Below are 57,671 nucleotides of genomic sequence, written 5' to 3' on the forward strand. Positions count from 1 at the left end.
TTCCTGAACCCAGTCAAGCGTCTGGTATGACTTACCGAAGCAGCAGTGAAAGCAACATCGTTGAGGTGATCATCGAGGGTACCATTACCGCTGCTGACTTTGATCGAGTTGTTCCCCAAATGAAAGCGGATTTGGCTAAGCATGGCAAAGTAAAAGTGCTGGAAGAGATTCGGAGCTTTGAAGGCATGGACCCAATGGCCTTGTGGAAGGATTTGCAGCAGGCATATATGGTCAAAGACATTACCCATGTGGCTTTGGTGGCCGATGCCCAGTGGATGCGAACGGTTGCCGAAGCGGTCAGCGCGATTTTCCCGGCTGAAATCAAAGCATTTGAGCGATCGCAAATTGATTTAGCCCGAGTTTGGCTAGCAGCGGCATAGCGTGTAAACCTTATCCACTCAAGATTGTCTGAAATGTGGGTGCTAGGATAGCGGCGAAGAGGTCCGGCTAATGTGGGTTGGATCAATCGTTCGTTTCACTAGGAAAGATAAAACCGTGGCGATGCTGCAGATGTACCCTAAAAGACTAAGCAGAAAATACTGGCAGTCTAGTTTACTCGTCCTTGCCATTTTTCTGGGTTTCATCTCTGATCAGGCGGAGGCTCAACGACCTAATAGAGTGCATTATTCAACTCAAGGTTGTGGTGATTTTCTAGCCCGGTGGGATAAAAAGCCAGCCACATTGAAGTTTGTGGTCTGCGAAACAGGAGAAATTCAGGAGGTTGGTGTTCTGACTTCTTCCTATACTGTCCAGGGCGCTGATGCCATCGAAATAGAGAAATTTTTGCAACGGGAATTTGGGATGGCTCCCCTCCGATTCGCCTGTTGTGGATGGGAACCTGACACTGTAAAGGCGGCTCCTCCTTATGGACAATATGTAGATGAAATGGGCACTCAGTTTGAGGTTTCTATGTCTTCGGGAGAAACCCTATTGAATGACCGTGGAGCTTGGCATCAGATCCCTGAATTCCGTATTAAGGTAGAGACATACTTGGGAGAGTTTTGAGGCCGCACGGCTTAATATCGCCTGATCAAGGAGCGCTATGGAACCTGAAAAAGAGCAAGAAATTGCGAATTTAAGGGCTTTGAATTTGACACCAAAGCAGATTGCCCACAAGTTGGGATTGCGGGTGTCTGAGGTCTCAGCCGTGATTCGGGCGCAGGCAGAAGAACATGCCCTTGCTCATGGCAAAACGGCTACCCTTGATCCGTTGTTCGAGTGCTGGGCCAATGAAGGTGCAGTTGAACACTTCTTTGATAACCCAACGCCATCAACGGCAACCGTGGAAGATGAATCCCAGGGAATGGCGATTGTGACGGTGACCCGGAAAGCCGGCCACAACCGTTTTGTGATTTGTACTTATCTGCTGGACTATTGGTGCTTAGGGCTTAAAGATACGATAGGTCCTCGTAAGTTCAGCACCCAAGACTATGCCTATTTTATTGACCAGGCGTATCAAGGATTTGATGAGCCGCCTCAAAAAATCTCTTTAGACCAAGCGCAAGCCATGGTTTATAGCGTAATTGATTATGCTGAGGGGCTAGGGTTCAAACCTCATCGAGATTTTCAAAACTCTAAAGCCCATTTAGGCGAATGGAATGGCCAAGGCAAACTAGACTGTGGCCGTGATGGCAAACCCTGCTATTTTTGTGGTCCTTATGATGATCCGCATAAAATTTTGAAAACCCTCACTGAAAATGTGGGTGAAGATAATTTTGACTATGTGATCGAGGGTGAGTCTTATCGGTAAATTGTGGTGGGTATCAGCCATTAGTTGACGACGATTCCACAACCAGGCAGGATCGTCCAAGTGTTTAGTTGGCTGTGTCCTATGTCCCATGATGTGATTCGTACCGATCATGCTCCTGCTCCGGTCGGTCCCTATAACCAAGCCATTCGTGCTCAAGGGGCAATGGTATTCGCATCAGGGCAAATTGCCTTAGATCCCGCTTCGGGTGCTTTAGTGGGTGGTGATGATGTGGCCCAGCAGACGGAGCAAGTGATGAAAAATTTGGAGGCTGTCTTGACTGCGGCAGGCGTGGGCTGGGCCCAGGTGGTCAAAACGACGGTTTTCCTAGCAGATATGAATGATTTTGCTACGGTGAATGGTGTGTATGCCCGTTATTTTGATGAAGCCACTGCCCCCGCCCGTGCCTGTGTGGAAGTCGCCCGGTTACCTAAGGATGTCTTGGTCGAAATCGACTGTATTGCCGTAGCCTAGGGCCGTTGACCTGGAACCTAAACGGATCATCGTCAGTCGTAGGGAATTACGGCGACGCCAGCCCAGATTTTTAACTGAACTAGCGGTCTTGGGTTTTAAGTTGGCCAGTTCCCCTCACTCTGTCCACTTTATCCCTAATATCAGCATGCGGTTTTTGAAGCGAAAACTCTATTGGGTGTTGGGTTTGTGTGCCTGTACCTTGACTCTTCTGTTGGGCCACTTTTCCTCATTTAGCGCTGCCTATTCGCCCCAGTCTGCCCCAACCACGTTGCAGCCTCTGATTGCTTGGGGCACTCAAACCTTTGGGGGAGATGGACGCAAGGGTCGAGATGGAGCCAATGGTCGGAATGGGACGTCAGGTCAAGAAACCCAAATCCGCCTAACGGGTTCACCGATGACGGTGGATGTGGCGGGTAGCTCTGGGACATCGGGACAAGATGGCCAGTTGGGTGAGAATGCCTATGGTTGTGATCACTCAGCTCAACCTGCCCATAATCTGACAGGGGCTGATGGTGGACGAGGCGGTCGAGGCGGGGATGGTGGCCGTGGAGGGGATGGCGGTAAAGTTTGGATTTATTATGGTCAACCGGCTCAACTGAAAGCCCTAACCCTAAATAATGCCGGGGGGCAAGGGGGGCAAGCGGGACTTGGCGCACCCGGTGGGTATGGATGCCGTTGCATCGATACCTCTTGGCAAGTGAACTATTGCGAGTGGCAGCGCTATCGCAAGCAGCGCGGCGTGGCTGATGCTCCCTGGATTAAAGATAAAACCAAAACCTATCCCTGTACCGGTAGCCAGAGGGCTGATCACAAACATCATCACCCAAAGCTAGATAAGGGCAATTCCCAGTGGGCCTATCGTTGGGAATATGGTGGTGTTTATAAGACTGAACATTTTCACTGTACGGGTGGAGCAGTGGGTAAAGACGGTCAGGATGGTCAAGCAGGTCGAGAAGGGCGATACGGCCAGGTGGTGATGGTTCCCCGTGAGGATATTCCTCAAGAAAAGGTGCAGTACTATGCCCCGCTGGGACAACTGATGGGTCAGCAGGTGGACTTGGTGAAAAATATTTGGACGGAGAAGAGTGGATTGCGATCGCAACTCCATCCCAATTCCAAGGTCCCTGATACCTATACCTATTTGGATTCCACCGCCCGTCTCAACTACCGTATCGATTGGAATGCACCTAAGTCACCTACTGAATTAGAGGTGAGCGATACCAAAATAGGTGCAACCATTCAGGTGCAAAATAACCAAGGTCAACTGGATTTTGAGCTGCCGGGAACTCTGGAATATACTCTGAAGCAACAGGACCCACTGACGGTCATGACCATTACGGGCGGGTTCTCACCCAATCGCGTCCAGTCCTTCCGTATCGATGAAGGGGCGAGCCAACGGCAGGTAGGGCAGTTGGTATTGGTGGATGATGGGGATGTGCGATCGCTGCTCCAAAACACTAAACTGAAAGTCACTTGTCTCAGTAAACAATCTGCCAGTGGCCTGAAAACGGATACTTATCAAGTCCGCCATAGTGTAGAGCTGCGGGTGCCTCCGATGGGCCGATCCAGTGATGGTGTCAGGGTAGATAAGAATATTTATACGTTGAATGTGCAACCCTTTTTCAGTGCATGGCTCAAACCGGGCTATGACATTCAATATCAAGTAGAGATTGAGCAAACGACCAAAAGTAATGCGGTCTATACCCAAACCCAAATTGCTAATTTGCCTGTCCCTCTGTCATAAGTTGAAACTGCGCCTTTAGTTCAAGATCTCAGGTAATTTCAAAGCAATAGAGCGTGCTGTTGTCTACTTGGCTTATAGCGATGCTGTGCCACATATGGATAATCATTTAGCCTGGATTATTCATGACATTTTTCAGGAATCTCTGAAAGTCTTTCCTCATAGTGCTTTTGGCGATCTAAAGAGTGTAACGCTTTGATCTTTTTTAAGAATTTCTGAACTTCCTACCCATTAAGGGTTTGAGAAGATTTTTGTTGATCATCATGAATAATCCAGGTTAGATATGCTTGGAAGATCAAAGAATAGTTGTACTAACAATACGGCCTTGAAATTGAGAATCTAGAGGTTAAAACTTGGTAGTAATGTATTCGCTTAAGACTAAATAGACACACGCTATAGATTATTATTTCTATAACGTATGCTATAAGTGGGATGTCTATGAGGTGTGATATGCCTAGAGGAACCCACAAGAATTCTCTGCAAAACTTGACCCATGAAGGCCGACCGCTCGACTACGGAGAGCCTAAAACAGGGCATCGAGTCAGTGTTACCCAAACTGGGTGGGAAAATGCAAAGCAGCTCATTAATTCGATGGGCATGTCCGTTTCTGAATTTTTAGAAGAATTGGGGCGAGGACGGGTTACCGTCATCCCTACTCAAGATCTGGAAGCCATTGAGGATGTGATTGACTCAGCGTTATTGAGACATGCGATCACACAAGCGAATAACGAATTTATCTCTGCGGACCAACTTCTGGCTGATCGGGGGCTAACTCAGGCGGATTTGAATGACTGATTCATACAGTCTGCAGATTGCTAAGCCTGTTGTTAAATCCTTAAAGAAACTGCCTCTCAAGGTGTTTAAGCAAATTATGATCAAAGTCTTGGCATTGCAAGCAGACCCCAAACCTCAAGATTGCAAAGCGCTGAAAGGCTATCCTGGTGGTTATCGCGTGGACCAGGGAGAATATCGCATCCTCTATACCATTGAAGGGCAGACGGTATCGATCTTTCGGGTAGGCAAGCGCAATGACGGGGAAGTGTATCGGAATCTCTAGCGGTTATGGATAGTGCGGATCAGCTGACTCCCCAGCCTACTGGAGACGGTTCTTTTACGTTCTATTCCCAAGCGTTTGGAGAAGCCTTCCACAGTCACTATGGTGCCCATCAGGAAGCAATGGGGAAGTTTGTCTATCCCACCTTGTTACCGGAAAAAGCAAAGCAGGGATCGGTCAAGATTCTAGATGTTTGCTATGGGTTGGGATATAACACCGCTGCGGCTTTGGAGACGATATGGCAGATGAATCCTGAGTGCCAGGTGCAAGTTTATGCCCTCGAACTGAATCCCGTGGTACCGAGAGCTGCGATGGCCGAAGGCCGGTCTTTGACCATCGCAAATGCCGGATTGCAAACGTGGTCCCCCCGAGTGCAGACCTATTTAAACACCTTGGCGCAAGATTTAGAGATTCAAGCTCCCGATTGTCAGGCGCACTTACTCATAGGTGATGCTCGCCAAACCCTTCAGGTCGTTCAGAAACAGCCATTTCTCGCAGATGCGATCTTTCTCGATCCGTTTTCTCCACCAAACTGTCCGCAGCTTTGGACGGTGGAGTTTTTTCAGCTGTTAAGTCAATGTCTGCATCCCCAAGGGCGCTTGGCGACGTATTCCTGTGCAGCGGCAGTGCGGACGGGATTGATGGCAGCAGGATTTGCGATCGCAGCGAGTCCCCCTGTAGGTCGGCGCACGACTGGAACTCTTGCCGGGTTTACCCTCACTGATTGTCTGGCCTTATCGCTTCAAGAGCAAGAGCATTTGCAAACAGTAGCTGCGATTCCTTATCACGATCCTCAGCTGAACGATCCTGCCTCTACCATTCTGACTCGACGCCAGCAAGCGCAAAAACAGTCCTCTTTAGAACCCACCAAAGTTTGGAAAAAACGGTGGCAAAAGTCCTCCTAGGTAACAGTACATAAACAACTAAGACTTCCATGCCTCACCAAAGCCTGAAGTGATAGGCAAGAGAAGGCTCTAGGATCCAGTGATCCATCATGGCTGGGCTGATTAGGTTGTAATTGAGTGAAATAGAAGGGAAACTTACACGAAAGTGGGTTTAAAGTAAGGAATTAGCTTAGATATCGATGTATTTATTCTGAAAAAAAGAATTTATGAGTCAGATTCAGATCGAAAGTGATTTAAGCCATGCTGATTTACTGCAGCTTGTCTGCCGTGGTTCTGATGTTTGGAATCAGTGGCGTACTGAAAACTCCCATAAGAGTATTAACCTGCCTCTGGCAGACCTCAGCAATGCCAGCCTTAGCAATGCCAATCTCAGCCATATCAACTTCAGCTTTGCCATCCTCGAAGGGGCCGATCTAAGTGGCGCTGATCTCAGAGGTACCGATCTGAGTGAAGCGAATCTAAATAATGCCCACCTTGCCCGTGCCAATCTCAAAGGTGCCAAAATTTTGGATGAAACGCAGATTGATCCGAAATGGAGGTTAGTCCATGCATTAGTGACAGAAGGTGGAGAAAGTAAAGATCTCTGCAACGTTAACCTGCGTGCCGCCAATCTGCGGGATGCCATTCTCAGCAGTGCTGATCTAAGTGGGGCGAACCTCAGTTGGTCTGACCTTTGCGAGGCTAACCTCAGTGATGCCATCTTGAGGGATGCGAATCTGATTTTGGCGATGCTTGAACGTGCCAATCTCAATGGTGCGAACCTCAGCAATGCCAATCTTCGCACTGCGAACTTGAGTTATACCAACCTCAGCAGTGCAGACCTCTTCGGTGCTGATCTGTTTGTTGCCAACTTGAGCAGTGCCAACCTGCGAGAAGCTGACTTCAATGGTGCGAACCTCAGCAACGCTAACTTGGATAGTGCCGACCTCAGCAATGCGAATCTCAGCAATGCCAACCTGATCGGTGCCGATCTGAGTCATGTGAATCTCAGCAACGCCAGTCTCCGAGGCTCTAACTTCAGCAATGCGAATCTCAGCAATGCCAACCTAGACGGTGCCGACTTGAGCAATGCTAATTTCCGAGGAACGAACCTCAGTGGTGCGAATCTCAGCAATGCCAATCTGATCGACGCCGATCTTTTGGATGCTAACCTCTTCAATGCCACCCTCGATGGTATTGACCTTTTTGAGACTACGCTCACGACATCAACTGGCGTCAGGCGATGATTCGAACAGGGTTTAAGGGTTAATTTCAGTCCTTACTGAGTGTCTAGAAACTTGTGATAATCCTTGGCAATGGATTCCACTGCTGCTTCATACAGACGCTGTCCATGTTCTGGTGTCGCTAAAGATGGATCTGACCCCATACGTCCATCGGGGTAATGTTGGCGAAAATTGGTGGCGCCATAAATGGGATGCCCAGAGGCCACTTCAGCACTCAGAGGTGCATCTTTAATGGCTTCAGGATAGACAAATTGGGTGACAGCCACCTCGCTGGGGGTTGCGTGGGAGCCTTCGCGATTGCCGTAGAGTTCTTTCGCCAACTGATAGACCTGGGAATTCATATACCAGTTATTAAGACGACAGCGGGTTTGATCCGCTTCCGGCAGATTTAAATCCGCAATTGTGGCGTAGGTTTCTGAAAAAGCCGCCTTCAGGGTGGCGACATTCCCTCCATGACCATTGATAAAGAAAAATTGGCGAAATCCCGCCCGCGCCAGACTGACCAAATAATCCCGGATTACCAACAGGAGAGTAGACGGACGCAGACTCATACTGCCAGGAAATTCAGTATGGTGGAGGGCCATGCCGACATTAATCGTCGGACCCACCAGGGCTTCGGTTGCTTCTCCTACCCCTTTGGCAATCACCTCGGCACAAATGGCATCTGTGCCAATCAACCCCGTGGGACCATGCTGCTCTGTGGAGCCAATCGGCATAATAATGCCTTGGGAACGTTGCAGATAAGTTTCAACTTCTAACCAGGTACAGAGATGAAGCTGCATAGGACTTCCTGTGGGGGACATGTCATTCTATTGTGCCAGGTCTGTCTAAACCTGGAGGCGAACTTCAGTCAAGCCCTGTCTGAGCTGTTGTTGTCGCCGCAGCCAAGAGGCTCGGATGATGGGGCTACTCAACGGTAAGGTCGCTTTGACGATCCCTCGTAATAGAGGGCTATGACGGAGGCGATCGCCTTGGGCAAGTTCCTCATTTTGCAAGGTTTGCGCCCGAATAATTTCTGGTTCTCGCTCGGCTTGAATGTTGGGTAAAGCCTGATCCAGCCTATCAAGGTCCACGGAGCCTTGCAGTATCGGCACCAGATGATTCGCTGCCACAATCACATCCCGGAAGGCCATATTAATCCCTTGGGCTCGAATCGGCGACATGGGATGGGCGGCATCTCCTAAAATTAGCAGCCCTGGCATCGACCACTGGGGACAACGACCCACCACTACAGACAGCAAGAGTGGACGTTCAATCTCTTGAGTATGTTGAAGCAGGTGCTGTGCTAACCAAGGTGGGGAAGCAGCGGCAATCTTGGGAGGCCAATCTACCTGCTTCCAATCGGTTGGATCATCGTCATACAAAGCCCAGGCTAACTGTAAGCTGCCTTCTGCACTGCGAAATAAGCCCATTGTCTGGCGGCCATGCACGATGGCATAAAAGATATTCTCTGGGGGAAGGCAGGAGCTATCTGCTAGCTTGAACCACAGTAAATCAATGGAATGGGATAGGGTTTCCATCTCTAGGTTGGCCTGCTGACGGACGAGGGAATTGCGGCCATCTGCCCCGATTACCAAATCTGCTTCTAAGGTGCGACCATCTCCTAGCTGGACGCCATTAATTCGATGCTCCTTGTGTAGTAATGCTTTGACAGCAGTGCCTGAAATCCACTCAAACTGAGGATGCTGTTGGGCCTGTTTGACGAGTGCCTCAAGTAAATTGGGTTGTGATACTAAGGTACAGGGCAGGGTATTGGCTTGGAACGGTTCGAGGGCTTGGAACATCCTGCGTCCTTCTAAGATATATTCCCAAGCCGTTAGGGCTTGGTGGGGTACTGTTTCAAGCAGACCCAACAATCCCATTTGCTCTAAAGCATCTAAGCCACTGGGCATCAGACCTTCACCCCGAAACGTTCGTCGAAAGTTGCGGGCTGCTTCTACCAATGTGACGTCAATTCCTCGCTGAACGAGTGTCAGTGCTAAAGCTGCCCCTGTGGGTCCAGCGCCGACAATGACAACCTTGGCCATAATTCGAAGTTTGATAGGGTCTCTTTCAACCTAACGGAATTGGCAGAAGGACAGAAAATTATTGCGAAATTGATAGGGGTAGGGGTATGACCGTCGCATCATTTTGAAAGATTCTCAGCGCTCTGCACTGAGAATTTAGGTCAGACTCATGGTCTTCTCATACACATAAATTAAATTTGGGAAATAGTACTATTGAATTAAATTAAGAAATTCTTGATTGTTTGACCGATTTCATGGGCTTTGCTCTATAAAACTACTAGTTTGCTCAATTAAGCTCTTCTAAACAACAGGCTGTGATCTGTGTCATATCGCAAATTGCAATCGGTCACAGCTCCCCTTTGAATTAATGGTGACGATAGAAAAAATTGCTCGTTTGCATTGATAAGGACGCCAGTTAATGGACACACTCAAAATTAATCCAAAAATTCTGGCTGCTGTCTTTGCAAGTGTCGTCATCATTGCTGATTTGGTGCCTGCCCCCAATCTTGGACCGGGGCTGATCGTGTCGTCTTATAACTGGGCTGCTTCGCAGGTGCAGTCACCCACGGATACTCAGCACGCCAATCAAAAGATACGAGCAAAGCGATCGCAATCCCGTAACCCTGCCTACAACCAATAACGATCAGATAACGCTGCTGCTGAATCTGTGTCTTCAAAACATTCAGTCGTCAGGCATAGCAGCTGCATGCCTGACGACCGCCATTAGCTCTATCGTTTATGCTCTGGATTCTTAAAGTCTGTTTTACACCCTGCATCCCAGGCATCCGGTAAATTGCCGTGGGCAGGAATTCCGCCATTGTCCTTCAGTAGGCGAGCCATATGCATACAGTTCCAGGCTAAGAAAGTGGTATTGCGGTTGGTGAAATCATTCTCGGGTCCCCCTGATCCTGGATCGAGATAAGAAGGGCCGGGACCGACTTCCCCTAGCCAACCAGCATCCACTTGGGGTGGAATGGTATAGCCAATATGAGAGAGGGAAAACAGAATATTCATGGCGCAATGTTTTACTCCGTCCTCATTGCCTGTGATTAAGGTTGCGCCTACTTTGCCGTAATCTCGATATTGGCCTTTGTCGTTGAGGAGATGGGTGTAGCCATACATTCGCTCCAAAACTCGGTTACAAACGGAGCTTTTCTCCCCCAGCCACACGGAGGTACACAGCACCAAAATATCTGTGGTATCCACTTCTTTCTGAATTTGAGGCCAGTCATCTTTATCCCATTCATCGGTTTGGGACATATCTAAGCCCAAGCCCGCCGGTATATCATAATCCACGGGACGAATAATCTTCGTTTCCACCCCATTGGCTTCAAAAATCCTTTGGGCAATCTTAATTACCCCTTCGGTATGGGATAAAACGGGGGTGCGATTGAGGGTGCAGTTGAGAAATAGGGCCTTGAGATCGTCATATTTGGCTGGGGCGTTTTGGCATTGGTGCTGAGTGATGTTTGTAAGCTGTTCAGACATAATTCCTCTTGCATAGGTGTATGTGTTCAAAAGTGCAGCCGAGCCAGAACGCCTAAATCAATTCTGGGTCAGACATGATTTCTACGAGGGCAGGCCCCTGATAAGCCAGGGCCTGGGCCATGGCATCATCCAGTTCGTCCAGTTGGGTAACTCGGATCCCGAATCCACCGCAATTCTGAGCATATTGGGAAAAATCAGGATTGTGTAAGGAGGTTTGCCAGACATCCCATTCTCCCGCTCTCTGCTCCTTAGAAATTTTGCCCAACTGATCGTTATGAAGGAGGATATGGGTGATATTCATCTGGTACTTCACGGCAGTGGTAAATTCCGCCAAATATTGTCCAAACCCACCATCTCCAGACACAGAAACAATCGGGCGTTGATGGCCTGCAGCCGCCCAAGCACCCATGGCAGCCGGGAAGGCAAACCCGATGGACCCGAGATATCCCGACATTAAAACGGACTGGGTCTGACACTCAAAATAGCGACCAAAGGAATAGGTATTGTTACCCACATCCACCGCAATGACAGCATGAGCGGGAACCCATCGCGTCATGGCGGCAAAAATAGCGGCGGAGTTTAGTCCTTCCCCTCGGTTATCGAGTTCTCGACGGGCTTTTTCTGCCCGCCAGATAGCCCAACGTTCGGCGATTTCAGACTGCACATCTTCTGTCTTCACCTGCCCCGTGAGGGCGGTCTTGAGCTGCTCCACCACAATACTAATTTCTCCCCAAACAGGTACTTCGATGGGATGAAATTTACCTAGGGCCAGCGGATCAAAATCCACCTGAATAATCGGTTTACCCGGATAGATGCCCGTGTGGTTGGAAAAAGAAGCCCCCAACACCAGCAGCACATCCGCCTCATTCATAAACCAGCTGGCAATGGGAGTGCCGCTGCGCCCCAATACCCCACATCCCAGGGGATGGTCATCGGCAATCTGTCCTTTCCCTTTAAAGGTCGTTAGGACGGGCGCACCCAAAAGTTCAGCCAGTTCTATCACCGCAGGCATATGAAACCGAGCGCCATGACCCACAATAATGACTGGGCGGCGAGATTGTTTCAGTTTGTTAATGGCCTGCTGTAAAGATTCCGGGGGTGGCGCGATTTGCAGCGGGGTAATACGTCCGGTGGGTGTTGCTGCAGGCACATCAACAGCAGGCTGGACTTGAATCTCATCGGGGAAGATTAGGTGAGAGACATTGCGTTCTAGGAGGGCATGCTTGATGGCCAGGGTCATCAATTCGGCATGCTTGCTGTGACTGAGGACCGTTTGACTCCAAGCCGCCACTCCACTAAAGGCGGCAGATAAATCACATTCTTGAAAGTTACCAGTTCCCAAGACTTGAGAGTTGACCTGTCCGGTTAAGGCCAAGATGGGGGCGCGATCGACTTTGGCATCCCACATTCCGGTTAGCAGGTTGGTGGCACCGGGGCCAGCAATGGTCAAACAGGCAGCGGGGGTCCCCGTAAGTTTGGCATAGGCGGAGGCGGCAAAGGCCGCGGCTCCTTCATGGCGAATACCAATATAGGTGAGCTTGCCCTGTTCTTCTTGACGGCGTAGGGCATCAGCCAGTCCTAAATTTGAATGACCCACCATACCAAACACATGGGTAACGCCCCAATTCACCATGGTTTCAGCCATGACATCGCTAACGGTGCGGATGTGCGGTTTTTCCACGGGTAAACCCACATAGATACCGTCATCACGCACCTCAACCGGGAAGGTTTCGAGGGCATCATCGACCTCCAAGTCACCGGGCGGTTGACCTGTCAGTGGGCAATAATCCCACCCATGCCAAGGACAGCGCAACAGGCCATTTTCAATAGAGCCTTCGCCGAGGGGGCCGCCTTGATGGGGACAGCGATTATCAAGAGCACCATATTGGCCTTGGTGATGGGTTAAGGCCAGACTTTTATGACCTGCAACGACGGTTTTGACCCGACCTTCGGGTAGTTCGTCTAGGTCTAAGACCCGAAACCACTCAGGGGTTATCTCAGGCATAGGTTGTACTCCTTATGGAACGAGTGGCGATGGCTGGACCATCACTTTTTTTCAGGCTGATGCTAGTTGATAGGCTCCAGTCTGAGTATGCAGGTTGGGTGGCGTATTCAGATGATAATTTGCTGAAGTCCGGAGAGGAAGTAGGCAAGGTTTGCCTAAAAATATGCTGAGTATGGCGATTCTCATCGGTGAAAATGCCCCCTTGTACAGATCGACAATGATATTTCCATAGCAAGAGGTTGGGTGAGTTGATGCAGTGTAACGGTGGATGAGTCTCTTTCCATTAGCCTGCAATCAGGTTTTGGGCCGTTATCCCCTAGGCCGTGTTTATCGCAAGATAGAACTCTCCCAGCTCAAGTATTGGGTTGCGATCGCAAAGTAAGACCGTTCCACAAAGGCTGCGGCAATGCCCTTGTGCTACCCAAGGCATAGGAATTGATGGCCGATTGCAAACGTTTAATCTGAAAGCTTAAAATCGATAACCAAACTCAAACAGTGGTGTTGTCGTTCATGCCCCAATCCCATGGCGGGTTCCCCAATGCTGCTGTTGCAAAGTGTCCATGGCCTGTCGGGTGGTGGTCATCAGTTCCCTGACCCCGCTGGTGGGAAAAATGGGTTTGTCCAACACCACGTTGACCGCTTGGTATTGAGGAATATGCTGAATTAGCGTTAAATCATGGGATTGGCCGATATGACTTTGCAGTTTGGGGGGAATGGTGAGACGAGTTAGCTGTTCCTGTTGGGGGCAGATCATCATGGGCACAATCGGAACTTGGGCTTTCAGCGCGAGAACGGCAAAGCCCCGATGAAAGTCAGCTAGGGGAGCCGCAAAATCATTCTGAAAAATATAGCGTTCACCTTCGGGAAAAATCCCCAGCAAGGCGCCGCGAGACAGAACCCCTAGGGCTTGTTTAAAAGAACTGGGCTTCACCGGACCGTCCACCTCCATCAGTACCATGCCCGTCCGCTGAATGAGCCAATGGGTGATGGGAAGCTCCTGCATATAGGCTGCGGTCACCCAGGAGATATAGCGGGGAATCGCCACGCTGACAATCGACGGATCAATATTAGAGCGATGGTTGCACACCAAAATGCCTGCCCCCGTCGGTAAATGCTCTAGGCCGATCACCTCTAAGTTAATGCGACGGCGGAGCCAAGGGGCGAGTAGCCAGCGACAGGCATGATAAAACCGTTGTTGGGATACAGAGGTCATTGCGAAGCGGTGACAATCTCTTCTTTGGCGGCCCATTGGCCGATATCTTGGCGTTGGATGGCTGCAGCCATTAAGTCTGCAAACTTATCGGGCGTGCAAGCAAAGGCAGGAATACCCAGGGTGGCAAACTTCGCAGCATTGCTATGGTCAAAATAAGGGGCACCATCATCACTCAGGGCCAATAGGGTCACCATCTGCACCCCTGAATTGACGAGAGAGGCAACCCGCTTGAGCATCGCTTCCCGATTTCCCCCTTCATACAAATCGCTAATGAGGACAAGGATCGTTTCTTCCGGTCTGCGAATTAAGCCTTGGCAATAGCCTAAGGCGCGGTTGATATCCGTGCCGCCCCCCAGTTGAGTGCCAAACAAAACATCCACTGGGTCTTGCAGCAGATCTGTTAAATCGACGATGGCCGTATCGAAAACGACCAGCTGGGTTTTGACAGCGGGGAGAGATGTTAAGACTGCCGCAAAGATACTGGCATAGACCACAGAAGTGGCCATCGAGCCGCTTTGATCCACACAGAGGACAATATCGCGGAGGGCCGAGCGCTTGCGACCAAAGCCAATCCGAGTTTCAGGAATAATCGTGCGATAGTTTGGTTGATAATGACGCAGGTTAGCCCGAATGGTCCGATGCCAGTCAATTTCGTGATGGCGCGGGCGACGATTGCGAATCGATCGATTTAAACTGCCCTGGACAGCCTGCTGCATGGGGTTAGCAAGCTGGCGCAGCAAGTCTTCGACCACCCGCTGTACTACGAGGCGTGCTGTTTCTTTCGTTTTGCTGGGCATCACCTGATTGAGGGACAGCAGATTGGCCACTAAATGCACATCCGGTTCGACTGCCGCTAGCATTTCTGGCTCCAGTAGCATCTGTTGTAAGTTCAGCCGTTCCAGGGCATCCTGCTGCATCACGCGGACAATGGAACTGGGAAAGTAACTGCGAATATCCCCCAGCCAGCGGGCGACTTTGGGGGATGAACTGCCTAAGCCGCCAGAACGTTTTCCCTGGGACTCGTACAGAGCTGCCAAGGTTTGATCCATCGCCGTATCTTGGGTATCGAGGGTTAACCCACCCTCTGTACTGATTCCATCTGCCTCACCTCCCCCAAGGATGAGCCGCCAGCGCCGATTGCGTTCGGAATGATTCTGAGACTCTGCCATAGCTTATTCAAAAAGAGATGACCCGGTTTATTCAGAAGGTGATGAGACTAATGTCGGAATGACCTCAGTCGGGGGAGCAGCCTTGGAGTATAAGGTTTCTGAAGAAGCAATATGATGGTCAGCATCGACCCAAACGAGCTGTACGTCCGTGACCTGATGGCCTTGCAGCGTCACTAAGGAGAAATTACGCTGCAGTCCTTGCTCGGTTTTGATAATCCGTGGCACACAGGCAGCATTGAGATAGACGGTGCCTGCCGCATCGACACAGAGGCGCTTGCGCTGAACGGCTTTAGTGTGACGGAGATTATGGTGCATATGGCCGAAGGTGACGAGGGGAACGCGCTTACCGGTGGTTCGGGTGGTTGCGATCGCATCTCGCAAATCCGGGTCACCAAAATCGCCACCTAGCTGCTTCCAGTCCTTCCCACAGGGATCTTCTGCTTGATCACCCAAACCGGAAGGACCATTATGTCCTAGAAAAATAATCGTTTCCGAAGAGGCTTGGGCCGCAGCATTGGCAATCTGGGCGGTGGACTCTGCAAAATTGTTGACACCAAAGCGGTCGCGATAAAATCCGGCACAGCGCCAGTCGGGGCCGCCCCAGCTAAACGGTCGCCCCCCCACAACGCTGAGATCAAGCTGGGGAAAAGTACGGTGGGTATAGCCCACATGGGCCTCGGCGAGCAGGTCTAACTGCTGCTGAACCCAATCTTCCTTGCTGCGATCGTAGGGACAATTTTTGGTCCCCCAGGGTGTAGCCGTATACCAGGCATCATGGTTGCCAAAGGAGGCAGCATAGGGCAGTTCTAACATGGAGACGGCCTGGACCACGTCCACCGCTTCATTGCCAAAATCCCCCACAAACAGCACTAAATCGACGCCGAGCTGAGCCAACGCCCTAGGATCCGCTTCATCCCAAGCGTCATGAATATCCCCAATCACAGCAATTTTGATGGATGGAGAACTAGGGAGAGAAGTAGAGAGTGGCTCAGTCATTCATATGAGTTTAGTCTTGGATATATTCTTGGTCCTGGGCTAGGGCAATTTCGGCCCGGATAAACTCACGGCCCAAATAGGCCGCGTGATCGAGCTTGGTTACCAGGCAAGTTTGCGGCTCTTCAAAAATTGCAATACAGAGTTCCTTGGCCGTCTTAGCGCGGAACTTGGCATCGGGCTTGCGTTCCACCTTGCCTCGACAGGATAAGGGTTCTCCCGTATCTGGGTCGACGGCTAAGCCTTTGTCATCAATGTCATTGGCATAGTGATCCGCACAAATGGCTGGGGCTTGCCGATCGAGATAAATCAAAAAGTAGCCACCGGGATCTAAAGCAATAAAGCGTTGAGATAACTGGTTATTAATGGCAGCTTGATCGCTAACAATGGTGTTCATGAACTAAAAGCATCGAGTGGGTAGGATGCGACTCCAAGATCCAGTCTAGTACGTGAACTCCAATTAGGTGTATTGGTGGGGTTAGCTTTGGGCTTGCGACGTCATGGTGCCCGAGTAGACCAACCCTTTTTTCATATCTAACGTGAGGTGGGTGCCATCCCGAATCATCCGAGTTGCATTTTCAACCCCGACGATGACTGGAATTCGCAACCGCAGCCCTAATACGGCAGCGTGACTGTCCATACCGCCGACTTCAGTAATGATGCCAGCGGCTTTGCGAATGGCATCGACATGGCTAGCGTCAGTTTCCTTCGCGACTAAAATATCGCCCCGATTAAAGCCTTTAACGCCGTTGGATGCTGTAATGACCCGAGCTAAGCCACTCACAGAGCCATTGCCAATGCCAGTTCCCTGACCCATGACAGCAGTGACAATCTCGACTTTGATAAAGTCCGTGGACCCCGCGACCCCCTGGAGGGTGCCTGCAGTCACCACCACTAAGTCGCCTTCTTCCACTAAGCCTTTCTCCTGGGCCACATTGAGAGAGGCTTGTAGGGTTTCATCAATGGAGGGCAAATTGAGAACCAGCAACGGCTGTACACCCCAAACCATTTGCAGTTGACGAGCGACCTCTACATGGGGCGTCACAGCCAGAATGGGAATATTGGGCCGATATTTGGAAACGTTGCGTCCGGTCGATCCAGTTTTGGTAAAGGTGAGAATCGCTTTGGCTTTGAGCTGAGTGGCGATATGTCCAACGGCTTGGCTAATGGCACTGGGAATGGCAGTTTCTGAGGTGTCTAGGGCAGTACGATTTTGAATATTTTTCTCATAATCAATCCGCTCCGCGATTTTGGCCATGGTAGCCACCGCTTCCACAGGATAGTTGCCGACAGCGGCTTCATTGGACAGCATCACCGCATCAGTGCCGTCCAAAATGGCGTTGGCCACGTCAGAGACCTCTGCCCGCGTGGGTCTGGGGGAATTGACCATGCTATCCAGCATCTGCGTGGCCGTAATCACAGGAATGCCGAGACGGTTCGCCGTGGCAATCAACCGCTTTTGCAGAATCGGGACATCCTCCGCAGGCAGCTCAACCCCTAAGTCACCCCGAGCAATCATTACCCCATCACATAGGCTGAGAATCTCTTCCATCTGGGTGATGGCTTCATGTTTTTCGATCTTGGCAATGACTGGAGTGGATTTACCCGCGTTGGCGATGATTTCTTTGATCTCGATGACGTCGGCGGGGTTGCGGACAAAGCTCAGGGCAATCCAATCGACACCATGGGTTAGGCCAAATTGTAAATCTTCGCGATCTTTATCGGTCAGTGCCTTAACGGATAAATAAACCCCTGGGAAATTGACGCCTTTGGAGTCAGACAGCTTCCCTCCCACAACCACACGACAATGCAAGGTCTTAGAAACGGTATCTACGGACTCAACGACCATCTCCACGCGGCCATCATCCAGAAGAATTGTAGCGCCTACAGATACTTCATCGGCCAACTTGGAATATGTGACCATGCTGCTGGTTTGAGTGCCTGGGATGGTCTGGCTGGTAAGGGCAAAGGGATCACCATTTTTGAGGGTGATGGGGCCGTCCGCGAATTTACCAAGACGAATTTTAGGCCCTTGCAGGTCTTGCAGGATGGCAACGGGCTGGTTCATCTCATAGGACAGTTGCCGAATCAGACGAATGGATCGTAGATGATCGTCATGGGTGCCGTGGGAAAAGTTGAGTCGGAGGGTGGTGGCTCCTGCTTCTATGACCGCCCGCAGCATATCTGGTTTGGAGATGGCTGGCCCTACGGTGGCCACAATTTTAGTACGACGGTCGGTCTCAGGCAAGGACATGTATGATTTCAAAAAAGTTTAGGCAGTAAGATGAACAATCAACAGGGTTGCCCATCAACTTAACAGTTTAGGCTGAGACGTTACCCCAAGCGAATTTTTGGCGGAATTCCTATGGACAGATCGATGATACGGAGATCAGAGTGAAGTTAACTACGAGGGGACACTACAGTGTAAAGGCGTTGCTGGATTTGAGTTTGCAGCCTAATTTTGGACCGGCATCGGTGAATGCGATCGCACAACGGCAGTCTCTCCCAGCCCCCTATTTGGAAAAGCTGCTGATTGAGTTGCGACAAGCGGGGTTAGTGCGGTCTGTGCGGGGTTCGAAAGGAGGCTATCAGTTGGCACGCCCTCCGGTGCAAATTTCCCTGGGCCATATCTTGGAGGCGGTGGGAGAAACGGTTGAACCCTTTACGGAACAGTCGGCTGCAACCCAGCAGGCAGAAGATTGGGTCACCCTGACCCTTTGGAAACGCCTACACCAAAAACTAAAGGAATCCCTTTACAGTATTTCCCTAGAAGATCTGTATTTTGATGCCCGTAGTTGGCAAGCTGCCCAGGGCGCAGAAACTAGTTTTGTGGTCTAAGGACTGTAATTGAAGCTATCTAATTGACCCGTAAAATTAAGTATTTCAGAGATTAAATTAGTCTGAAGAATCTGGGGCGACTATCGTTGATAAATCTGGAGTGATGGTTGCAAGAATGACTATATCTTGAAAATCATAGGAATCATCACCGGGGCTACCACTGCCTAATTCAAATAGAAAAATAACTTGGTTGTCGGCAATGGTCACCCTTTGGTTGGTATCAATATAGCCTTGAGTAATTGTAGAAATAGGTAACTGATTACCGTAAGGTGTATAGTCCGGAATTGAATCCCCATTCTGTAGTGTTAAAACACGATTAGAATTATTGTCCGATGATACAGAAATGTTTGGAGAACATGATCCACCAGTGGTTGATGCACCATCAGTGGCTAATTCAGTTCCGGGCGCTACTGAGATATTCGTTTGCGCACCTAAAGGAGCCACTGTTGAGAGCGCAGATTGGCTGATTTGCTGGCCAAGAGTGAGTTCATAAGCTGCTGAAGTATTGATGGGGGGGCCGCCTACACCACAAGTTATTTCACTCCCTAAGACCCTAATATCCATCTTAGATTTTTCTAAGATCGTTACTGTGGGGGCATTGGTGGGAGAACGACCTGTTACGGTAACAATCCGCGAATTACGGGTTGCAACTGTTGTGTTAGCGGTATAGAGATCAGAACCCTGCAATGGAGTATCGTACACTCCAGCATGAAACAGTTTAGCCATTTTGCCTGTGGAATCTACACAAGCTCCAAACCCCAAGTTGCCATTCGCAGTCCAGTTTGTGTCTGGGCAGCTAGGAGAAGTACTATTGTCCTGAATGGAATCAATCAGTGGTTCATGACTCCAGTTAGCTAGGTCGGATGGATCTGCATAGGTGCCATCACCATTGTGCTTTGGTCCCCATCTATACACTACTTGGGGACCTAACCATAAGTTGTTAGGGGATGGAGCGGTGTAATAAACGACTGACTGCTGGACATTAGTAAAAGCTGGCATTTTCAGCATAAGAACTGGCTCAGCTCCACTGGGTAAAGCGGTATTAAAACCTGGAGGAGCTGGTTCGTTGTCTGCATCGAGAAGAATTCTGTCAGCATGACGAACTTCGGTAGCCATGAAATCTAAAGAGCGATTGAGTTCGACTCTTCTCTCATTTTGAGCGTTGGCAACTTGGCTAGAGCGGAAGATAGAGACTAATCCAAACCCACCTATGGCTACAACGCCTAAGCTAATTACAGCCGCAACTAATAACTCAGGGAGTGTAAATCCTTGTGAGGTGCGTTTTTGATAAATGGCCTGTTTTATAGAGAATTTAGTTTTCACTTATATCGATTGCGAATAAAATCATGAATAGGACATTTTTTGTCAAAGTTCACAGTACTTGAATGGCTTTGAGAAAGCTGTTATTCAAATCACGAAATTGACATAGGCATTATTTTTATGCCGTTGGAAAAATAATTTTACCATTGTTATAGAAAGTTTGGCTTGCCCTGAAAGCACCTGACAAATCAACTGTGTGTTGATGCTAAGTACTCCTAAAAGAAGCTGATGATGGGTTCTTAGTAGTTCACTTATGATGAATGGCAATTACTTGCGTCTGCCTGGGCGGTAGTGGGTGGATGATTTCCTCTAAATTCACCCATTCTAATAATTCCAATTCCTGCAGTAATCGCTAGACAACGCATCCCTTGAGATTGATCGGGATGGAAAAACACTAAGACATTACCGGAAAAGGTCGATCCTTTCGGGGAAAACTGTATATCGTCGTTGGTTGCAGCGATCAAAGTGACAGCAGAGGGACTTGTGCCTCCACCCAGTTGTGTTAAATCCCGTGTTCCTGTTGGTAAGCAGCTTTGAGGATTGGCTGTGATAGAAGAACTACTAATGCTAAGGCTACATTGTTGACTGGTGCGAATGGCGGTTGCTTGGGCTTCTTTTAGGGCTCCCTCTACTTGTTTGGAAACATCTTCTATTCTTTTGTTGTTGATCCAGCCTAAAAAGCTAGGAGCTGCTAGGGCAGCAAATATGCCTGAAATCACTACGATCGCTAGGACTTCAGGCAATGAAAACCCAGAGCTTTTGTGCTGATATTGAGGCAATATCATGAAATTTTCTTGCGAGTTATCATTATCGAAATCAACTAAGGGCATTCAAGCGATTTATCAGGAATGACCTTAGTTTGAACGACAGCAATAGGGATATTATCAGCAGATACAACTTGATATTCCAGGCTCAGTACATTGAATGGAGCATCAGAGGGGAGATCTGGGGTACGTATAAGGGTATATGGCCGATTACCAATAGCGCTCAGTTTGTCAGTATCTACTGGTGCATTTGCATTAATTTCATCTTGCAAGAGAGCCGCATATCCTGATGTGTTATCAATAGCCTGACAGGCTGGTAGGTTAACGTTTTCACCTAAACCGAATCGCTTGGCTTTAAATCGAACCCTTTCTATATCTTCTTGGATCCAGGTTGTGGCTTCACTTAGTTCTTGACCTTTTACTTTAAAGACAGTAGCAGTCACTAATGCTTGCATGGCAGTGCTAATAAAGCCTACGATGACCAATAGACCTACTAACACTTCCACAAGAGTAAAGCCAGTATCGTGATGATGGCGATGTCCAGATACTAATTTCATAAAAAGTTTCCTTTACTCTTCTCTTGGGTCACACTTGTTATTGATTTAAATCAAATCTCTGACTTGAAAATATTGAACGCTTCGACAAAATGGTTGGTTAATATGTTTTCTGAAATCTAGATATCTCCCGGAGTATTAATTTTGGATAGCCATGACATTTATTTGATATGAAAAGCTGTAGTTGTTGTAAATAATGCTTAGCTTGTTGAACGCTCTTGAGTCTCCCAAGCGTTAATTGGCCCAAGCTGAAGAGGGTAATCTGATAAAAAATCATTCCATGAAGGTCGTGAGGGTCTAGCATTCAACGTTGGGCTGCTACTACTACTACCCCACTTTTTAACCCAAAATATGCCTGTAATTCTTTGCCCTGGCTCACATACTGTTGGAGAACCTAATGCCCCAGCTTGAACAGTATAATCTGGTGCATGAATAAAGACGTTGCAAATTCTGATCTCTTCGCCAATCGTTATGGTTTTAGTACCACTAGTCCCTTCGCCATATATTTTGACGTCTAAGGGAGAGCAATTGGTAAATGAGTTGTCTGGTTTGATGCATGTGATGTTATCAGAAGTGTCTTCAAGGGTAATGTCTCCCTCAACTCTTAACTCGATTTTTTCACCCGCTTTGACGGTTAGTTTTGAGTCAAAGGTATCGACCTGATACTTATAGACTCCATTATCCTGGATATCAGCTGGGCGAGGTAGTGCTTCATCGGGTAAAGCAGCTGTTAAATCGTTTAATTTCAAAGGGTCAGATATGGCAGGTATGGCAGGTATGGTAAAAGTACTTGATTGGATGGGACTGGCAGATGAACAAGGACCAACAACTAGTACCTCAGGATCCACTTGACTCGTATTGGCATCAGTAGCAACCCAAAGATTGGCTATTGGAGCTGGACTGACTGGGAAACTGACTTTTAATTCTGATACTGATTTGCTGGGTTGACCCTCATTAACCCGGCCTTGAACTATGGCAACTCCTGACCCGTCATAATTAAGTAAGCGGTATTCACCTTGGCTGAGGTCATCATCGTCTACATTTGTCCATTCTCTATTTGCCAAGTTGATGATCTCCCCTCTTCTGTCCACATCACATGCAGACAAGATATTGGGAATATTATTGGGTAAGGCCCAGCTCTCTATAGAGCTGCCACTGTCTGAACAGGTACCATCTGCATTTCTAGTGGGGGGAGTGTTCAAATCTGTCGTGCAAGCAGGATAATTTGCGATCGCACGATGTTGATTGATTAACGCTCGGATTTCATTGACCCCGGTTTCTGCAGCGTTGAGGCTTTTGGCGGTATCTTTTTGTGCGATCGCACTCACCTGACTATCTTGCGATCGCAAAAGCATCGTCAATCCCACTAACAGGATAATCAGCCCCATGCCAATTGCAACAGGCAATGCAAACCCTGCTTGTTTATTACGGCATTCTAGACAATATTTAATCCATAGCTTCATGGGTGACAATCTCTGCAAACACAGGTATAAAGTAGTCTTTTACAATAGACCACTTACATTGTTATATAAACTATATCGAATATTCTTCTAAAAATTAAGTATTTTCTCCCATGTCAAGCAACAATTTTGCATATAGCTATATTGAGAAGTTACCTTAATCTATGATTTGGTCATAACTTAGAGGCTTGGGCAACGAAAGGCATTATTTTTACGACAGAAAACAAAAATAATATTTTGAATCTCTATAAATAAAAATAAGAGCTCGTGATCTAGATCACACAAGTTCGTGATTTCGATTTCTAGACTAGACTCTCAAGAAAAATAATTTCTCCTTCTCTGTAGTCTTGGACTTCAACTATTTTCACTTCATTTGGCGTAAAACCCATAAGGTCAATTTTTGAATGCCTATAATGGCTATCTTTGAATACTTATCAGTCATATAATCCGGCGACCAAAAGCATCATTAAAGGTCATGATTTTTTATTACCATATTTATTGAATTGGTATTGTTTTTATGATCTTAATTTTTGAATTTATCTCTATGGCTGGTGGCTTTTATTATTTCTGAGAAAAATATTTTTATTGGCCGTATAGTTTAGTGTCTAAAAAGTATGACTTCTGAGACTTCCGGGATATCACTGAGGTGACCAAGAAAGATTTTCTTTATATTAACTGATAGGGATTGCAAAATCATACAGCAATATCTACTGGCCCTACGTTAGTCCCTCGGTGTTTGGGAGCACCTGAGACCAACCTAGGATTGAATCAAGGAGGACCCATCAGGTGAACTTGAAATTCTTTCGCATGGCTACTTGCGTGATCTACTAAGTCTCAGACTTCAGTTACTTATCCGTGATCAATTCCATCGAAGTTGCGTCCATCCTAGGTATTAAGAATAGAGAGCATCCCATGTGTCGGAAAAACTTGTCATTGGTACTTTACAACCATTTGATTCAGCAACGACAAACAGCCAAACCTAATTCTGGTTTGTCGCTAATTGAACTTGTAGTGGTCATTGGTTTGACAGCGCTTCTCGCTGCTTTTGCTGCACCTGCTATTACCTTTGGCACCAATCCACTGAGAGATACTTCGAACCGAATGGTAGCTAACTTTAGACTAGCCAGGGCAAAAGCAATGTCTAAAACTTCTGCCTATCGTATTCGCCCTCTATCTGTTGAACAACTCATTGTAGAGCAGGCCAAGAACTGCAACGCTACCACTTGGACAACAGCCACTGAATTTGTGGCAGAGGATCTGAAATTTGACTCACCGACTGAAGTGATAGCAGCACAGGTTGATGGTTCAGGGGTTACTAACACGGGTTGGCAGTTGTGCTTCAACAGTAGAGGCAGAGCAGATATGACTTTAGAACTAACCCTTAAGGATATGAATACTAATCAGCAACGAACCTTAGAAATTTTTCTTGGAGGGAATGCTGAGCTAAGTGAGATTAGTTGAAGAAATACTCAAAAAACCCCATGAATATTGAAGCAGGTTGTTGTTATGAGAACTAAAGCGAACGGTAAGATTTACACTTACCTTTTGGGTCACGTGCAGTCTTTGAGACATCGTGAGCAAGGACTCACTTTAGTAGAAGCAGTAGTCTCCATACTGATCTTTTTTATTGCTATAGGTGGCATTGTCCCTATTTCGTTGAACTATTCTCTTGCTGCCATTCGAAATGAGCAGAAGACTGGAGCTATAGCCATATCGCAACAGATTATGGACGAGCTTCGCCAAGTAGATGCTTCAACTTTACCTGATGGTAACACTACTGAAACTACGTTACCAACTGGGACTTCTGGTGCTTCTTTAGCCGATGTTTCATTTATGGGTAAATCCTACAGTTCTCAAATTACGTATTGTCAAACTTCTAGTGCTAGTTACTGTGATGCAAACTCAAGACATATCAAAATCGAAGTGTTTCGAGATGGTCAATCAATTTATGAAGTTGAGACTGTCTACACGAAGTTCGAATAGTGGATTCACGTTAGTCGAACTGCTGGTAACTACGCTGATCTCAACCATTATTTTGGGAGCATCGTTGTCTTTGATTGTTGACCAACGCAAACAGTTTCTCACCGATCAAAATCGAACCCAAACGAGCCAGAACCTAAGAGCAGGAATGGACTTGATTGGGACTGATATCAAGTTAACCGGTGAACGCTTGGAAGAAGATTTTGAGCAACCTGGTGTGATGCTGATTGATGCAAGTCATGCCAATAACACCTCTGATTCAGATGAATTGATACTTCAGCGTAAGCTTATTCCTGAAAAGCTAGGTGTTTGTGCAGATGTTGCAGCTGGTGCAACCAGTATTGCTGTCTCTACTGCTTCAGGTTCAGGTCTTTGTATTTTTTCCAGTAATGAAACCCCTACTGCAGATGGACTGACAGACCTTCTCAATATTTTCCGAGATTATCGTTGTGAGGAGGATGGGGCTGCAGGTTGTGCAAGAACAACAGCACTTACCGGAAGTAATTGTGATGGGGAATGTACCTGGGCGTATATCTATAATCCTAGTACTAACTCGGGTGAATTCTTCCAATATGCCTTTGAAGAAGCAGATAGTACTGACCCCGAACTGAATCGGATTTATCTTGGTGGAACTGCAACTCTAGCTTCAGCTTACCCCGCTGCTGATAATCCTGAAATTTATCTTCTAGAGGAAAGGGAATATAGGTTGAACGGTGATGTTTTAGAACTAGTCGTTAATCGGCAAGATAGCGATGCACTGCGCTTGATTAATGAAGTTCAAAATTTCGAAGTCACTATTCAAGCATCAGGTGTATCTAATTCTTCTTTTAATCCAAACAGCGTGCCCTCTACGGCCCTGAATTGGCAAAATATTGAGCATATTGAGGTGGAACTAAAGACTAATAATCCATCCCAATCTGATTTGATAACGCTAGCAGAAGATAAGCGCACATTAACCTCCAGATTTTTCCCACGTAATATTATCTCCAAATAATTCCTAGCCATGAAACGTCAGCCTGAAAAGTTCCAAAAATCCTTATTTTACCTATATCTGTGTTTACAGAAACGACAGCAGATGGAGGGAGGCTACAGTTTAGTGGTCACGATTGCCATGCTGATCATTCTATCTACACTCCTGATCAGTGCAGCAATTATTAGTAAGGTAGATACTATTAGTACGAATGCCTCAGCAAAAAGCAACATTGGTTTTTATGCTGCTGAAGCAGGACTCAATATTCGGGCACAGGAAATTAGGACGACATTTGAGGGCTTTAACCGTCCTTCAGGAACTTCACCTACTTCATGGCAAGACTGTGTGAATAAAACGGCAGGTGCACAAGGTACCCTCGATTTTGGTTGTGATTTAGATCCTTTCCAAGGACAAGAAGTCTGGACTTATGTGGAAGAATTTCCGAATAATCCGAGACCAACTACCGTGGCTGATGGACCTTTTGCTGGTTTATCTGCCCAGGAATATATATACGATGTTTTTTCTGTAGCAACTAACGAAGATACGATAACTAATGAAAAAGCACCATCTGCCATCTTGGGAATGAGATTCAAAAGCCGTTTAGTACCGCTGTTTCAGTTTGCGGCTTTTTATGAACAGGATATGGACTTTGCTATTCCTCCTAGTATGACGGTGAATGGTAGGGTGCACAGTAATAACGACTTGTACCTGGATGCCAGTAGCAGTGGTACTTTTACGATTAATGGCCAAGTCAGTGCAGTAGGAAAGCTATACCGAGGTGAGAAAATTGATGATGATTGCAGTGGTACCGTCCGAATCAATGATGGCTCAAGTAATCGAACTCTAGGGTGTAGTGGTAGTCGACAAGAGTATACGCAAAGCGATGTTGAAACGCCTTGGAATGGCAATATCAATGTTGGTATTGATAAATTAACGGTGCCCGAACCTGATCAGTTTGACGCAGAGGCTGGAAAACTTTATTGGGATAGATCTGATTTAAGAATAGCCCTTGTGTTGGATTCGAGTGGTGATCCAACTGGTATTGAGGTCCAAGACGTAGATGGCTCCTCAAACAGCACAGCTACAGCTAGCTTGAATAGCTGTGCGGCTGATGGTATTACCACAACATTGCAAAATGAGAATGGTAGTGATGCTAACTACGAAGCAGACGATACGGAAGTAAATATAACGAACGGCACAGGGAGTCAATTTATAGATGGCGATGTTGTGGTTGTCGGTAATGATATTGACAGCAATGTTGTAACGTCTGTCGATCCCGATGAACTGGAGTTTACGAGACGTCTTGGTCATAGCTATCAAACTACTTTTCCTAGTTCTGGAGATACTGTTCGCAAGGCTGTTGTTTCCACTTCTGACACCTTTTATAACTATCGAGAGAAAGAGGGCAGCTCGGGTACAGAGCAAGGTAGATATATCCGCATGCTGGACGTCAACATGGGAGCCTTGTTGGATTGTGTGCATTCAGAAAGCTTGATGGGGTCAAAAGCCCTAGACGACGATACAGATGGGGGACTCGTTTGGTTCTTTACAGTCAAAGGACCAGACTCTAATACAGATGTGACTGCAAGTGGTACTCCCAACAACTATGGTGTTCGGATGTACAATGCTGAGACATTAGCATCTACGATATCTGGAGCCCCTGATATTCAGGGATTAACCGTTGTTTCAGATCAAGCTATTTATACTCGGGGAGATTACAACCGACTCAATAAAAAACCAGCTGCCATTCTAGGTGATACGATTAATGTCCTTTCCGACAACTGGAAGATGGACGATTCAAATGGTCGTATTTACGATTCTTCTGATATTCCTGGACCTGAAGATGATTCTTCCTACGATGTTATTGTTGGGAGCAGCCGTCAAGCAAGCTCGACTACCATTAATGCTGCTTTTTTAGCAGGTATTGATATTTCTGGCGGTGTCAATCGGAGTGGACAAGATGGTGGATGGAGCTCTTCGGGTGGAGGATGGAATAACTATCCTCGTTTTCATGAAAGATGGTCTGGGGCAACCTTAACTTATCGAGGATCAATGGTCACCTTAGGATCACCACGACGGGTAAATGGTCCGTTCTGTGGTAGTCAATCCATTAATTCAAGCTGCAATATCTATACCCCCCCAACTCGTAACTGGGATTATGATACAGATTACGATAATGCAGCGAATTTACCTCCGTTAACTCCCCAAGCGGTATACCTAGAGCAAGAATTTTTCCAACGTGAGTTTGATGCTTCTGCTACAAAAACTAGGAAGCACCTTATTGCGGCCTTACCTCTTATTCAGCCGAGCTTTACATTTTAAGTTTTACTGACAAGGAATTTTCCCAAATTCATGCATTAATTAGAAAGTGTGAGTTAGATTTATTTCTAACTCACACTTTTTTATTTTATAAAATTAAAACTATATAATAGATATGAGTCTGGCACCAAATCTAACTTTCTAAACTGCGCAATGATTAATTCAATAATAAGTCAGAAAGGTGATTGAAACTTCACTATAATACAGCGCTCAAATACGTTCAGGCTCCATAAAATGCAAGAGCAAGAGTTGTTGAATTGATTAGAAAAATATAATTTATTATAACAATCCTGAATTACTTGATTTCTATCAAAGATCTTATAAATCTTTAGATTTTTAGTATGTCAGGGTATATAGAGAAAGTGGAGTATTGATTGTTCGCTAACTGATTAAAATCAGATTGTAATTGTACTATCTGACAATAATCTGCTTTTCTGGAAAATCAATAATGGCATTGATTTAAAAATCCTAGAATAGTGGTTGGAGTATTAATATATAAGCCAGGCCAGAATTGACTTCGACTTTTGGTTATAAAGTAAATTCTAATACTTAGAGATTAGCTATGGAACCTTCTTTAATCGAAGTATTTACCCTAAATATTCATCTTTTTCGCTAATAATTGAGGTATCATACCATATGCAATTGTTTGTAAATATCTCAGAATAGAAGTAAACATGTTGCACTCTAGACTGGATTAATACCAGCATTTACCATTGCTATGTATAGATTTTACCGAACAAGAACTTAAAGCTATTGCTTGCAAAGTTTTCTAGATATTCAATCTAGTGAATCCAATATCTCTCTGTTTTGTCGGCAGCAAACTAATTCACTGTCTGCTATCAAGTTGTGTAACAATTTAAGGATAGCTGTTAATCCTGACTTTACTACTGTATTGAGAGAATTAATGTTGGAATTCACCCAAAATGTAAGTTTGGTATTCCAAGTTTTATTGATCTAAAATGACGAATGAGAAAGATATAACAGCTTGGCCTTCTCATAGGCAGAGTCATATTTATATTGCGTAATCTAGCTGAGCTTCAATGCGCTTGGTTGCCTACTAGCATTGTTGCATGAATCGATCCTTTTCCTACTTAATAATCTTGAGACTTCCACACTTGCACCAGTATATCGGTAGAGCTATATCTTGGCACTGCTTTCTTAAGGTGTGCTAAGACTATCACATCTAAATCCAGAAAGACTTCTAGAACTTTTCGTGTGGTACCCGCTTAAATATTCTACTGGCAAGGAGTCTCATAGATTTATCATTGCTTAAGAGAACATTGTCCATATCTTAGGGGCATTGCTTATGGGATTGAGGCAACAAAACTAAACCATACCGATATGCTTGATAGTTTCGATTGACCCACTGATTACTCTGATTAATCTCTACTTCTGAAGAGAGCTAAATATCTGCTTTTATGGCATTCTAAGTTGAATATTGTTGGGGTTGAAAACTGTACTTTTTAGGCATAATGAGTGGCTGTTTACTACTATGTAAATGCTCTTATACGAGGTAGTTAAGAGAAATTTTTTAAATCTTTTTAGCCTAAGATATTACATGCTTTTTGCAAAGAAAAGAATCGATAGAACACTTATAAAAATCAGTTCTATCGATTCTTTTTTATACTCTTTGCATAGCGAGTACTGCTTAGCAAATATTGTATGTCACTGTAGAAGTATTATTGCTTTAGCAAAATAAGATCTAGCAACAAGAGATTTTAGATCCTACTACTTGTTCTTGTTCTTGTTTTTATCCGAGAATTGGGTCTCCCAATTCTCATAGCTCCCATGGTAATTGTAGCTGTTATCGCTGCTTTGGTTGTTGGGGTTGCTATTGATACTGCAGTTTGTCTTTTCGCCTAGGCTATTAGTACAGTTGGCCTTCTTATCCTTGCCGGAACTGCTGGGGTTACTAGCAATACTAGAGCTGCTGGGGTTACTAGCAGTACTAGAGCTGCTGGAGCTGCTAGTAGTACTAGAGCTGCTGGAGCTGCTAGCAGTACTAGAGCTGCTGGAGCTGCTAGAACTACTACTCGAAGACAGAGTAGAGGTTGTTGCACTAGCAACCGTTGTTGTACCGAGAGACGCATCTTTGCTCATGGCAATTGTCCCCCCTCTAAAAATTTCAACTTCCGCTTGTTTCTGATTATTTGCTAATGTCAGCTTCAGGTTTTTATCTGCACTCCCTCGACTGTCAAAGCAAACACTCCAATTAGCAGTATTGGAACCACTATTTTCAGTAGCCTCAGTAATTGCTACTCCATTTTCAAGGGTTAAATCCTCACTCACAAAACTGGATTCTGTTTCCCAAGATCCAGATGGTGCATCGCAAGAATTTGCCTTCTCAACAATCATTTCTGTGCTTGAGCTAGAAATTGGTTTAACTCGATAGGCAGCAGTTTTGAACATAGCCTTAGAACGGGCCATCTTTAAATTTGCTGATACACGAGAGGCAGAGTCTTGAACAGGATTCTGGCCAATTGAGCCAATGCCCCGTACAGAAAAAGCAGCTACGAGACCTGTGATAGCGAGTACCGCCATGACCTCAACCATGCTAATGCCAGCTTCGGTGTTAGATGATTTTGGGAACTTAGTAGCACGGGAATATAATTTGTAGACAGAGGTGTGGTAGTTCATGACGGGTACTCAATACTTAATTTTCAAACTTGCAAGTAGGTGATACTTAAAGTATTGACAATTAATTGGTGGAATCTGACAAGTAATTAAAAAAATTATTTTTACGTATAAAATATGATGACAATCTAAAAAATAAATGATAAAGTCTCACACAATTAAATAAAATCTGCCTGAGATATATTGTGCTAAAGGGTTATTTTTGTGCTAATTGTGTATATCAATGAAACCGCTCTTCAGAGCTTATTCTTGGAGTGGAGATGAAATCACCTCAAAACCCATGCTGTGAAACAGAACTAGCAGTTTTAAATTTGAGCATATATTTATAACAACTATTTATTCCGCGAAACCTTTGCCGATTAGGCGATCTCTGAGAAAGAATTTACCAGGCAATTTAACTGAGATTCTTACTGAATGAAATGTTATTCAATCAATGTTGGTAAAGTCTTTGATAGAAATCACCTTAGTCTTTAGCCTAGTGTTTAAATTTAATTTGTAAATAACCTCTTAGAGGATTTCAAGGCTCGCTTGCAGTTTTACTCTCAAAAGAGCTTATATAAGAATTACGGCCAAATGATAGAGGCAATTTGCAGGGGGCATCGGTATCGTGTATCTTATGAAACTTGTCTCCAGTGCAAAAGAGTTTTGCTTCAGCAGCTCTCAAACCACACAAACAGCGGAGTATTGGAGCTTTTTCAGTGCCTTGTAGTTAGACTGTGATGAATATCAGATTAAACCTGGGGCAAACGCAGACAAGTTTAGTTTTGCTAGAACTGGCAAGCCAGTGATCAATTTTGATACTGGAGTAGCTTTTGACCAGCCGTTAGCCATCATGGTGCTGATCAGTGCAGCAGTGCTTGATTTTGCCATTGGAGATCCTTGGTGGTGTCCTCATCCTGTGCAAATGATGGGCTGGATCGTTCAGCGCTATACCAAGGGAGCATTGCGGTGGTGGAATGAACCGTGGCAACTGCGGATAGCGGGTATACATTTGACGATTGCCCTGGTCTGTAGTGTGAGCTTGGGCAGCTGGCTACTGTTTTATGGGTTAGATCGGTGGGCTTGGCCGGTGAGTTTGGGATTAGAAGTTATTTTACTCGCCAGTTGTTTTGCAGGACGTAGTTTACATGATGCAGCCGTTGATGTTCTCAAACCGTTAGGACAAGCGGATTTAACGGTGGCGAGATCGCGGCTGCGTCGCTATGTCGGAAGAGACACAGATACCTTAGCAGAGCAAGATATCTTAAGAGCTTTACTGGAGACTATTGCAGAGAATGCCACGGATGGTGTGATGGCTCCTTTGTTTTATGCCCTAGTCGGCCTTGCCATTCCTGGAGTAGGGCCTGTGCCTGTGGCATTGTTCTACAAGGCAGTTAGTACATTGGATTCTATGATTGGGTATCGCACGGCCCCTTACACTGATCTGGGTTGGTTTAGTGCGCGTCTTGATGATGTTTTGACCTGGTTCCCTTGTCGATTGATGGTGCTGACGGTGGGGTTGTTATCGGGAAAACTCAAGTCTGTCTGGGTGATCGGTTGGCGAGATGCTCGTAAGGACCCTAGCCCTAACTCAGGTTGGAGTGAATGTGCCTATGCTGCCATTTTGGGTGTGCAGTTGGGGGGACAAAATTGGTACCGGGGTGTGGCTAAGTTGAAGCCGCTGCTGGGCAATCCCCTGCAACGAATTACTGAGAAGCATATCGAGGTGGCGATTCGCCTGACCCGCAATTGCTTTTTGATGTGGTTGGGATTGGCAGTGGCCTTCACTTGGTTGACAATGCCAACCCCTTTGTCCTGGGGCTAATGGTATCAGTTGTCTTTGAGCAGTAAATAATAGAGCTGCCCGGATCCTGTCATGACTCCTGCCCGTTCTTTTGCTTTTGCCCCAGTCCCCATAAAAATATCTACCCGGCCTGGACCCTTGATGGCGCTGCCCGTATCGTGATCCAGCACAAATCGACTGACATCTTTGAATTCCAACGTCTGGCTGGCATTGTAGTAGGGCAAGTTGGTTTGAATCAGCGCCAGTGCACCCGGGGGCATCAGCGATTTATCCGTAGCAATGGACCGCTCATCGGTGACGGGGACATTTAGATTGCCCATGGGAGGTGAGCCAAAGGTTTCCTGAAAGAAAACAAAGCTTTTGTTTTTGGGAATGTAGAGATCTAAATCTTGAGGATTCTCTTCGAAGTACTGGAGGACGACGGGAAGACTCAATTCCTCTAGAGTGAATTTGCCATCGGCAATTAAAGCTTTACCGATACTGGTGTAGGGATGAGCGGTTTTGCCAGCGTAACCGACAGTCATTTCTGTGCCATCTGTTAATCCGAGGCGGGCGGATCCTTGGACTTGCACGAGGAATGCCTGGATGCGATCGCGCAGCCATACCAACTCCAATCCCTTCAACGGCCCTTGAGAAGCTTGCAAACCATCCGACCCCTCTAGCTCTGCTCGGGTGGGATGGGGCTTAGGCCATTGCTTTAAATCTGCTGGAGCTTGATATAGGGGATAGCGAAACTCGGCGGTGGGTTGGCGGCTTGCGGGATAGGTCGCTTCGTAATATCCCGTAAAATCGACATTACCCTTTTGGTCATTGCCGATGGATTGATAAAACTGAAACTCACGCTTGACCGCTGTTTCGAGTGCTTTTGGAGACTTCGCTTGCACCACCAACTGGCGAAACCGACGCAGGCTACGGGAAACGCGATCGCGGGTAATCCCTGGAACTTTGTAGTCTTGGTAATCCTTCTGGGCTTTGTCAGTCCCTAAGTACTCCAAGCTATGATCAATCGCTGTCAGTAACGCTTTATAGTCACCTTTCTGACCATTGACTTTTTTCCATAACTGTTGGTCCTTTGCTAAACCCTTGGGTAGTTGATCTGTAGAAACGACCGTTAAGGGTAGAGGGTCCACCGGGGGTGTTGCCGCCGTGAGCGGCGTGGTGGCAGCGGTACACCCCAAAAGCAAAGGCAGAGTCAGAAAAAACATGCAGTCAAACCATCAGAACTTAATAACGGTCGACGCTAGATAAGAAAACAGGTTCCACACGAATGGCCGTAATACTAGAGGGCCGGATCACCATATACTCCCCCTGGATATTTTTGATGGGGACGTTAATGAATTCCTTGGAGTCAGACTTGGGAACTAGCTCGTTGCTGTACCACTGCTGAAATTCTTGAATGGTTGCAAACCGAACCTCTTCTTTGTGGCCCCCTTCGATAAACAGGTGGACCGCATATTCGTTGGCAGTTCTTGGCATTGTTGGGTGTTGTGATGTACTCCGAGCTAATTATGGACAAAAACTAGCGCAAACATAACGAATTGCAAGAACTTATTGTCCAAACCGATTTCAACAACGGGTAGGAGCTAGAGTAAACCTCCTCCTCATAGGTCGCTGCAGATGTCTGAGTGATAGACAGATATGAACTTTTCATATTATGGGAATAGTTTTAGAGGGCGGGATTGATCTAGCTCAAGGTTGACTAAGAGTGACCGCATGATCACTCTTATCTGAAATTTGGCACTGTTCATCGGTCGATAAAGTAGGGAATACTGGGGGGTTATGGAGGTAATATCTAATAAAAAGCCCATGAATTTTTAATGTATTTATGAATTAAAACTTTATGCAAAAGTTTTCTCGTTAAAGGTTAAGTATCTGCGAACATCCATGTACTGAGATGAATATCGAAATTAGCTCTAAGTATTGATTGAGCTCAGCTGAGCGGATGTTATACCATTTACGAAAATACTAATTTATTCGTTAAAATAAAAAAAGTTCCCTGTGCTGATAATGTGTGTCAATCGATGGTAAAAACTGATCTAATCCTGAGGATATTAAGAATCTCAGCGGCCAGTTTCAACCGTTCTAATTCAGGTCAGCAAAGCAATATGGACCATAAAAGGTATGGCTGGCTGTGGAAGATAGCAATTGTGCCATCCCTTGCTGTTGGCTTTCTAGCGGCAATGCCGAATGCTATCGCAGAAGAGAATATTTTAGTGATCCATTCTTATCACCCAGAACTGTCTTGGACGGATCAAGTTAAACAGGGGATTGACCAATCTTTTCAAAAACATCGGCCAGATGCAAAAGTTTTCCATGAATATCTAGATAGCAAACGTCTGCCAGCGCTAGAACATTCTCAAAACTTTCTAGCGTTGATTCAAAAAAAATATCAAAACATACCCATAGATGCCCTAATGGTGTCGGATGATCAGGGTTGTTTTACGTTACTCCTAGAAAAAATAGGATGGTTCTACTGACCAACAGTAGAGAGACCGATGAGCCATCTAATCGATACTTTGAAGCAAGTCCCGGATTTCCGCAGTGCCCATGGCCGTATTCATCCGTTATGGCTGCTGTTGCTATTGATGGTGATGGGCATGCTTGCTGGATATCAAGGGTACCGTCCGTTAGAAACCTTTGTGAGCGATTATCGCCAGCCTTTAAGTGAGCTATTGGGGCTTGAGAGCCTCGAAGTTCCGTCTCACTGTACCTTTCGTCGAGTGATGAAGGGGCTTGACTTCCAAGCGTTGAGCCACCAATTTGAAGCATGGATGCTCTCGAAAGCCCAGACTCACTCTCCCGATAATTATGCAGCCTCCATTGATGGCAAACGGATTCGTCAGGGGCTGACAGATGCCAAGGGGAAGCAGCGTTTTGTAGGGTTGGTGAGTTTATTTGCGGTGGAAGCAGGCATCACCCTCAAGCTCGAAGCCCTCACTCAGGAGGATAATAGCGAAATCAAAGTCGTGCAGGCACTGTTGGAAACCCTTCAACTCGATGGCTTGCTGATTACCATGGATGCCTTACACGCCCAAAAAACACTTGAGAAGATTGTGGCCTCGGGTAACGACTATCTTGTGGCGGTCAAATCCAATCAGGGAAGACTTTACGACCACCTCCAGACTTACTTTGAGTGTCTTAAACCCATGGCTGAGCACATCCACTCCGCCCAAAGTAGAGGACGAGATGAACATCGGTGTATACAGGTTTATGAGCCTGTCGGCATAGCCCTACAAGAATGGGAGGCAATTCGCTCTGTGCTTTGTGTCCAACGATGGGGCACTCGCAAAGGAAAGGAGTATCACAATACGGCCTATTACATCAGTTCAGCTGCCACCTCACCCCAGCATTGGCAATCTCTGGTCCGAGAACATTGGGGCATTGAAAATCGGTTGCATTGGCCGAAGGATGTTGTTTTGGCGAAGATGATTATCGACTCGAAGATGAACAAGCACTGCTCAATTGGTCAGTGCTTAGAACTATTGGGATTAATATCCTGCGGCTAAACGACTATCAATCCCTCAAAACCGCGATGACTAAGCTGGCTAATCGGGTCGATATTATTTTTTCGCTGCTAACTTAAAACAGCCCTGGTCGGATGATCCGGGCCTCAAATTAATCCTACAATTTCGAGATCAATATTTCCCAAAGATACCGATGGTGTTTTTAGGGATTAATCATGTGCAACCCGAACTCTACAAGATTCCTGGATTGACGGGCGTATTTGAAAAACATAGCCTGGCTGAAACAGTGCAGGCAGCCAAGCAGCTGACGGGTACTGATGGCTTAATTATCATTAATGATTCCACCGAAACCGGACAAGCCAACGTCAAACGCATTGATGCCTTAAAAAAAGTCCCCAATATCCCTAAGACGATCCAAATTATTAGCGATGTTACCCCTCAAGAATTACCCCAAAGGTTATCCGCTTATCCCCCGACTTGGCCAGTGGTGCCCCTGGGGCAACTCCGTCTCAATAAAAAAGATGGAGAGTTGATTAACTTTGAGGCCGATACGCAAATCTTAAAGTCTAAAGTGCCTAATCCCATCTTCACAGAGACCTCTATGCGCGTGGGGGCAGGAGCGATTGGTGGCAAGGTCCTGGAAGGAGGCGCTCATGCGGACCAGGCCGTACAATTGGTGGATCAAATTCTAGATGGAACGAATCCAGCTGACTTAGAGCCGATTGCAGAATCAACCAACTTGTGGGTATTCGATGCAAGAGAATTAGAACGTTTTCAGATCAAGCCTCAGCGTTTACCTGCTGGCAGTACGATTCGATATCGCCAACCCTCATTTTATGAACAGTATCAAAGTGCGGTATGGGTCGTCATCGGCGTCTGTTCCAGTTCCTTGGTGATTATTGCCTTGCTCGTGGAGGTCCTACGCAGACGGGCACAAGTCGAGAAAACCCTACGGGAGAATGAAAAACGCTATCGAGATTTAGCCGAAGTGGGTGCCAATACCTTTTGGGAACTGGATATCAACCTAAATCTATCCTATGTGTCCGATCTTCAAGGCCACCAAACATCAGCCATATCCTCTCAGGTTCTTGGTTCGCCTTTAACGGATGTGTTTGCAGATGAAGAGATTTTTGAATTTAATACCAAGCGTCTAGAAACGATTCTGCACTGGCGTCGTCCGATTCGCGACTTTATCTTCTTTGCCAAAGAAGACAACCAAGAGATGCGAATTTTTAAGCTGAATGGCAAGCCTATTGTGGATGATGCTCAACTGTTTCAAGGGTATCGCGGTATTCAGCGGGATATTACAGAAGAGTATTTTCTAACCAAAAAAATTGCGTATCAAGCAGCCTATGACAGTTTAACTAACTTGTTGAATCGGTCTGAGTTTGATAGTCGGTTACAGGAATCGGTCAATCTTGCGAAAGAAGACGACACTCAGTATGTGTTGTGCTACTTGGATCTGGACCAATTCAAATTGGTGAACGATACCGCAGGGCACATCGTCGGTGATCAATTACTCACAGACTTGGCACACCTCCTTAAACAAGCGCTGCGACCAGATGATGTCCTGGGACGATTGGGTGGAGATGAATTTGGATTATTGATGCAAGATTGCACCTTGGAAGAAGCGCAGGCCTTCTGCGAAAAGTTGGTGACCCAAGTCCAGAATTTCCGCTTTCAATGGCGAGATAGTCAATTTAGAGTAGGGGTCAGTGTGGGGATTGTCGCCTTTACGGATGCAAGCTATTCAGCCGAAGAACTGTTAAGTCGAGCTGATCTAGCCTGTTATAAGGCCAAGGATGCAGGGCGCGGGCGAGTTTATGTTGCCAATCAAAACGATCGCGAGCTGGACCACTTCCAACTGCAAATGGCGCATATTGCCGATATTCCCCAGGCCATTGAGGAAGACCGTTTGTTCTTAGTCAAGCAGCCCATTCAGAGTATTCGCCAACCGACCTCTTTGCATCGCCATTATGAAATTCTGTTGCGATTGAGAGATGGCAAAAACAATATTATTGGCCCTGGATTATTTATCCCTGCTGCAGAACGCTATGGGGTGATTGCCCTGATTGATAACTGGGTGCTAGAAAACACCCTCAATCAGTATTATCAATGTGGCTTAGAGGATGAGATGGTTTCCATCAATCTTTCAGGCGCGAGCATTAATGACGATCGGGCCACCGCCAAGGTGATTGCACTTATTACTCAATCGAGTGTCCCACCCAGCAATATTTGCATCGAGATTACAGAAACAGCCACTATTGCTCAGCTCGATCAAGCCTTGCGGTTTATTGAGCCTTTAAAGGAGATTGGGGTGAAGTTTGCCCTAGATGACTTTGGCAGTGGCGTGTCGTCCCTAAGCTATTTGAAGAGTCTTCCGGTAGACTATCTCAAAATCGATGGCAGTTTGATCAAGAATATTGCTGTCGTAGAAAGCGATCGCGAAATTATTTATTTGATTAATGAGCTAGCCCATAAGCGAGGTATGAAGACGATTGCTGAATTTGTTGAGAATGAGCAGATTTTAGAACAATTGCGCATTATTGGCGTGGACTATGCCCAAGGTTATGGCATCGGCAAGCCCGAGCCGTTAATGGCTCCCAATCAGGTGATGGCTAGCTGACGGATTTTTCCCACAGCGTGGTCAAGACAGGGATGGTCAAATAGTCAGCCCCTCCGCTGTCACCAGCCAGATATGTGCAGGGTTGATCTGGACTGCCGAGATGATTGATCACGAGTAATGCCCCAGCAAAGTCTTGATGTTGGGTATAGTCATTGACGGTAATAATGGGACGGCATCCAGCAGCACAGGCGGCCTGACAACCGACTTGGGAATCTTCAAAGACCAGGCAATCCGTTGGTTCTAAGGCGAGTTGGTTGAGTGCATAGTGGTAAATATCGGGAGCTGGCTTTTTGGCTGGGACCATATCTCCTGCGGCAATGGTTTCGAACCAGCTCAGGCTAGTTTTGTCCAAGGTCTGTTCTAGGAGAGTGATGACATTGGGGAGGTCGCTGGTGGTTGCGATCGCAAGCCGTATTCCCTCCACTCTCGCGTCCCGCAGCAATCGTTCAACCCCAGGCCGCAGCGGAATTGTACCCTGGCTGAGCAAGGCCTGGTAATGGCTATTTTTAGCTGCATGCAGGTCGGCAATAAAGCCCTGCAAATCGTGGGGCTGCTGCCAATCCGGGCAAAAGTGCTGGATATAATGACGAATGCGCTCTTTGCCCCCCGCTACTTGTAGAAGCTGTCCATATTGCTCCACGGACCAGTGCCACTCTAATCCGGCCTCTGCGAAGGCTTGGTTGAAAGCCACACGATGTCCATCCCGCTCGGTGTTCGCCAGGGTGCCGTCTACATCAAAAATGAGGGCTTGGAGAGACAAGGGTGCGATCGCAAATCATCTTCTTCAACCTATCAAATAATAGGTAGGATATCGCCGAATAAATAGGTATAAGACGAGTGCCCGTTTGGCTCTATTTGGGCTCCATATAGATTTGCGTGACATAGTAGGTTTGTCCCTTACGCCAAATGCCTACACCTGTCTCCTGCATTTCCGGTAGCAAAATATTTTTACGATGGCCGGGACTTCTCATCCAGCTTTCGACGGATAAACCGACAGGATCTGAAGATCGAATACATTTCATCAGATTTTCACCAATGAGATATGCCCGCAATCCTAACGCCTCGACTCGACGGCGATGGTTGCGACCCTGGGGATCAATATGGCTGTAAAAGTTATATTGAGCCATTTGCTGGCTATGGGAACGGGCCACTAAGGACAATCTGGGATTGAGTTGTAAGGCCGGTAAACCTTGATGTTGGCGTTTTTGATTGATCCGTTGTAAGACCTCAGTCTCCATCTGAGCGATGGTGCTGGATTGAGCAGGTAGAGTTGAGGCACTGGTGCCTAAAGATGGCGTATGTAGGGTTTGGGATAAACTTGGCGTTGCAATAAGGCTAAGGCCTAAGGCCAAGCTGAGAGACCAGCCCCATCGCCTCGCAATAGGCCAATGGCAAGCCTGATGCCCCTGATTGATGTGCATGAATTGATTCCCCCCGGAATAGACAAAAACAGGCAACGATCTGGCTAATGAAATGAGTATGGCAAGTTCATGTTTGCGATCGTGTCTTTGTAAGCCAGACTTTTTGTCCAACTTGCGTATAACTTTGACACCAATAAGTGAAGAACTCGGTAATTCTGACTAGAAAAACCGATAGATGCCCATAGGGAATAACCGACTGATTTTAGAAGTGATCAGTCTACAATTGCGATACTCAGAAATTAGTTGATAAGAGCCTGTCTTACCCTTAGGGTAGACATTTTGGCTTTCTATTTGAACATATAAAAATAATTTAATTTGCAGGACTAAAATAAATTAACTGACAGCTGCTTAGGGTCATCCATCTCAACCTTAGTTATCAGGATAAAATTTAAAATTGTATAGGAGATAACACTATTGGTTTGAGGCTATTCAATTTGTTGAAATAACAAATTAGTTCTCTATTTCTTGCTAAAAATAACCGTAATGTGTGAGGTATGGCTCCCTGAAGGCTTAAGGCTGTCAGTGATCTCGTAAACACTGCAGATCTAGGCTGTATATCGACGAAGTGATTGATGTAGTCTATATTTGCGTCACGCTAAGATGAAGTGAGTTAACTGCCATTCGCTGTGGGACACTCTTATAGAAGTAGAAGTCACAGCTAGCATTACACAGGAGATGCCTTCATGCTGGAGCGTGCAGAAGTCGATAAAGTCGCCCATTTGGCCCGCCTATCCCTCACGGATGCTGAATCAGAACAGTTCACCACTCAGTTAGGGGATATCCTCGACTATTTTGAGCAACTGAGCGAGCTAGATGTGGCGGAGGTCGAGCCAACCACCCGAGCCATTGACGTTAGCAATGTCACCCGCGTTGATAATCTGACTCCCTATGATGATCGAGAGTCTATTCTGGCCTGTGCACCAGCCCAGGAAGATGAGTATTTCAAAGTGCCCAAAATCATGGGTGAAGGTTGATTGGCCAGCGGGTGGACTTCCGAATCGTTGCCCTTTCTCACAAAAATATTTGAATTCCTGGATTAGAGATCTGTACCATAGATAAGGACATACTTCTCCTAGACTGCCTCTAGTGAGTGATGTCGGTTACAAATCAGCAGGCTCCACCATTTTTGGGTTGTAGTCGTTTTCTCAGAAGGAACCGTTACGCAATATGCCAACCATTGAAACCCGCACCGAACCCATGGTCATTAACATGGGCCCTCAGCACCCTTCCATGCACGGGGTTCTGAGACTTATGGTGACCCTAGATGGTGAGAATGTCGTCGATTGCGAACCGGTGATTGGCTATTTGCACCGCGGCATGGAAAAAATTGCCGAGAGTCGCTCCAACATCATGTTCGTTCCCTATGTCAGCCGCTGGGATTATGCGGCAGGCATGTTTAACGAAGCCATCACGGTCAATGCGCCCGAACGCTTAGCCGATATCAAGGTGCCCAAACGTGCCAGCTACATCCGCGTGATTATGCTGGAATTGAATCGGATTGCCAATCACCTGCTTTGGTTGGGTCCCTTCCTCGCAGACGTGGGAGCCCAAACCCCCTTCTTTTACATTTTCCGGGAACGGGAAATGATTTACGACTTGTTTGAAGCCGTAAGTGGCATGCGCTTCATCAATAACAACTACTTCCGTATGGGCGGTGTTGCGGCTGACCTCACCTATGGTTGGGTCTCCAAATGCCTAGACTTTTGTGATTACTTTCTGCCCAAAGTCGATGAGTATGAGCGTCTGATTACGAACAACCCCATTTTTATCCGACGTCTTGATGGTGTGGGTACCATTAGCCGCGAAGATGCGATTAATTGGGGGTTATCGGGGCCGATGCTGCGAGGATCAGGCGTTAAGTGGGATCTGCGTCGGGTTGATCATTACGAATGCTATGACGACTTCGATTGGGAAGTCCAGTGGGAAACCAAAGGAGATTGCCTAGCCCGCTATTATCTGCGGATTCGCGAAATGCGAGAATCCGTCAAAATTATTAAGCAAGCCCTTGAACATCTACCCGGCGGCCCCTACGAAAACTTGGAAGCCAAGCGGATGATGGAAGGCCGCAAATCAGAGTGGAACTCCTTTGAATATCAGTTCTTGGGTAAGAAGCTTGCCCCCACCTTCAAAATTCCAGAGGGTGAACTCTATGCCAGAGTCGAAACGGGTAAAGGTGAACTTGGCATTTATCTAATTGGCGATGAGAATGTCTTCCCTTGGCGATGGAAGATTCGCGCCCCTGATTTCAACAATTTGCAGGTCTTGCCCCAGTTGCTCAAAGGCATGAAGGTTGCTGATATTGTGGCGATTCTGGGTAGTATTGACGTGATTATGGGATCCGTCGATCGCTAAGGACGGCTGCTTAACTTTCCATCGCAAGAGGCTTCTGGCTGAGTGGAGGGTGATCCGATGTCTAACGCATCTAAACGGATTCAAGAGATGCAGACGTATTATCACCATCGTGCTGCTGAGTATGATGTCTCTATGGGCTATGACCAGCCTGAAGGGGTGGCTCAATTAGCCGATGTCATTGAGCGCCTCAGGCAGTTGGTGGCGGGCAAACGAGTGCTAGAGATAGCCTGTGGCCCTGGTTTTTGGACGGAACAGATTTATGATTGCACCCACTCTGTTTTAGCCACGGATTACAACTCAAGTACGTTGGATCAGGCGGCCCTTAAGCAACTTCCCCCTGACAAAGTTCAGTATCAGCAGGCTGATGCTTATCAGCTCGCCAATCTCCCTTGTGATTTTGAGGTTGTCCTCGCGGTAGATTGGTTGGCTCATGTGCCGATGTCAAGAATGCGAGATTTTTTGTGTGGCTTGCATCAGCATGTGCATGGCCAAGTGGTGTTTTGCGATCAGCTTCCGGGTGCTCAATCTTGGACAGGCCAGTACGATGCTGAAGGCAATCATCTACAATCACGGTATTTGAAGGATGATGCCACCTATACCGTCATCAAGCATTTCTTCTCGGATGCAGACATCTCAGCTATATTTTCTGAATTCCAGGTGAATGTTGCGATAGATCGTTATCCTGATGCTCGGAGAATGGTGTTGTCATATGCGTTAACCCCCTAGGCCATTCAGCGCATACTGAGCAGGATAGTATTGCAGCTTGGATAGGCAATCAAAGGGATAGAGCATCTCATCAGGAAGAACTGAGGTAGTGGCACAGGTATGGCCTGTGACTGCCTAGATTCTTTGTAATCGCATCACTATGTTGATCTTTTAGAACGGAATATCCATGTGCGATCGCAAGTGGCTCCAGTATTCATATACCCAGGGCTATGGTTCTGGCGGGTGATGGAAATGTCATGCACTCATGATATTGATTTCGAGTCCTGTACGGACATAATAAGACGCTAAATTTATTTCTACTGCAACAGAAAAACGAGACTTAAAGTTATTCCATTAGAGGAAGCCTATTAAAGTAAATGGGTTGAGCCAATTTAATCAATTATCCAAATAAGTTTGAATATAAAAAGAGATTTTTATCAAGTTGATTAAATAATTTTATTTGTATCAATTAATACAAATAAAGAGTGATTATGACTACAAATTATTTCAGCCCCTTGTCTTACTATATTAAAAATATAATTTCCTTCTATCTGTTGATTCTATTTTGCTCAAGATATTGATCTGTATAGATTATTTATAATCACATCTTAAATCAGGTTTAACCTATGTATACATTAGGATTGAACCTTTTCTTTTGTGCTTTCTCTCCTCAGGATAGCAATGGTTTTGTGTTCAGAATTTAAATGGGCATTGAAAATAATAATCTTGATTAAACAGCCAGTAAATACAATTTTCTCGTTGTAAGTGCTATGAAAATAACACGTATACTGAATAAAATTGATCGACGTTTTCATCCTTCTCATATCTATGCACTTCAGCCAGATCATGATTTGCTGAGAGAGAATAGAACCTATAGAGAAGCGAAAGATATTGTTCTTTTGTCTTATCCCAGATCTGGCAATACATGGCTGAGACGATTGCTAGCTAACTCGATTTTGGAAGCTCAACAATACCCATCTTCCATTCAATCTGATATTCCTTTTGAAACAGTGGTCCCGTCGATTTATACGCAAAGTATCAAACCACCCTGTTTGCACCGTTATGATGAGGTCTGCCACCGCATTGTTAAAAGCCATGAGCATAGAGATGCACGAAAACATAAGACGGTCTATTTATTTCGGAACCCTGTGGATACATTGGTCTCCTGGCATCACTTCGTTTCCAATTCTCCGAGCCTCTTACAGCAATTTCCTTGGGTGGTAGATCTTTCTATTGATGAGTTTTGCCTGAATGCCGTAGACGGCTGGGCCAAGCATATTCAACAGACGCGTCACTATAAGGACATCTTGTTGGTGGAATACGAACACTTATTTCAGTACCCCCATCAGATGCTGGCCAATATTTTGGATTTTTGTCGTATTCCCCGGAGCAATATTGATCTAGATCAGATTATTGACAACCAATCGATTCGCAAACTCAAGTCCGTGACCCATTCCCAAGAGCTGAGAAAAGGCGGAGTGGGACATGGCGAAGTTGAATTGCGACCCAGTACCGTCACTGAGCTACGGCAGTATCAGCAAATGCTCAATGTTACCTGGAAACCCCAAGTGGAACGTAGTCTGATGACTACAATGTAGATTCAGCATTAGGCTGAACTCATCTGTCATAGATGGCGAGGTGAGTCCAAGCTCGTGACCAGCTCGTTCTTGTTCCGGTTTGGAAAAGAATAGTATTTGCCTGGGCAACGCGATGATTCTGGGTGGGATTGGGCTGTGTCCCAAACTACTGTTCTTATGGAGGATCTTCGTTAGGTGCAGAACTAGGAGAGGTAGGGGTTGGTAGTGGCACAGGTATCACGACGGGAGATTGTATCGGTGAGGGTTCTGGGCTAGGGCTGAGAGTCGGTTCTTCTGGCTGGGTAGGGTCTGGGCTGGGGCTCGGCTCTAATGTGGGTTCAGGGGGTTCCGTGGGGGTTGGGGTCGGAGTGGGTGTAGGGCGCTCTAAGTCAGTGATTTTGCGCTTAGCAGCGAAGTAAATGGGATCTGCTCGCCTATCCCAATAAGGATTTTGGGGCAACTTAAACGCCAAGTCTCGGGCAACGTGCCATCGTTTGGCATCAAAGGCCGTTTTGGCGCGATTGAATAGGTCTTGTTGTTGTTGCCATGCCGTTTGCCAGGTCTGGATTTGGGTTTGGGCTGCTTCGGCGCTGTCGCTGTTGCTGGGAATCTGGGTTGCGATCGCAATGGCTGCATCTAAATCTCCAGACTGTCGGGCTTCTTGTTGGGCCTGCTCTAAGAGCGCTGCACCATTATCAACATTGGCAACTTCGGGTTGAAGAAACGGGAATAGCTCGTCCGTCACCCCCCAGTAGGTAAGGCCGACCATGCCTAGACCCATGACCAAGGCCATCGCGCCAAAGCCGAACACCCAGGGGGCACAGCCAGATGATTTTGCGACAGGTGGGGATGGGCGCTGTGGTGGACGGGCAGGCGTCGGTGAAGCAACCACTTGGGTGGGCTCTAGGGCCGATGTTGCTGACTCTAGGGGAGGCGTGAAGGGCTTAGGCGAGAACTGTACGGCTGTTTGATCAGGGGTCTGATGGAGGGCTTGTAACGCATCAGCAGCGGTTTGATAGCGCAACTTAAAATACGGGCGCACCATTTGAGTGAGGACCTGGGCTAATGCATCACTCACCGCCGCCTGATCTCGCCAAATCAGTTCACCATCGACATCTTCTTGAAATTGGGAGGGGGGCCTGCCAGTCAGGGCTTGAATACCAATAATCCCTAGAGAATACAGGTCGCTGTTGGCACGGGGTTTTCCTTGACTTTGCTCACTGGCCATATATCCGGGAGTGCCCACAACCACGGTGATATTGGTTTGTGGATTGGTGACTAAGCCTTGGTTACGGACCTGCTTGACAGACCCAAAATCGACCAAGACCAGCTTCTGATCGGCTCGACGACGGATAATATTTTCGGGTTTGATATCGCGATGAATCACCCCTTGGCTATGGATAAAGTCCAAGACTTCTAAAACTTCGGACAGCAAGGATTTGACTTGGGATTCGGGCCACTTTTCCCCTAGAACCAGCTCATCTGTGAGCGGGGCTCCCTCAATCAGTTCTTGGACTAGGAAAAAGTCTTGATCTTGCTCAAAAAAGGCGAGCAGTCGGGGAACTTGATGGTGATGGCCCAACTGTTCTAAGGTTTCAGCTTCACTGCGAAATAGGCGGCGAGCCACTTCTAAAAACTCTGGGTCGCTGCTGGCAGGCTGTAGCAATTTAACGACACAGGAGGGATTGCCGGGGCGTCTTGTATCCTCAGCAATATAGGTTTGCCCAAAGCCCCCTACCCCCAGAGACTGTATGATGCGATAGCGCCCATCTAACGTTTGCCCAATCATGTTTTTAGTGAAACTTTAGCCATCCATGCCCAGCATAACGGGGAGGAAAGATATGGGGATGAAATATCTCCGCTAAAAGTTCCATAGAATCCACGAGTCGAGGGCCGGGGCGATTGAAATATTGATTGCCATCCGTAAGATATACTTGCTGGTTTTGTACGGCCTGTAGCTGCTGCCATTGGGGCTGTTGGGCCAGCTCTTGAGTCGCCTGGGCTGTTTGCTGCAGATTAAAGCCACAGGGCATGCAGATAATCATATCTGGATTGGCCGCAAGCAGTTGTTCCCAAGTTAGCCAGCTCGAATGTTGACCAATTGTTCCTAGACAGGGATCGCCTCCGGCCAGATTCACCAGTTCGGGGACCCAGTTTCCTGCAATCATCAGTGGGTCGGTCCATTCAATACAGGCAATGGTGGGGCGATGCTCAATGTTTTGGCGCTGCTGACAGGCTTTAATGCGTGCCTGGAGCTGCTGAAGGATCGATTGGCTGTCGCATCCTAGGGCAGTAGCAACTCGTTCCATATCCTGCCAAACATGGGCTAACAGACTGGGCTGTAGGGAAATCACCTGGGTGGTTTGGTCTGTAATCTGTATGAGGGCCTGCTCAACCTCCGCTAGACTCACTGCGCAGACGTCGCATTGAGCTTGGGTGACAATATGGGTTGGCTTAAGCTGTTGGAGCTGCTCTAAATCTAAACGATAAATGCCGAGGGCCGACTGCAACAGCTCCATGACTTGATTATGGATATCCCGGCTGGGCTGTTCGGCATTGAGATTGGCGACCGTGCAAACCGGGAGAGTTTGCACCTGTTCTGGATAGTCACATTCATGGGAGCGGCCCACTAAATGGCTACCGCATCCCAAAGCCGCTACGATTTCTGTCCCACTCGGGATTAGAGAAACAATCCGCAGGTCTGACCGTGACATTCAGGTGTGCTTACTCAATCGTGATCGACTGAGGTCCGCCACTATTAGACTGAGGAGGGTTATCGGTAGGGTCAGAATCATTGTGAGGTCCCCTCTTTTGATCCAACCAACTTTTGACGGGATCGTCATTGAGATCTAGGCGGAAAAGACCTGAAGCAAACCCTCCCATAAAGGCAACGGGTTTACTCACAAATTCTTGAAACAGGGGCGTTAATTCGTCCAAAAACATCTCTGTGTCTCATTCGGGTTACTACTGTAATGGTAACGCGACTCCCTGGATCAATTGCTGCTAATTTGTCGTCCTTAAGTTAAGCGGCCTGCTGCTGTTGGGCGCGATAAACCTGGGAGTAGGTATTTATTAAAGGCATTCCGTAGGCAGACACCACATGAAAAGCCTGATTGTGGGTATGGAGTTGGGACTGCACATAGGGACTTTGAGCAATCAGAGCACAGGCTCGTTCAGGAGGCTCACCTTGAATTAACGCTTCTGCCAATACGCCCCGATCTAGAGTTGCTCCCATGTCTGGATATAAAGAGACGATGGAATAATACTCGTCATAGGTTGACCCTAGACAAAGACACCCGAGATCATGATGGGCTGCATGGGCGAGTTCAACGTAGCGATTCCGTATGGTTGAGCAGGATGGTGTCTGGGTATCGAGCACGGAAGCCTCCTCGAAAGTGCAGGTTGTCATTGGGGCTGATGGATTTGAAGCAAAATTAGGGAAGGATAGTTATCCCCAGTGAAGAATAACTATCCCTGAGTGCAAGTGAGACTATCTCTGAGTGCAAGTGAGGTTTAATCACTTAAGATAGCCATGGGTCTAATGTCGCAGTTCCTACCGAGGCTTGGCATCGTAAAACTACTGAATTCTATGGCGCAAAAATTGCGCTCAAAACGACGTCCAGCTTCAGGAATTAGAGGCCTTCCGTAATCTCCGTATATATACGGTTGTTTGGATCAAATTTTGTCTTAAGAGTAAGAACTACTGTTCATCTAGCACATCCATTTGAGGAGGGGCGTGATGGGTCGTGTTCTCTAGTCCCAAACGTCGCTCTCGTAGTTTCAACAAGATTTCAGCATGGACTTCCCGAGAAATGGGATAGAAATAAGCGAGTAGCAGACCAACCAATAGAATTAAGGTGGGGAGCGGTCCAATGGCAATTCGAATCGCCAGTAAGGCCGAATCCGGCTGGATTGGCAGGGCTTCACCGGGGGTAGGTGAGATAAACCCAGAGCTTTCCAAGGCCAGGCCGACTAAAAAGAGGCCCAAAGCAAGTCCTAACTTTTGCAGGAAAACCATAAAGGCATAGAAAATGCCTTCCCGGCGTTTGCCTGTTTTGAGCTCATCTAGCTCAATCACATCTGGCAGCATGGACCATGGAATCAAATAGGCGGTGGCGACCCCAACGCCAGCCATCATACTCAGGACATATAGGCCGACAATTTGACCGGGCTGGAGGAAGAATAGGCCACTTTGGGCAATAATCCAGAGGGACATGCCCATGAAATAGACCATGCGTTTGCCGATTCTCTCGCTAATACTGCTCCAGACAAACAACATAATGATGGCGACGACCTGAACCAGCAGAGCAACCTGAAAATAAGCATCCTGCTTCATCCAGCTGGTGACGTAATAGGGAATGATGGCAGCCGTTAGCTGAAAGGCTAGCCAAGAACAGAGATAAATGCCAATCACGAATAAAAACGGACGATTGGACAAGGCAATTTTCACTTGTTCCAGCATGGGAATCTGTTCTGCAGTTTCTGAGGTATAGCGTTCTTCTGTGCCCCAAACACACCAATAGAGGGGTAAGACGGATAGAACTGCACAGCCAAGGCCAATGGCAAAATATTGCTGACTGGGATTCTCAAACCAGTTAGCGCTAAGAGAAGCAATCGCTAGAGCCAGAATACTTCCACTAATGGAGAAGGCAAATCGAAAACTATTCAGACTGGTTCGCTCGTTATAGTCTTGGGTTAATTCGGGAGTCAGGGCTGTATAGGGTAAATTGACGGCTGTGAATGCGATGTTAAAAAACACAGCAATCATGGTGTAGTAGGCAAATAAGGCCCATTGGTTGATCTCAGCATTGGCTGAAAAATGAGGAACAACCCACTGCAAGACAAAAAATAAACCAAAAGGGATAGATCCCCACAGCATCCAGGAATGACGGCGTCCCCATCGGGATTTCGTCCGATCGCTTAAGACACCAATGATGGGATCATTGATGGCATCGCTAATTTTGCCAACCAAGAGAACGATTCCTGCTAGTCCTGGCCTGAGACCCGCAACATTGGTGAGAAAAAAGAGTAGCGAAAAAACCAGGAGGGTCGCGGTAATTCCGGGTCCCATATCTCCAGCACCATAGGCTAACTTGGTCTTGAAACTTAATTTTCCAGAATCGGGAGATATGGGGTCATTCATGGTGTTACAAGATCATCTATGACCTCCAATTGTGCCCTACTCTTTGTCAATTGCCATAACTTCTCATCAAAATCTCATGCGAACGGCTCTGGAGAGTGGCCTGCTTTGAGCTGCTGGATGGCTTAAAACTCGGTCTCATCTCCCAGTTCTTCGATCAGAAGTTCCATTTGGCCTTGTCGATCTGCCAAGAAGGCTTCACATTGACGCAGATAAGTAATCGCGGCTGCAAAGCGCTCAAAAACATCGGCTAAATCTAACTGCCCCGTCTCAATTTCCGTAATGATGGTTTCGACTTCGCGAATCGTCTCTTCATACCGCCAGTCTTGAGGAAGTTCAACTCCGTTTGGAGCCGCCGATGTATCGTTGTTACCTTTCATGATCCGCTTCCTGGGGTGAAGACTGCAATGCCGTGACGCGAGCAGTAAAGTGGCCTTCTGCTAACTCTACCTTGAGTTCTTGATCGACTTGTAGCTGTTGTGTACTACGGACAATTTGCTGGTCGGTGGTTTGGACGAGGGCATATCCTCGTTTAAGCACTTGGGTGGGGTCTAGAGAAGTGAGCTGTTGCTGTAAAAGCTGTTGATGCTGCTGAGCCTGTCCTAATCGATGTTTAATGGCGTGGAGAAGGTGGTTTTGCAGCCGCGATCGCAACACCTGTTCCCGTTCAAACTGACGATCTATCTGCAGCCGCCGTAGGCGCGTTTTTTGATACAGCAAATGCTCATGGGCAACATCGAGCTGGCGCGTGAGAATAATGTAGAGTCGGGCAATACAATTGCGATAGTCTGTTTGCCAGTCTGTTAGACGGGGAATGCACTCAGCGGCGGCTGTCGGTGTATGGGCACATACATCGGCCACCAGATCAGCTAGGGTCTCATCTCGCTGATGCCCAATGCCAGAAATGACTGGAATGGGGCACTCTGCAATGGCCCGCACCACCCGCTCATCATTGAAACAAGCTAAGTCTTCGGTTGCGCCTCCGCCTCGGGCCACAATCAAGACCTCGGCTCTACCGTCTTTAATCACCCGTTCAATGGCTAGCACGATTGCTTCTGGCGCTTGTTTACCCTGTACTTTGGTTGGGGAGAATAGCACTTTTAACCCGGGATGCTGGGCCTTCAGCGTGCGTTTAATATCACCCCAAGCCGCAGCTTGATGGGAGGTGACCACCCCAACCGTTTGGGGATAGGTTGGGAGGGCTTGTTTTTGGAGAGGGTCGAATAGGCCCTCGCGGGTTAAGCGGTCTCGGAGCTGCTGGTAGCGCAGGGAGCGTAATCCTTCCCCGGCGGGAAATAATTGCCAGGCCATCAGCTGATATTGGCCCCGTTGGGGGTACACCCGAATACGGCCTAACGCCAGAATCTGCTCACCCACCTCTGGTTCGATGACGAGCTGGTCACAGTAGCTATTCCAAATCACACAGTGAATAGAGGCAGCTTCCTGCTGATCTTGGAGGGTAAAGAAGAAGCCACTGCGATGCCGGGCTGCACTGGAGACCTCGCCTTCGACCCAAACTTGGACTAAATATGAATCATCTTCCAGTAGCGCCTGAATATAATCCGTTAACCCTTTAACGGACAACACTTCCGGTGGAACTAATAAATTGGGCTGATACGATGTCATTGCAGGTTTCTCGTTCAGACGATAGGACTCAGGCGATAGAACTATAAAGCAGGCAATCTAGCCTTCTGACCCCATGACATCTGGTCTTAACTAACCGCCAGGCTTGGGAAACGTACTAGGTGACTTAAAGTATTCCACCTGTTGATCTGCCAGAGCTTTGCTCATAAAGTCGCGCCAGACTGGTGCGGCATAGCTCCCCCCTGAAGCCCCTCTTCCCATGGGAGAATAGTTATCATTTCCGGCCCACACTGCCGTGGCTAATTGCGGCACATAACCCACAAACCAAACATCTCGCTCAGAAGACGTGGTTCCCGTTTTACCCGCAGCCGGTCGGCCAATTTGAGCTGAGGTGCCTGTCCCGCCATTGATGACCGCCTGCAGGGATTGGGTTAAAGCGGCAGATGCCCATGGATCGAGCACTAACTTGGGCTGGGGAGTATTATCTAGGATTAAGCGTCCGCTGCTATCGGTGACTTGGGCAATGGCTGTAGTTTCAGATTGCCAGCCGTTATTCGCAAACGTTGCATAAGCTGAAGCCATTTCGAGCGGCGTTAAGTCTACAGAACCTAACGGCAGTGAAATCACCGGAGGGATGGGGCTTTTAATGCCCAGCACCCGACAAATATCAATCACTTTCTCCACCCCGACCTTTTGGCCTAGGACAACAGCGGGAATATTACGGGAGGTGGCCAAGGCTTGTCGTAAAGACATGGACCCTCCAAAGGTTTTGTCGTAGTTTAAGGGTGTATAGCCTTGTGCGGTTCCATCATTAAAGGTGACCTTGGTGTCATTAATGACGCTGCTGGGCGTATATTTACCGGACGCATAAGCGGCGTAGTAGACAAAGGGTTTAAACGCGGATCCTGGTTGGCGAATAGATTGGGTCGCCCGATTAAATTCACTTTTTTGGCTATCGACTCCCCCGACAATCGCTTTGATAAAGTGGGTGCGAGGATCAACCGCGACCAACGCCATTTGATCCGCTGCATAGGAGATGCGCTGTTGTCCCCATTTCACCGAATCTTCGGCAATTTCCTGCATTTTGATGTCGATGGTGGTTTGAATCCGCATGCCCCCTTTACTCAAGGCATCGCGGCCAAATCGACGAGTCAATTCTTTAATAACCGTGTTGGTGATGTAGGGAGAGCGGCTGAGTTGAAAGGAGGTGACCTTACCGAATTTCAAAGGTGTGTCTAAAGCCGCTTGCTCTTCTTCTTCGGTAATCCAGGTCAGTTTTTTCATTCGATTGAGAACCACCGCTTGTCGCCGTTTGGCAATCTCAAGGGTTTCATCGGTGACGGAGTCAAAATCAAAGGGACTAAAGCTTTCAGGGGCTTGGATAATGCCCGCCATCATGGCTGATTCTGCGAGGTTCAGCTCTGATGATGATTTATTGAAATAGCTGCGGGCGGCAGTTTCAACGCCGTAGGTGTTATGTCCCCAATACACTTGATTGAGGTACATTTCTAAAATTTCATCTTTTTTGAACAGCTTCTCTAGCCGCATGGCTAGAACCGCCTCTGCAACCTTCCGGCCCAGTTCTTGCCTAGGGGTCAAAAACAGGTTTTTGACCAGCTGCATGGTTAAGGTAGAAGCACCCTGGACGGTTTCTCCAGCCTGAATGTTGGTGACCGTGGCCCGGAGGATACCGTAGGGATTAATCCCATCATGTTTATAGAAGTTGCTGTCTTCAATGGCTAACACGGCTAACTTCAAATGGGGCGAAATATTATCTAAGGGAACGACTTCACGGTTTTCTTCATCGTGGAGGCTGGCCAGAATTTTGCCATTAATATCGTAAATATGGGTGGTCTCGTTGGGGATGTAACCCTTTAGGGACCGAACGTCCGGTAAATTGCGAAAGCTAATGGCGACCCCCATTAAGCTACCGGCTGCAGCGGCGCTAGCCAGCATCGTCGTGATCAGAATTGTGGAACCCGCTGCTTTGCCAATCCCCCCAATAAAACTGGTGCCTTTAGAAAAGCGGTTGGGGTTTTTGGGGCTGGCAGTTTGTGATAGAGACACAGGAGATTCACATCCTCTTTTGGAAAGTTTGAAACAATGACCACTCAGGAATCATACTAGCAATTTTGGCCCAGAGGACCAGGAGGTCTATGAATAGTGGGTGCAACGGCAACACTAGCAGAGTGAGCGCTTAAAATTGAGGTTGAGCATAGCTTACCATCCCTATTTAGTGGACTACTATAATTTCCTTTGGCGCAAAAAAATAATGCTATTTTGCATTGTGCAGACCATGATAGTTTCTTGGCTATTTCTTAAGATGAGTTGTGCTGCAATGGCATACTAGAATTTGCTTTTCAGTCGCAAGAGCGATTGACGGCGATATGGGCGATTGCCCTTTGTTTATCCTTACTATTACTCACCTATGGCAGATGCAGTGTCTTCGTTGCTCCAGAGGGGCGTTAGCGATATTTTCCCCGATAATGCTGATTCACAACAAGAGGATGACAATTTAGCCTATCGCTTGGAAAACGCGGATCAACCGCTGCGCATCAAGCTGGGCATTGACCCCACGGGCACGGATCTCCATTTAGGCCATAGCCTTCCGATTCGTAAACTGCGGGCGTTTCAGGATTTAGGCCATAAAGCCGTTTTGATTATTGGCGATTTTACGGCGCGGGTGGGTGATCCAACGGGTAAATCTGAGGTTCGACGTCAGCTGACAGAAGCAGAGGTGCAGCATAATATTCAGACCTACCTAGATCAGATCAAGCCGATTTTGGATTTTGAGACCCCTGATCGGTTAGAGGTTCGCTACAACTCAGAGTGGTTGTCCAAAATCGATTTGGCAAAGACCTTAGAACTGCTGACTACAATGACCGTGGGGCAAATGCTGGCGAAAGAAGGATTTGCCGAACGCTATCAGCAGGGGACGCCCGTTTATTTACATGAATTTCTATACCCTTTGTTGCAGGGCTATGACTCGGTAGCAGTCGAAGCGGATGTGGAACTTGGGGGAACCGATCAGAAATTTAATATTGCCATTGGTCGAGATTTACAGCGGCATTTTGGCCTGCGCCCCCAGTTTGGTCTACTCACCCCGATTCTATTGGGGACGGATGGGGTGCAAAAGATGTCCAAGTCATTGAATAACTATGTGGGCTTGGCTGAAGATGCGGTCAGTATGTACTCCAAGTTGGAGAAAATGCCGGATGCGCTGCTGCCTGAGTACTTTGAACATCTAACCGATTTGTCCCTTAAAGAGTTACCGGAGAGTCCTCGAGAGCAGCAAAAGCTGTTGGCCCATACTGTGGTGAGCCAGTATCACAGTGTTGCGATCGCAAATGAAACCCAACAATCCCTAGCTGCAATGGTGACCCAGGGAGATATGAGTCAAACCGATGTTATTCCTGAATATTCGTTGGCGGAGGTGACGTTCCCGGCCAAGCTGTTCTATTTGCTGAGTGCCAGCGGATTATGTTCTAGCAGTAGTGATGCCCGTCGCCAAATTAAGGGCGGAGCTGTGAAGTTAGATGGCACTAAAATCACCGTGGTTGATCAAACGTATAAACAGCCTGACGATCTGATCGGGATGGTCTTACAAGTGGGTAAAAAGAAGTTTATTCGGTTTATCGCCTGACTAGGTACGGAAGTTTAGAGTCTCTACTCGTAGATGTGAAGACCTCTGGCGGTTCGAGCGAGAGGATAAACTAGAGACATCCACGATGGGCGGTATCATGCTGGCAATCGAATTAGACTTGCAACCGGCTGATTTAGAACTCAGTGATGAACAGTTTTACCATCTTTGCCAAGGAAATCGAGATCTGCGTCTAGAAAGAACTGCAGCAGGAAAGTTAGTGATTATGCCACCCACGGGATGGGGGACTGGAAACCGTAATCTAAGACTCGGGCAACGGCTCGGCAATTGGGCAGATGAAGATGGAACCGGAATTGTGTTTGATTCCTCTACTGGGTTTCGGTTGCCTAACGGTGCGATTCGCTCGCCGGATGTGGCTTGGGTACGCCAAGATCGGTTGACGGTGCTCAATCCCGATCCCAACCAGTTTTTGCCTCTCTGTCCTGATGTTGTAATTGAACTTCGCTCTGCCAATGACGCTCTCAGTAGTTTGCAAGCCAAGATGCAAGAATATCTTGTGAATGGATTACAGCTGGGCTGGCTGATTAACCCTCAAGATCAACAGGTAGAAATTTATCGTCTAGATCAAGAGGTAGAGGTGCTCCAAGATCCAGACTTCTTGAGTGGAGAAGCGGTATTGCCGAACTTGCAATTATCTTTAGCAGGCATTCTCTAGAACGTCAGACTGTAGGGTATAAACGCAATATCAGATAAGGCTATGAGGTTGTCTAGGTCCGACTAAACAGCAAACGACACTCCCTTACGTCCCACAGGTATACATAACGGTGTCCCCGCAACAGGATCATCCACAATACAACTATCCAAACCGAAGACTGCCTGTACCATTTTCCTAGTCATAACTTGGCGGGGATGGCCTTGGTCATAGATGTGACCTGCTTGGAGGGCGACTAGATGATCTCCATATCGACAAGCTTGATTCAAGTCATGGAGGACCATAACGATGGTGCGGCCTTGTTCTTGATTAAGGTCATATAACAAATCCAGAACTTCCATCTGGTGCGCTAAATCAAGATAGGTGGTCGGTTCATCCAATAGCAAAATATCTGTATCTTGAGCCAAAGTCATGGCTATCCAGGCTCGCTGACGCTGTCCACCGGATAGGTTATCCAGAGCGCAATGGGCAAACTCAATCATTTGCGTCATTGATAAGGCCCAGTTCACCTGCTGCTCGTCTTCTTTAGACCATTGCTGCAGCCATCCCTGGTGGGGATAGCGACCTTGGGCCACTAAATCTCTAACGGTCAATCCTTCTGGGGCGGTGGGTCCTTGAGGGAGCAACCCCAACCGTTTGGCAATGGCTTTGGTGGAGAGTTTGGCAATGGACTCACTCCCCAGGTACACCACCCCCTGTTTGGGCTTGAGTAAGCGCCCTAGGCCCTTCAACAAGGTCGATTTACCACAGCCATTGGGGCCGACCAAGATGGTGATTTTTTCAGTGGGAATCGCTAGGTCGAGGGACTCAATCACCACTTTGCCTTCATAAGCGAGGGTGAGTTTCCGAGTCGTGAGAGCGTAGGCAGGTGTTTCAGGGGTCATGAGTTGCGATCGCGAATCAATACATAAAAAAAATAAGGTGCTCCCACAATGGCCGTAATAATCCCACAGGGCAGTTCAATGGGAGCAAAGAGTAAACGACCCAGCAAATCTGCCACCACTACGACAAAGCCCCCAGTTAAAGCCGCTACCGGAAGTAGTCCTTCATGGGAGGGGCCTACGAGTTGCCGTCCCAGATGAGGGGCCATTAATCCCACAAAGCCAATACTGCCTGCTGTAGCGACTGCCGATCCAGCCAGGGCTACACTGCTCAACAACAGTAGACCGCGTTGGAGCTCTAAACGACTGCCTAAACTGCGAGCTACCTCATCGCCGAGTTGGAGGGCATTGAGTTCCCGACTCATCAATAGGCTCAGCACCCCAAACCCCGTTAGCCAGGGCAGAAATACCATCAGTTGCTCCCAACTGCGACCATAGACGCTACCGGCTAGCCAGACTAAGGCTTGGCTGACGTTATAGATATTGCCAAAGGTCACCATCAGGTTCGTTAAAGATCCGGCAATCAGGCTGCATCCCACACCGACTAAAATCAATTGCACGGGAGAACTACCACCCTGCCAAGCCAGCAGGTAAATCAGCACTGCCACCGTCAGCGCTCCACCGAACGCAGCTAAGGGAATTAGTGCTATCGGTAAGTCAGGATAGAGCACAATTAAGGTGACGGCAGCTAAAGAAGCCCCAGCATTAACCCCAATAATGCCGGGGGATGCCAACGGATTGCAGGTGATCCCTTGAGTGATCGTGCCTGCGATCGCAAGTCCCATACCTACCCCCCAAGCCACTAGGGTTCTCGGTAAACGCAGGGTCATCACAATAAAGGCAAAGTCTGGATTACTCGTTTCTACTCCTAAGACTGTTTTAATCACATCTAAGGTTGGCACCGGATATTCCCCTTGCCCCACACTGAGGACCATGGCCACCAACGTCGCCAGGATCAGGCAGACCAG

53 protein-coding genes and 1 pseudogene (2 of these 54 running past the window's edge) are annotated in these 57,671 nt (G+C 47.2%); 26 read left to right on the forward strand and 28 right to left on the reverse strand.

Annotated elements, in window-relative coordinates; all coding sequences use genetic code 11:
* The 9 genes from ON05_RS18360 to ON05_RS18400 form a co-directional block, all read left to right on the forward strand.
* On the forward strand, positions 1-380 hold the 3' portion of the coding sequence (locus ON05_RS18360) for an STAS/SEC14 domain-containing protein (RefSeq protein ID WP_010471305.1). It extends 355 nt beyond the left edge of the window; the window shows 380 of its 735 coding nt (coding positions 356-735); the start codon falls outside the window, past its left edge; its stop codon occupies positions 378-380.
* Positions 381-450: 70 nt separating this feature from the next.
* Positions 451-1,005 (forward strand): DUF4952 domain-containing protein, encoded by a 555-nt coding sequence (locus ON05_RS18365; protein WP_010471303.1) that lies wholly within the window; start codon positions 451-453, stop codon positions 1,003-1,005.
* A gap of 37 nt (positions 1,006-1,042) precedes the next feature.
* The gene (locus ON05_RS18370; protein ID WP_010471301.1) at positions 1,043-1,750 is read left to right on the forward strand and encodes a hypothetical protein; all 708 of its coding nucleotides are present in this window, start codon (positions 1,043-1,045) and stop codon (positions 1,748-1,750) included.
* 81 nt (positions 1,751-1,831) lie between these two features.
* Positions 1,832-2,221, forward strand: coding sequence for a RidA family protein (locus ON05_RS18375; RefSeq protein WP_010471300.1), 390 nt, complete (start codon positions 1,832-1,834; stop codon positions 2,219-2,221).
* Positions 2,222-2,366: 145 nt separating this feature from the next.
* Positions 2,367-3,965 (forward strand): hypothetical protein, encoded by a 1,599-nt coding sequence (locus ON05_RS18380; protein WP_236618886.1) that lies wholly within the window; start codon positions 2,367-2,369, stop codon positions 3,963-3,965.
* Positions 3,966-4,412: 447 nt separating this feature from the next.
* Positions 4,413-4,757, forward strand: a complete 345-nt coding sequence (locus ON05_RS18385; protein WP_010471296.1) for a hypothetical protein — start codon at positions 4,413-4,415, stop codon at positions 4,755-4,757.
* Positions 4,750-5,019, forward strand: coding sequence for a type II toxin-antitoxin system RelE/ParE family toxin (locus tag ON05_RS18390; protein ID WP_010471294.1), 270 nt, complete (start codon positions 4,750-4,752; stop codon positions 5,017-5,019). The genes ON05_RS18385 and ON05_RS18390 overlap by 8 nt, the downstream gene beginning before the upstream one ends.
* A 5-nt stretch (positions 5,020-5,024) precedes the next feature.
* Positions 5,025-5,921: a tRNA (5-methylaminomethyl-2-thiouridine)(34)-methyltransferase MnmD gene (locus ON05_RS18395; RefSeq protein ID WP_010471291.1), complete on the forward strand. Its 897-nt coding sequence runs from the start codon at positions 5,025-5,027 to the stop codon at positions 5,919-5,921.
* 206 nt (positions 5,922-6,127) lie between these two features.
* The gene (locus tag ON05_RS18400) at positions 6,128-7,147 is read left to right on the forward strand and encodes a pentapeptide repeat-containing protein (protein WP_010471289.1); all 1,020 of its coding nucleotides are present in this window, start codon (positions 6,128-6,130) and stop codon (positions 7,145-7,147) included.
* A 32-nt stretch (positions 7,148-7,179) separates the two neighbouring features.
* Here ON05_RS18400 and ON05_RS18405 read toward each other — a convergent pair whose 3' ends face one another.
* Both ON05_RS18405 and ON05_RS18410 read right to left on the reverse strand, forming a co-directional pair.
* A complete protein-coding gene (locus tag ON05_RS18405; protein WP_010471287.1) occupies positions 7,180-7,926 on the reverse strand; it encodes a creatininase family protein in 747 nt (248 codons plus the stop codon).
* Between the two features lie 45 nt (positions 7,927-7,971).
* Entirely contained in the window at positions 7,972-9,171 is a 1,200-nt protein-coding gene (locus ON05_RS18410) for an FAD-dependent oxidoreductase (protein ID WP_010471285.1), read from the reverse strand.
* A gap of 397 nt (positions 9,172-9,568) precedes the next feature.
* On the opposite strand from ON05_RS18410, the gene ON05_RS18415 reads away from it, so the two are divergent.
* Entirely contained in the window at positions 9,569-9,790 is a 222-nt protein-coding gene (locus ON05_RS18415; protein WP_010471283.1) for a hypothetical protein, read from the forward strand.
* A gap of 89 nt (positions 9,791-9,879) precedes the next feature.
* On the opposite strand, the gene ON05_RS18420 is transcribed toward ON05_RS18415, so the two are convergent.
* The 7 genes from ON05_RS18420 to pyk form a co-directional block, all read right to left on the reverse strand.
* Positions 9,880-10,638, reverse strand: a complete 759-nt coding sequence (locus ON05_RS18420) for a flavodoxin family protein (protein ID WP_010471281.1) — start codon at positions 10,636-10,638, stop codon at positions 9,880-9,882.
* A 52-nt stretch (positions 10,639-10,690) separates the two neighbouring features.
* Positions 10,691-12,643, reverse strand: coding sequence for a thiamine pyrophosphate-binding protein (locus tag ON05_RS18425; RefSeq protein ID WP_010471278.1), 1,953 nt, complete (start codon positions 12,641-12,643; stop codon positions 10,691-10,693).
* A 508-nt stretch (positions 12,644-13,151) separates the two neighbouring features.
* The gene (locus ON05_RS18430) at positions 13,152-13,856 is read right to left on the reverse strand and encodes a lysophospholipid acyltransferase family protein (protein ID WP_010471273.1); all 705 of its coding nucleotides are present in this window, start codon (positions 13,854-13,856) and stop codon (positions 13,152-13,154) included.
* A complete protein-coding gene (locus ON05_RS18435) occupies positions 13,853-15,025 on the reverse strand; it encodes a VWA domain-containing protein (RefSeq protein WP_010471271.1) in 1,173 nt (390 codons plus the stop codon). Before ON05_RS18435 ends, ON05_RS18430 begins: the two co-directional genes overlap by 4 nt.
* 27 nt (positions 15,026-15,052) lie before the next feature.
* A complete protein-coding gene (locus ON05_RS18440; RefSeq protein ID WP_010471270.1) occupies positions 15,053-16,021 on the reverse strand; it encodes a TIGR04168 family protein in 969 nt (322 codons plus the stop codon).
* Positions 16,022-16,031: 10 nt separating this feature from the next.
* Positions 16,032-16,415 carry a DUF4346 domain-containing protein gene (locus ON05_RS18445; RefSeq protein ID WP_010471269.1) on the reverse strand — a complete coding sequence of 128 codons (384 nt, stop codon included), beginning with the start codon at positions 16,413-16,415 and terminating at the stop codon, positions 16,032-16,034.
* Between the two features lie 81 nt (positions 16,416-16,496).
* Complete coding sequence (gene pyk, locus ON05_RS18450) at positions 16,497-18,272, reverse strand: pyruvate kinase (protein WP_010471268.1); 1,776 nt, start codon at positions 18,270-18,272, stop codon at positions 16,497-16,499.
* Between the two features lie 140 nt (positions 18,273-18,412).
* Between pyk and ON05_RS18455 the strand changes: the two genes are divergently transcribed.
* Entirely contained in the window at positions 18,413-18,856 is a 444-nt protein-coding gene (locus ON05_RS18455; protein WP_010471266.1) for an RrF2 family transcriptional regulator, read from the forward strand.
* Positions 18,857-18,913: 57 nt separating this feature from the next.
* Here the strand turns inward: ON05_RS18455 and ON05_RS18460 are convergent, their stop codons facing one another.
* The 4 genes from ON05_RS18460 to ON05_RS18475 all read right to left on the reverse strand — a co-directional run bounded on the left by ON05_RS18460 (position 18,914) and on the right by ON05_RS18475 (position 22,900).
* Positions 18,914-20,179, reverse strand: coding sequence for a prepilin-type N-terminal cleavage/methylation domain-containing protein (locus tag ON05_RS18460; protein WP_010471264.1), 1,266 nt, complete (start codon positions 20,177-20,179; stop codon positions 18,914-18,916).
* 248 nt (positions 20,180-20,427) lie between these two features.
* Positions 20,428-20,961 (reverse strand): Tfp pilus assembly protein FimT/FimU, encoded by a 534-nt coding sequence (locus ON05_RS18465; RefSeq protein WP_039779473.1) that lies wholly within the window; start codon positions 20,959-20,961, stop codon positions 20,428-20,430.
* Between the two features lie 35 nt (positions 20,962-20,996).
* Positions 20,997-21,497, reverse strand: coding sequence for a hypothetical protein (locus ON05_RS18470; protein ID WP_010471260.1), 501 nt, complete (start codon positions 21,495-21,497; stop codon positions 20,997-20,999).
* A 197-nt stretch (positions 21,498-21,694) separates the two neighbouring features.
* Positions 21,695-22,900 (reverse strand): hypothetical protein, encoded by a 1,206-nt coding sequence (locus ON05_RS18475; RefSeq protein ID WP_262561948.1) that lies wholly within the window; start codon positions 22,898-22,900, stop codon positions 21,695-21,697.
* A 966-nt stretch (positions 22,901-23,866) separates the two neighbouring features.
* On the opposite strand from ON05_RS18475, the gene ON05_RS18480 reads away from it, so the two are divergent.
* From ON05_RS18480 to ON05_RS18495, 5 genes and pseudogenes are all read left to right on the forward strand, one after another.
* Positions 23,867-24,415, forward strand: a complete 549-nt coding sequence (locus ON05_RS18480; protein WP_010471248.1) for a GspH/FimT family pseudopilin — start codon at positions 23,867-23,869, stop codon at positions 24,413-24,415.
* 45 nt (positions 24,416-24,460) lie between these two features.
* Positions 24,461-24,937, forward strand: a complete 477-nt coding sequence (locus tag ON05_RS18485; protein WP_010471246.1) for a prepilin-type N-terminal cleavage/methylation domain-containing protein — start codon at positions 24,461-24,463, stop codon at positions 24,935-24,937.
* Positions 24,903-24,995: pseudogene (locus tag ON05_RS38620) on the forward strand (prepilin-type N-terminal cleavage/methylation domain-containing protein); the annotation flags it as partial. The gene ON05_RS18485 and the pseudogene ON05_RS38620, both read left to right, overlap by 35 nt.
* Before the next feature lie 6 nt (positions 24,996-25,001).
* Positions 25,002-25,928 carry a hypothetical protein gene (locus ON05_RS18490; protein WP_029315082.1) on the forward strand — a complete coding sequence of 309 codons (927 nt, stop codon included), beginning with the start codon at positions 25,002-25,004 and terminating at the stop codon, positions 25,926-25,928.
* 9 nt (positions 25,929-25,937) lie between these two features.
* Positions 25,938-28,226 (forward strand): hypothetical protein, encoded by a 2,289-nt coding sequence (locus ON05_RS18495; protein ID WP_010471242.1) that lies wholly within the window; start codon positions 25,938-25,940, stop codon positions 28,224-28,226.
* Between the two features lie 1,725 nt (positions 28,227-29,951).
* Here ON05_RS18495 and ON05_RS18500 read toward each other — a convergent pair.
* The gene (locus ON05_RS18500; RefSeq protein ID WP_029315080.1) at positions 29,952-30,860 is read right to left on the reverse strand and encodes a Tfp pilus assembly protein FimT/FimU; all 909 of its coding nucleotides are present in this window, start codon (positions 30,858-30,860) and stop codon (positions 29,952-29,954) included.
* A 781-nt stretch (positions 30,861-31,641) separates the two neighbouring features.
* Between ON05_RS18500 and cbiB the strand changes: the two genes are divergently transcribed.
* A complete protein-coding gene (gene cbiB / locus ON05_RS18505) occupies positions 31,642-32,661 on the forward strand; it encodes an adenosylcobinamide-phosphate synthase CbiB (protein WP_010471238.1) in 1,020 nt (339 codons plus the stop codon).
* A gap of 5 nt (positions 32,662-32,666) precedes the next feature.
* Here cbiB and ON05_RS18510 read toward each other — a convergent pair whose 3' ends face one another.
* Entirely contained in the window at positions 32,667-33,845 is a 1,179-nt protein-coding gene (locus ON05_RS18510; protein ID WP_010471236.1) for a murein transglycosylase A, read from the reverse strand.
* A 19-nt stretch (positions 33,846-33,864) separates the two neighbouring features.
* A complete protein-coding gene (locus ON05_RS18515) occupies positions 33,865-34,116 on the reverse strand; it encodes a hypothetical protein (RefSeq protein WP_010471234.1) in 252 nt (83 codons plus the stop codon).
* A gap of 629 nt (positions 34,117-34,745) precedes the next feature.
* On the opposite strand from ON05_RS18515, the gene ON05_RS18520 reads away from it, so the two are divergent.
* The 3 genes from ON05_RS18520 (at position 34,746) to ON05_RS18530 (ending at position 38,730) form a co-directional block, all read left to right on the forward strand.
* Positions 34,746-35,117, forward strand: coding sequence for a hypothetical protein (locus ON05_RS18520; RefSeq protein ID WP_262561951.1), 372 nt, complete (start codon positions 34,746-34,748; stop codon positions 35,115-35,117).
* An 18-nt stretch (positions 35,118-35,135) separates the two neighbouring features.
* A protein-coding gene (locus ON05_RS18525) for an ISAs1 family transposase (RefSeq protein ID WP_262561952.1) occupies positions 35,136-36,223 on the forward strand; the annotation gives its coding sequence in 2 pieces (ribosomal slippage) (positions 35,136-36,054 and positions 36,054-36,223; 1,089 coding nt in all).
* Positions 36,224-36,321: 98 nt separating this feature from the next.
* Positions 36,322-38,730, forward strand: a complete 2,409-nt coding sequence (locus tag ON05_RS18530) for an EAL domain-containing protein (protein ID WP_010472559.1) — start codon at positions 36,322-36,324, stop codon at positions 38,728-38,730.
* Here the strand turns inward: ON05_RS18530 and ON05_RS18535 are convergent.
* Positions 38,723-39,490: an HAD family hydrolase gene (locus ON05_RS18535; protein ID WP_010472561.1), complete on the reverse strand. Its 768-nt coding sequence runs from the start codon at positions 39,488-39,490 to the stop codon at positions 38,723-38,725. The two genes, ON05_RS18530 and ON05_RS18535, sit on opposite strands and share 8 nt — an antisense overlap.
* 91 nt (positions 39,491-39,581) lie before the next feature.
* Entirely contained in the window at positions 39,582-40,151 is a 570-nt protein-coding gene (locus tag ON05_RS18540; protein ID WP_010472564.1) for a CAP domain-containing protein, read from the reverse strand.
* 683 nt (positions 40,152-40,834) lie between these two features.
* Between ON05_RS18540 and gatC the strand changes: the two genes are divergently transcribed.
* From gatC to ON05_RS18560, 4 genes are all read left to right on the forward strand, one after another.
* Positions 40,835-41,125 (forward strand): Asp-tRNA(Asn)/Glu-tRNA(Gln) amidotransferase subunit GatC, encoded by a 291-nt coding sequence (gene gatC / locus ON05_RS18545; RefSeq protein WP_010472567.1) that lies wholly within the window; start codon positions 40,835-40,837, stop codon positions 41,123-41,125.
* Between the two features lie 193 nt (positions 41,126-41,318).
* The gene (locus ON05_RS18550) at positions 41,319-42,503 is read left to right on the forward strand and encodes an NAD(P)H-quinone oxidoreductase subunit H (RefSeq protein ID WP_010472570.1); all 1,185 of its coding nucleotides are present in this window, start codon (positions 41,319-41,321) and stop codon (positions 42,501-42,503) included.
* Between the two features lie 57 nt (positions 42,504-42,560).
* Complete coding sequence (locus ON05_RS18555; RefSeq protein WP_010472572.1) at positions 42,561-43,229, forward strand: bifunctional 2-polyprenyl-6-hydroxyphenol methylase/3-demethylubiquinol 3-O-methyltransferase UbiG; 669 nt, start codon at positions 42,561-42,563, stop codon at positions 43,227-43,229.
* A gap of 749 nt (positions 43,230-43,978) precedes the next feature.
* On the forward strand, positions 43,979-44,806 hold the full coding sequence (locus ON05_RS18560; RefSeq protein WP_029315146.1) for a sulfotransferase domain-containing protein: 828 nt from the start codon (positions 43,979-43,981) through the stop codon (positions 44,804-44,806).
* 154 nt (positions 44,807-44,960) lie between these two features.
* On the opposite strand, the gene ON05_RS18565 is transcribed toward ON05_RS18560, so the two are convergent.
* From ON05_RS18565 to ON05_RS18600, 8 genes are all read right to left on the reverse strand, one after another.
* Positions 44,961-46,574, reverse strand: a complete 1,614-nt coding sequence (locus tag ON05_RS18565) for a serine/threonine protein kinase (protein ID WP_262561954.1) — start codon at positions 46,572-46,574, stop codon at positions 44,961-44,963.
* Positions 46,575-46,578: 4 nt separating this feature from the next.
* On the reverse strand, positions 46,579-47,499 hold the full coding sequence (locus ON05_RS18570) for a cobalamin-binding protein (RefSeq protein ID WP_010472578.1): 921 nt from the start codon (positions 47,497-47,499) through the stop codon (positions 46,579-46,581).
* A gap of 10 nt (positions 47,500-47,509) precedes the next feature.
* Positions 47,510-47,728, reverse strand: a complete 219-nt coding sequence (locus tag ON05_RS18575; RefSeq protein WP_010472580.1) for a hypothetical protein — start codon at positions 47,726-47,728, stop codon at positions 47,510-47,512.
* A 79-nt stretch (positions 47,729-47,807) separates the two neighbouring features.
* Entirely contained in the window at positions 47,808-48,164 is a 357-nt protein-coding gene (locus tag ON05_RS18580; RefSeq protein WP_029315148.1) for a hypothetical protein, read from the reverse strand.
* A 321-nt stretch (positions 48,165-48,485) separates the two neighbouring features.
* The gene (locus ON05_RS18585; RefSeq protein ID WP_010472586.1) at positions 48,486-49,928 is read right to left on the reverse strand and encodes an MFS transporter; all 1,443 of its coding nucleotides are present in this window, start codon (positions 49,926-49,928) and stop codon (positions 48,486-48,488) included.
* Positions 49,929-50,050: 122 nt separating this feature from the next.
* Complete coding sequence (gene xseB / locus ON05_RS18590) at positions 50,051-50,305, reverse strand: exodeoxyribonuclease VII small subunit (RefSeq protein ID WP_010472588.1); 255 nt, start codon at positions 50,303-50,305, stop codon at positions 50,051-50,053.
* A complete protein-coding gene (xseA, locus tag ON05_RS18595; protein ID WP_010472590.1) occupies positions 50,295-51,551 on the reverse strand; it encodes an exodeoxyribonuclease VII large subunit in 1,257 nt (418 codons plus the stop codon). Before xseA ends, xseB begins: the two co-directional genes overlap by 11 nt.
* Before the next feature lie 90 nt (positions 51,552-51,641).
* A complete protein-coding gene (locus ON05_RS18600; RefSeq protein ID WP_010472591.1) occupies positions 51,642-53,576 on the reverse strand; it encodes a transglycosylase domain-containing protein in 1,935 nt (644 codons plus the stop codon).
* A gap of 361 nt (positions 53,577-53,937) precedes the next feature.
* Here ON05_RS18600 and tyrS point away from each other — a divergent pair, with 361 nt between their 5' ends.
* Positions 53,938-55,152: a tyrosine--tRNA ligase gene (gene tyrS / locus ON05_RS18605; protein ID WP_029315149.1), complete on the forward strand. Its 1,215-nt coding sequence runs from the start codon at positions 53,938-53,940 to the stop codon at positions 55,150-55,152.
* A 97-nt stretch (positions 55,153-55,249) separates the two neighbouring features.
* The gene (locus ON05_RS18610) at positions 55,250-55,825 is read left to right on the forward strand and encodes a Uma2 family endonuclease (protein WP_029315150.1); all 576 of its coding nucleotides are present in this window, start codon (positions 55,250-55,252) and stop codon (positions 55,823-55,825) included.
* Between the two features lie 62 nt (positions 55,826-55,887).
* On the opposite strand, the gene ON05_RS18615 is transcribed toward ON05_RS18610, so the two are convergent.
* Positions 55,888-56,706, reverse strand: a complete 819-nt coding sequence (locus ON05_RS18615; protein WP_010472594.1) for an ABC transporter ATP-binding protein — start codon at positions 56,704-56,706, stop codon at positions 55,888-55,890.
* Positions 56,703-57,671 carry the 3' portion of an iron ABC transporter permease gene (locus tag ON05_RS18620; RefSeq protein WP_010472595.1) on the reverse strand. 75 nt of this gene lie beyond the right edge of the window, so 969 of the gene's 1,044 nt are visible here — the last part of the coding sequence; its start codon lies beyond the right edge, outside the window; its stop codon occupies positions 56,703-56,705. The genes ON05_RS18615 and ON05_RS18620 overlap by 4 nt, the downstream gene beginning before the upstream one ends.

Origin of the sequence: Acaryochloris sp. CCMEE 5410, from assembly GCF_000238775.2 — a bacterium.
Lineage (GTDB): Bacteria > Cyanobacteriota > Cyanobacteriia > Thermosynechococcales > Thermosynechococcaceae > Acaryochloris.

Bases quoted from the DNA above. Each gene is read 5' to 3' on its own strand.
- ON05_RS18365 (WP_010471303.1), top strand. From the start codon at position 451: ATGTGGGTTGGATCAATCGTTCGTTTCACTAGGAAAGATAAAACCGTG.
- ON05_RS18370 (WP_010471301.1), top strand. From the start codon at position 1,043: ATGGAACCTGAAAAAGAGCAAGAAATTGCGAATTTAAGGGCTTTGAAT.
- ON05_RS18375 (WP_010471300.1), top strand. From the start codon at position 1,832: ATGTCCCATGATGTGATTCGTACCGATCATGCTCCTGCTCCGGTCGGT.
- ON05_RS18380 (WP_236618886.1), top strand. From the start codon at position 2,367: ATGCGGTTTTTGAAGCGAAAACTCTATTGGGTGTTGGGTTTGTGTGCC.
- ON05_RS18385 (WP_010471296.1), top strand. From the start codon at position 4,413: ATGCCTAGAGGAACCCACAAGAATTCTCTGCAAAACTTGACCCATGAA.
- ON05_RS18390 (WP_010471294.1), top strand. From the start codon at position 4,750: ATGACTGATTCATACAGTCTGCAGATTGCTAAGCCTGTTGTTAAATCC.
- ON05_RS18395 (WP_010471291.1), top strand. From the start codon at position 5,025: ATGGATAGTGCGGATCAGCTGACTCCCCAGCCTACTGGAGACGGTTCT.
- ON05_RS18400 (WP_010471289.1), top strand. From the start codon at position 6,128: ATGAGTCAGATTCAGATCGAAAGTGATTTAAGCCATGCTGATTTACTG.
- ON05_RS18405 (WP_010471287.1), bottom strand. From the start codon at position 7,926: ATGCAGCTTCATCTCTGTACCTGGTTAGAAGTTGAAACTTATCTGCAA.
- ON05_RS18410 (WP_010471285.1), bottom strand. From the start codon at position 9,171: ATGGCCAAGGTTGTCATTGTCGGCGCTGGACCCACAGGGGCAGCTTTA.
- ON05_RS18415 (WP_010471283.1), top strand. From the start codon at position 9,569: ATGGACACACTCAAAATTAATCCAAAAATTCTGGCTGCTGTCTTTGCA.
- ON05_RS18420 (WP_010471281.1), bottom strand. From the start codon at position 10,638: ATGTCTGAACAGCTTACAAACATCACTCAGCACCAATGCCAAAACGCC.
- ON05_RS18425 (WP_010471278.1), bottom strand. From the start codon at position 12,643: ATGCCTGAGATAACCCCTGAGTGGTTTCGGGTCTTAGACCTAGACGAA.
- ON05_RS18430 (WP_010471273.1), bottom strand. From the start codon at position 13,856: ATGACCTCTGTATCCCAACAACGGTTTTATCATGCCTGTCGCTGGCTA.
- ON05_RS18435 (WP_010471271.1), bottom strand. From the start codon at position 15,025: ATGGCAGAGTCTCAGAATCATTCCGAACGCAATCGGCGCTGGCGGCTC.
- ON05_RS18440 (WP_010471270.1), bottom strand. From the start codon at position 16,021: ATGACTGAGCCACTCTCTACTTCTCTCCCTAGTTCTCCATCCATCAAA.
- ON05_RS18445 (WP_010471269.1), bottom strand. From the start codon at position 16,415: ATGAACACCATTGTTAGCGATCAAGCTGCCATTAATAACCAGTTATCT.
- pyk (WP_010471268.1), bottom strand. From the start codon at position 18,272: ATGTCCTTGCCTGAGACCGACCGTCGTACTAAAATTGTGGCCACCGTA.
- ON05_RS18465 (WP_039779473.1), bottom strand. From the start codon at position 20,961: ATGATATTGCCTCAATATCAGCACAAAAGCTCTGGGTTTTCATTGCCT.
- ON05_RS18470 (WP_010471260.1), bottom strand. From the start codon at position 21,497: ATGAAATTAGTATCTGGACATCGCCATCATCACGATACTGGCTTTACT.
- ON05_RS18480 (WP_010471248.1), top strand. From the start codon at position 23,867: ATGTGTCGGAAAAACTTGTCATTGGTACTTTACAACCATTTGATTCAG.
- ON05_RS18485 (WP_010471246.1), top strand. From the start codon at position 24,461: ATGAGAACTAAAGCGAACGGTAAGATTTACACTTACCTTTTGGGTCAC.
- ON05_RS18495 (WP_010471242.1), top strand. From the start codon at position 25,938: ATGAAACGTCAGCCTGAAAAGTTCCAAAAATCCTTATTTTACCTATAT.
- ON05_RS18500 (WP_029315080.1), bottom strand. From the start codon at position 30,860: ATGAACTACCACACCTCTGTCTACAAATTATATTCCCGTGCTACTAAG.
- ON05_RS18510 (WP_010471236.1), bottom strand. From the start codon at position 33,845: ATGTTTTTTCTGACTCTGCCTTTGCTTTTGGGGTGTACCGCTGCCACC.
- ON05_RS18515 (WP_010471234.1), bottom strand. From the start codon at position 34,116: ATGCCAAGAACTGCCAACGAATATGCGGTCCACCTGTTTATCGAAGGG.
- ON05_RS18520 (WP_262561951.1), top strand. From the start codon at position 34,746: ATGGACCATAAAAGGTATGGCTGGCTGTGGAAGATAGCAATTGTGCCA.
- ON05_RS18540 (WP_010472564.1), bottom strand. From the start codon at position 40,151: ATGCACATCAATCAGGGGCATCAGGCTTGCCATTGGCCTATTGCGAGG.
- gatC (WP_010472567.1), top strand. From the start codon at position 40,835: ATGCTGGAGCGTGCAGAAGTCGATAAAGTCGCCCATTTGGCCCGCCTA.
- ON05_RS18550 (WP_010472570.1), top strand. From the start codon at position 41,319: ATGCCAACCATTGAAACCCGCACCGAACCCATGGTCATTAACATGGGC.
- ON05_RS18555 (WP_010472572.1), top strand. From the start codon at position 42,561: ATGTCTAACGCATCTAAACGGATTCAAGAGATGCAGACGTATTATCAC.
- ON05_RS18560 (WP_029315146.1), top strand. From the start codon at position 43,979: ATGAAAATAACACGTATACTGAATAAAATTGATCGACGTTTTCATCCT.
- ON05_RS18565 (WP_262561954.1), bottom strand. From the start codon at position 46,574: ATGATTGGGCAAACGTTAGATGGGCGCTATCGCATCATACAGTCTCTG.
- ON05_RS18570 (WP_010472578.1), bottom strand. From the start codon at position 47,499: ATGTCACGGTCAGACCTGCGGATTGTTTCTCTAATCCCGAGTGGGACA.
- ON05_RS18575 (WP_010472580.1), bottom strand. From the start codon at position 47,728: ATGTTTTTGGACGAATTAACGCCCCTGTTTCAAGAATTTGTGAGTAAA.
- ON05_RS18585 (WP_010472586.1), bottom strand. From the start codon at position 49,928: ATGAATGACCCCATATCTCCCGATTCTGGAAAATTAAGTTTCAAGACC.
- xseB (WP_010472588.1), bottom strand. From the start codon at position 50,305: ATGAAAGGTAACAACGATACATCGGCGGCTCCAAACGGAGTTGAACTT.
- xseA (WP_010472590.1), bottom strand. From the start codon at position 51,551: ATGACATCGTATCAGCCCAATTTATTAGTTCCACCGGAAGTGTTGTCC.
- tyrS (WP_029315149.1), top strand. From the start codon at position 53,938: ATGGCAGATGCAGTGTCTTCGTTGCTCCAGAGGGGCGTTAGCGATATT.
- ON05_RS18610 (WP_029315150.1), top strand. From the start codon at position 55,250: ATGCTGGCAATCGAATTAGACTTGCAACCGGCTGATTTAGAACTCAGT.
- ON05_RS18615 (WP_010472594.1), bottom strand. From the start codon at position 56,706: ATGACCCCTGAAACACCTGCCTACGCTCTCACGACTCGGAAACTCACC.